The organism is Pseudomonas sp. ok272, from assembly GCF_900109995.1.
GTDB lineage: Bacteria > Pseudomonadota > Gammaproteobacteria > Pseudomonadales > Pseudomonadaceae > Aquipseudomonas.
The window spans coordinates 562,819-618,936 of the sequence record NZ_FOCB01000001.1; the positions used below are offsets into that span (position 1 = coordinate 562,819).

Genomic DNA, 56,118 nt, shown 5'->3' on the forward strand with positions numbered 1-56,118 from the left:
GAAGGCGAATTCATCGACGTCCCGGCACAAGGCTTTTTCCCCAAAGGCGAGCCCGACGAGTTGTACCGCTGGCCCGAGCGCGAAGCGCGGTTCACTTACCGTGAAGGTCCCCACATCACCGCGTTGTCCGGCGAACTCACGGGCCACGCCGGTAAGTGGGCGATGAACGGCCGCAGAGGCCTTGAATACGTCGATCTGCAACAAGGCCAGCGCCTGTCGTACAAGAACGAGCAGCCGGTGAAGTGGACCCTGATTGCGCGGGCAGATGGCGGTTCATGCATCGAACCGCACAAGGAGTCCTGACATCGCAGTACTGCCCCCCTCGAACGCTACCCGCTGGAAATGCCTTGACGCCATCCGCGTCCACAACGTCTGAGAACTCACCCATGCCTGTACGAATCGACAAAATCCCCCCGCCCAAAGGTGCACCGCCCCTTCCAAGTGTTGGCACTTGGTTTGGCTTGTTGGTGCTGTTTCTTCTGCTGGGTTTGGGCTTGATGATGCTGTTCCAACCAGATGTCGAGGCGCAAGACCCGCACCGGTTCTGGTGGACGGCGCTTGGCGTGCCCGCGCTGATCTGGGTTGTGTCGGGACTATTGCGCATGAGCCTTTACTCAGCCTATTGGGGTGTGCTGGGTGAGTGGAATGAGATTCGCGAGCAGTATCTGGCCCAGCACATACGTCAAGGACGTCGCTCGCAACAGGTGCTGGCGGTCAGCTTGCATACCGCGTTGCGAGCGGTGAATGCGCATAGCAGCGAGGACCAGTGTGAGGCGTTGCTCGGCGGGACCAAGGCCTTGACGAGCCAGGCCGATTGGCTGGCCAGTGAGGAGGGCGCGCGTCACAGCCGCTTGGCGATTGAGCCGCACGACACGCCTGAGGTGTTGCTGCGACGAGTCCTGGGGCAAGTGCTGGGTGATATCGCACAAATGCTGGCGCGGCTACCGACGGACAAGCCCCTTGCCTTGCTGGTGGAGAGCCATAGCCGTATCCCTCAGGAGGACGTGGACCAACTTTGGCAGGACGTCTGGTCTGCGTCGGGCATTCGCCAGAGCGTTACGCGCATCGAAGGCCAGGGGCTGGCCGTGGTGGATGAATGGTTGGATCAGCGCATCAACGATCAGGCGTTGTTGCTCGTGGTGGCTTTCCAACTGGCTCCCGTCGAAACACCGGGCACCGGGGAAGCGGTTGTGGGCCTGCTGTTCGGCAACCGATTGACGCAAGACACACTCGCACCGTTGGCCTATCTGCATCGTCCTGAGCCCGCCCGTGCGCCAAGTATTGAGGGGGTCGGGTATGCCATCCAACAAGCGCTGTATTGGGGGACGAGCGAGGCGTCGACAATCGGTCGTCTCTGGCTGACCGGGATGGACGCGCAGCGGACGGCGGCGATCAGCAGGGTGGTGAGCGAGGCCGTGATGCCTGTGAAAGTGACGCAAGGCTGGCATGACCTTGACGCTATGCTGGGCCATCCGGGGTGCGCGGCACCGTGGGTGGCGGTAGCCGCCGCCGTGGAATCAACTCGCAACGATATGACGCCCCAGATGATTGTCAGTGGCGATCAGGACGTGGAGGCGTGGCTATGGAGCGCGGTGATCGTACCGGCATCGTCCAACCCCGTGTAAAAAACCGCCAATGTTTAGCCAATCCACAACCAATGTTCTTCAAGTCTGGATTTAACGACTTATCGCCCCGTGTGACGCTGCCGGTCCTCTGTGTTCTGCGGTTGACGTTATGGACGGTTGCTCAGTCGACACCCACCCCCGAGGTTGCCTTGGCGCTGTTGCGTCACGACGCCAGCCTCGCCGTCGATTCTTGCCCGCCACGACCCTGAACTTGTCTGCACTTCCTTCTGAACTGGCCTTCTGGGCGCTGTGGCACTGTCGTCATGCGCGCCCACCGGACGTGTGTGTTTTGCGTTGAATCTATTCATCGGTCCCGGCCTTGTGCGGGGACCTGACTGGCGACGCCTGCGCGTCGGCCTGATGTGGACCTACGAGAACAACCATGACCACCCCCTTTGCCAGCCTGCAAGAAGCCCAGACCTTTCTGGAACACAACCCGGACATCGAGATGTTCGAGCTGTTCATCCTCGACAACAACGGTGTGCCACGGGGCAAGTTGCTGCACCGTGACGAACTGTTGGCGGTGTACCAAAGCGGTCGGCCACTGCCCAGCACCATTCTGGGCCTGACCATCAATGGCGACGACGTGGAAAACTCCGGGCTGGTCTGGGAGGTGGGCGATATCGATTGCCGGGCCTACCCGATCAGCGGCAGTTTGCAGCGCATGCCGTGGCGGTTGATTCCGACGGCGGCGGTACAAGTCAGCATGCACCCGCAAGAGGGCATGCCCGCCACCGTGGCCGATCCTCGGCACCTGCTGAGCCAGGTGATCGACGGGCTCAAGGCCGATGGTTACTACCCGGTGATGGCGGCTGAGCTGGAGTTCTATCTGCTCGACCAGCAACGCGACAGCAATGGTCGTCCGCAGCCGGCGCGGGATGTCGACGGTGGTCGACCGCGTTCGACCCAGGTCTACGGCTTGCGTGAACTGGAACAAATCGAGCCGTTCCTGGCCGACCTCTACGCCGCCTGCAAGCTGCAAGGGATTCCCGCGCGCACGGCGATTTCCGAGTACGCCCCGGGGCAGGTGGAAATCACCCTGGAGCATCGCGAAGATGCCCTGCAGGCGATGGACGAAGCCGTGCGCTACAAGCGCCTGGTCAAAGGCGTGGCCCACAAGCATGGGATGAGTGCGTGCTTCATGGCCAAGCCGTTCGATGACCTGGCGGGCACCGGCATGCACATGCACGTCAGCATCGCCGACAAGGACGGCAACAACCTGTTCGCCAGCGAAGCGCCGGACGGCACGCCACTGCTCAAGCACGCGGTAGGCGGCATGCTCAGTACCTTGCTCGACTCGTTGCTGATGTTCTGCCCCAACGCCAACTCCTATCGCCGCTTCCAGGCCAACAGTTATGCCCCGCTGGCGGCCACGTGGGGAGTGGACAACCGTACCGTGAGCCTGCGCGTACCCGGCGGGCCGGCGTTCTCGCGGCACATCGAACACCGCATCTGCGGGGCGGATGCCAACCCTTATCTGGCGGCAGCGGCGATCCTGGCCGGTATTCATCGCGGGATTCGCGAGCAGCGTGATCCCGGTGCCCCGGTCGAAGGCAATGGTTATGCCCAGGCCACGGAACTGCTGCCCACCGACTGGCTGACCACCCTGCGTGCGCTGGAAGATTCGGCCTGGGCACGGGATGCGTTTGGCACGGAGTTTCTCGGGGTTTACCTGGCAGTCAAGCGTGCCGAGTATCGGCAGTTCATGGGCGAAGTCGGCGAGCAGGACTGGCGCTGGTACTTGCATCAGGCCTGAGAGGGGCCACCCGGTTAATGCGTGACTGATTGACGGAAGCCAACTGTTTGTTGGCTTTCTTTTCACGAAAAATTGATGGCGCGCTACTTAAAGTTTGTCAGGTCATGGGGGCAACTGTTTTTGCTTCTCTGTGAGCGCATTAACTTTGAGGAATCAGCGCAATCGCCATGTATGAAACTCATGACCACGCCTGCGCCTGTGCAGAGCCACAGCCACCCGGGTTGCTGCGACGCTTGTCGCGCTGGCGCGCCAAGCAGTTGCTGCGCAACGCGCTGTCCGAAGCCGGCGAGCCTGGGCTGGTGCTTGACCTGGGCTGCGGCGTGGGACGATTCTGGCCGGTCTTGGGGGAGCACGGTAACCGGGTGATTCTGGCTGCCGATCATTCCCAGGACGTACTCAACCATGCCCGCACGCACCACCCGGCAAGCTTGCTGGCGCGCATCCGCACCTTCCAGAGTTCGGCGTTCAACATTGGCCTGTCGGAAAACGCGGTGGATTGCATCGTCTGTTCCACACTGTTCGCTCGCCTGGACAGCGCCGAGGCGCGCATGGCCCTGCTGCGGGAATGCCAGCGGGTGAGTCGTGACACCGTGATCCTGTGCGTGGGAATCAAGGCGTGCTTGAGGCTCGGCCCCGATTTGCCGGGTCCTCTGCTCAGCAAAAGCACGGCCGAAACTGAATTCAAGGCCGCCGGCTTCGAGATCCTCATGCGCCAGGATCTGTGCCCCGGCTTTTCCTCTTCGCGCACCTACGTCCTGCGCAAAACCAGCCAGGACTGATCAGGGCCACGGCGCTGGTGCGGTTGTCGGTGATTTCCTTCAGCTCTTGGTCAGTGAACGCGCGGAAATCGCCGGGAGCGATATATACTGCGCGCCATTCTTCAAGGGAGAGCCGTGTGGCCATCGATATTCACTGGATTCGCGACGACGATAGCCTCGGTCAGTTTTGCGCCCAATGGCAGCAGTTGCCATTTGTCGCGCTCGATACTGAATTCATGCGGGTCGACACCTTCTATCCGATTGCCGGGCTGATACAGATCGGTGATGGCGAGCGTGCCTACCTGATTGATCCTTTGACCATCACCCATTGGCAGCCCCTGGCCGACCTGCTGGAAAACCCGGCGGTGGTCAAGGTGGTGCACGCGTGCAGCGAAGACCTCGAAGTCTTGCTGCGCCTGACCGGCAGCTTGCCGGTGCCGTTGTTCGACACTCAGTTGGCGGCGGCCTACCTGAACCTGGGTTTCTCCATGGGCTACTCGCGCCTGGTGTCCGAGGTGCTGGGTATCGACCTGCCGAAGGGCGAAACCCGCTCCGACTGGCTGCAACGCCCGCTGTCGGACACCCAGATCAGCTACGCCGCCGAAGATGCCCTGCACCTGGCCGAAGTGTTCGTGCGCCTGCGGCCCAAGCTCTCGGATGAGAAGTACGCCTGGGTCCTGGAAGATGGCGCCGAGTTGGTGGCCAACCTGCGCCGCGAAGTCGATCCCTACGAGGTCTATCGCGACGCCAAGCTGGCCTGGAAACTGTCCCGTGCCCAACTCGCCGTGCTGCGTGAACTGTGCGCCTGGCGTGAGCGTGAAGCCCGCGCCCGCGATCTGCCGCGCAACCGCATCGTGCGCGAGCATTCGTTGTGGCCGTTGGCCCGCACCCAGCCGGATAACCTCGCGGCGCTGGGCAAAATCGAAGACATGCACCCGCGCACCGTGCGCCAGGACGGCACGTTCCTGCTGGACCTGATCAAACAGGCCGCCAGCCTCCCGCCTGAGCAATGGCCGCCCGCCGTGCCGGAGCCGTTGCCGATCGAAGCCGCTGCGCTGGTCAAGCGCTTGCGCGCCCTCGGCCAGGCCGAGGCCGAGCGCCTGAACGTCGCCCCCGAACTGATGCTGCGCAAGAAAACCCTCGAAGCGCTGCTCAAGAGCGGCTATCCCGAGGGCCCTTATCAATTGCCTGACTCGCTGCGTGGCTGGCGCCGCGAGTTGATGGGCCAGGCCTTGCTCGACAGCCTGGCCACCGCCGGAGAACAGCCTTGAAACGTATTTGCTCCATCTACCGAAGCCTGAAGAAAAACGAGATGTACCTCTATGTGCTCAAGAGTGATGCACTGGAGCGCGTCCCGGAAAACCTGATGCTGGCCTTTGGCAAGCCCCATCACGCCTTCGACCTGGTCCTGACCCCCGAGCGCAAGCTTTCGCGCGAAGACATCGCGGTGGTCCTGGAGAACCTCGACAAGCAGGGCTACCACCTGCAAATGCCGCCGGCCGAAGACGAGTACATCGAACATTTGCCCGAAGAACTGCTGCGGCGCAATGATCCGATCTGAGTCCAGAAGCGTTTCAAACAATTGAACTGATTATTCTGGCGAGGACCGCACGACGCAGGAGCACGGCTCCTGTGGCGGTCTTGTGCACTGTTTTTTAAAGGTTTGAACCATGCGCGTTCTAATTGCCGAACACGACCACGCGATCTACGCCCAACTGCTGCGCCAAGCGGTTCCCGAGCTGCAGGTGCTGACCAGTGGCGACTCTGCCGAACTGGCCAGCCTGGCCGCCGACTGTCCGGTCTGGCTGGGCCAGCCGGACTTGCTGGCAACCCTGTTGCGCCAAGGGCACAGGCCACTGTGGCTGCAATCGACCTGGGCCGGTATTACACCGCTGCTGGCCGAAGGCTTGTCGCGTGACTACCGACTGACCCGCGCCGTGGGGATCTTCGGCCAGGTCATGGCCGAGTACGTGCTGACCTACATGCTGGGCCATGAACGTGAAGTCTTGACGCGCCTGGTCAGCCAGGTCGAGCGCAAGTGGGACAACCGCCTGGGCCAGAGCCTGGCCGGGCGCAAAGTGCTGATCGTCGGCACCGGGGACATTGGCCAGAGCGTGGCGCAGTTCCTGTTGCCCTTTGGTGTCGAGCTCTACGGGATCGCCAGCGCGCCCCGCGAGCAGGCACCGTTCATCGAAGTGGCGGGACTTGAAGACCTGGGTCGCCTGGTGGGTGAGGTCGACTACGTGGTCAACCTGCTGCCGAACACCCCCAATACCCATGACCTGTACGACGCGGCGCTGTTCAAACAGTTCAAGCCAACCGGCCTGTTCATCAACGCCGGGCGCGGTGTGGCGGTGGTCGATGCGGACCTGGTGGAGGCCTTGAAAGAGGGGCATCTGGCGGGCGCGGTGATTGACGTCTGCCGTCAGGAACCCTTGCCGCAGCGCCATCCGTTCTGGACGGCCTGGGGCTTGCTGCTGACCGGCCACAGCTCGGCACCGACCTCACCGTCGCTGATGGCGCAACTGTTTGTCGACAACCTGCGGGCCTATCAAGCCGGTGAAGCGTTGCGTGGGGAAGTGGATTTCGCACGGGGTTACTGACCCCACTCAACCCCCTGTGGGAGCGAGCCTGCTCGCGAAAGCGCCAGTGACGGATACATCGCCATTCGCGAGCAGGCTCGCTCCCACATGAGTGTTGGATGTTGCTGTGGCTTACAGGCTGAAATCCCCCTCGGCCACCAGCTCGCTCAGCGGTACGCGCGGGCTGGGTACTTCGCGGGCTTGCAGGTAGTCGGCGAGGGTGGTCTTGTCGCCGAGCTTGCCGATGGCCACGGCGGCGTGCAGCGCGTAACCCTCTGGAATGTTCAGCGTCTGGCGTGTCAGCTCCTGGTCGAAGCCGGCCATGCCGTGGGTGTGCCAGCCGCTCAGCGTGGCTTGCAGTGCCAGATGGCCCCAGGCCGAGCCGGTGTCGAAGGTGTGCCACAGGGCCGGGGTTTCTTCCGTCGCACCGGGGGCGGTGAAGGTGGTTTTCGAGATCACGATCACCAGTGCCGAAGCGTGCTGTGCCCAACTGCGGTTGAACTCGTTCAGCAAGCCCAGGTAACGCGCCCAGTTCGGGGTGTCGCGGCGCGCGTAGAGAAAGCGCCAGGGTTGCGAGTTGTAGGCCGAAGGGGCCCAGCGCGCCGCTTCAAAGAAGCTGAGCAGGGTTTGCTCCGGGATGGCTTCGCCGGTAAAGGCCCGTGGCGACCAGCGCTGGGTGAACTGTGGATCGATGGCGTATTCGGCAACGCGAGGATTGGCGCTCATGGACGAGGCTCCTGACTAGGTGGGTGAATCAACGAATGGGGTAAACCTGCGCGCGCAGATGAGCTGGGCAATAAGGTTTGCGGGCCCGTGGCGATGTCCGTCAAAGCGGCGCGGTTGAGCGCTGATAGCACGCGGACGCGGGCAGTTGCGGGGGCCACGCTACTGTGCGGCGCGACAACTGACAAGGGCCCCAGGTGTAACAAACGACACCGCCAGTCGCCCGCGCTTGGCCCGTGGGGCTTGGGGCACTAGACTGGCGGCCTTTTCACTACCTGATGCAGATGCTTGAGCCATGGCCGCCAAAGTCGAACCGTTCTGGATACGCAAAACCCTCGAACAACTGGACCCACAGGAATGGGAGTCGTTGTGCGATGGGTGTGGCCTGTGTTGCCTGCAAAAGCTCGAAGACGAAGAAGACAACAGCGTCTATTACACACGCATCGCCTGCAAGCTGCTGGACCTCAAGACCTGCCAGTGCACCGATTACCCCAATCGCCGCGACTTTGTGCCCGACTGTATCCAGCTCACGCCGGGCAAGGCCGATCAGTTCAAGTGGCTGCCGCCGACCTGTGGTTACCGCCTGGTCAGCGAGGGCAAGGACTTGCCGCTCTGGCATCACCTGGTCTGCGGTGACCGAGAGGCGGTGCACCACGAGCGGATTTCCCAGTCCGGGCGCATGCTCGCCGAGGGCAGCGTGGCCGAAGATGATTGGGAAGATCATCTGATTTTTCGCGCAGGCTAACGCCTTTGGCGTGACCAATGAATCACGAAGGAGTGTGTATGACGCTAGGGTTGCGGTTGGCGCTGGCCTTGTCGCTATCAATGTTGGCGGCCCCGGCGTGGGCGGCCAACAAGGTCAACCTGGACTATCACGTGCGCTTTTTGCCGCAGAGCGATCAGGCCGAAGTGCGTTTGACCCTGGCCCGGGGATCGGCGGTGCGCAGCCTCGACCTCGACCTGGGGGACGGCAGTCACTACAGCGATTTCAAGGCCGATGGCCAGTGGCAGCTCTCACCCGGCAAGGCTGCCCGCGGCGTGTGGCGACCCAGTGCCGACAAGGCCAGCCTCACCTACCGTGTGCGCGTCAGTCAGGCGCGCAAGAACGGCAGCTTTGAAACGCGCATGACACCGAACTGGGCGTTGCTGCGCGGCGATGACCTGGTGCCGGCGGCGCGCCTGGATCAACAGGATGGCGTCGAGCTGGTCGCGCGCCTGGAGTTCGAGTTGCCCGGCACCTGGAAGAGTGTCGAGACGGCCTGGCCGCGTATCGGCAAGAACCGTTTTCGCATCGATAACGTCTCGCGCCTGTTCGATCGGCCGACCGGGTGGATGCTGGCCGGCAACCTGGGCAGTCGTCGCACGCGCCTGGGAGACACCTGGGTGACCGTGGCGTCGCCACAAGGGCAGGGTATGCACCGCATGGATGTGCTGACGATGCTGACGTTCGTCTGGCCGCACGTGCAGGCGCTGTACCCACGCCAGCCCGGCAAACTGTTGATTGTCGGCGCGGCGGACCCGATGTGGCGCGCCAGTGTGGCCGGGCGCGAATCGATCTACCTGCACAGCCGGGTGCCGTTGGTCAATGAGAGCGGCAGCAGCCCGATGTTGCGGGAGCTGGCTAAGGTGTTTGCGCGCATCAGTGGGCGTGAACGCAGCGATTGGATTGGCGAAGGCTTTGCCGAGTACTACGCCATTGAGCTGCTGCGCCGTGCCGGTGGCATGAGCGATGAGCGCTACCAGACGCTGGAGACCCGCCTGGCCACGGTCAGCCACGGCGTCAGCACGTTGCGGGGAGAGCAAGCCAACCCGGCACAGGTGGCCAAGGCGGTGCTGTTGCTGCAGGAGCTGGACCGCGAGATCCGTTTGAAGACCCGCAACAAGCGTTCCCTGGACGATGTGCTGCGCGCGGCGATGCACCAGGAACGGGTGAGCACCCAGGCCTTCGTGGCGCTCGCCGAAGGCGTCATGGGCGAGCCTTCCAAGGTGCTCGATAGTGCGTTGCTTCGGTAGCACCGCTTTCGCCGGCAAGCCGGTCTCGCTCCCACAGGAATCTGGGTTGAGCCCGTAGGAGCGAGGCTTGCCCGCGAACCGGCCGCCCATCCAACATTGATGTCGCCAGGCTGACTGCTTTCGCGGGCAAGCCTCGCTCCTACAAGGAATCCGGGCCTGACACGGGATGTGTGTTCGCCGTGGACCAGGGTGGGAGCGGGCCTGCCCGCGAAGAGGCCGGCACATGCGCCATCAGCATTGGCTGCCCCATCGCCATCGCCATCGCCATCGCCATCGCCGGCAAGCCGGTCTCGCTCCCACAGAGATCTGGGTTGAGTCCGTAGGAGCGAGGCTTGCCCGCGAACCGGCCGCCCATTCAACATCGATGTCGCCAGACTTACCGCTTTCGCGGGCAAGCCCACAAGGAATTGAGCTGCGCCCCAGATGTTGGACATTTAAGGTTGTAAGGATAGGCAGCCATCAACCCCAGCGAAAATCCAGGCTCAGCCTTCGGCCTTGGGCGATTGATCCGCCTTGAGGTCGTTCGACTGCGCGCCCGCCCGTGCGATCCTTAGACGCACGCTGTCCATGTCCTGGCGGCTTTTCTCCAGGAAGCTCTTCGCCGAACTGTGGCCGGTAATGCCCCGGGCCAGGGCAACGCCGCCGAGCGCGACCTGCACCAGGCCGAACACACCGCCGCGACGCAGGCCCTTGCCGACCATCATCACGCCACCGGCCAGCGAGCCGATGCGCTCCCAGCCCTGTACGTTTTGCGCAGGTGCGTCCTGGAGGGGGGCTGTGGATTTGCGTTCGCTCATGATCTGTTTCCTCTACGGGCAATGGATACAGAGCTGACTGCGCAGGGGCTCGACGCGTTCCGTCGGGCTCGGCGCGGATCAGCGGAATTTTGGCCCGGAGCGGGTGTTCAGCCCCTTGGCCATGCGGTCGTAAAGCACCACGTTGACCGTGGCGGCGAGGTTCATGCAGCCGGTGGTCGGAATGTACACCACGTCTTCGCACCAGTCGCGAATGTCCTGGTCCAGCGAACCGTCCTCGGGGCCGAAGATGTACAGCGCCCGATCCGGGTGAGTGTATTCGGGGAGCGAGCGAGCGCCCTCGACCAGCTCGACGGCCACCGGGACGCAGCCCAGGGGTAGGATTTTCTTCAGGTCGTCGATGCCGATCAGCGGGATGTCGTAGTGCACGCGCTTGGTGTCGGTGACGAAGTCGGCGGCGCGTTCATAGCGCTTGCCGGTGTAGAACACCGACGCCACGCCATAGCAGCCTGCGGCGCGCATCACCGAACCGACGTTCTCGGGTGACTTGGGGTTATACAAACCAATGCAGCTGTACCGTTTGTCTGCCACGAGCGGGGTGCCTTCGGGAAAAAGGAGGCGATTATACGGGGATTGGCGGGGCAGGGGCAGTTTGGGATGGGCGTTGGCGGTCGGTTGAGTGATTTGCCTTCATCGCCCTGAGGTTCAATCGATGATCCGGCGTTCCCTGGCGGAGTCGGCAGCCGACTCCCACGGGGAACGGTGGGCTCAGTCGTCTTTTTTCATCAACCCGGCCAATGCGGCAAACGGATTGTGGGTCGCCTTGGCAATGGTCGGCGTGCTCAGGGAGCCTTCGCTGAAGTATTGCTGGTCGGTGTAGCGCGAGTGTTCGTTGTCGTGGCAGTACAGGCACAACAGCTCCCAGTTGGAGCCATCTTGCGGGTTGTTGTCGTGGTTGTGGTCGCGGTGGTGCACGGTCAGTTCGCTCAGGCGCTTGCCGGAGAACTCGCGGGTGCAGCGCCCGCAGACGTGGGGGTACATTTTCAGGGCTTTGTCGCGGTAGCCCATCTCCCGGTCACGCTGGGCATCGGCGAGGATGCGGTCCAGCTTGGCGGTGTTGGAGGGCGGGTTGGTCGAGCTCATCATGGCTCCTGTCTTTTAGTGGATCACGGATAGCGCTGATTCTAGCTGCTCGCGCGCTAATTAGCCCCTGGCTTTTTCGCCTGTCGGACCACGTGCAGGCCCCGGCATTTTGTAAAGGGATGTTTGGATCGCCCCCGCAAACACGCCGCCAAATCCATGCCGATGCGCCTGTCATCCAATTGGCGACAGGTTGCAACTTCCCTGACATTTTTCCTCGCCAAGCTGCCGTCCCTTAAATCAAGCAGGCCTGACCAGACGGTTGGAGCCTGATCAAGGGGAGGTGGAAATGTTGATGTTTGCGACACGTCTCACACTGGCTGCCGCGGTGCTGGCCGGCGCGTCCCAGGTGTTTGCCGGCACGGTCACCAGCGACGGAGCCGACCTGCTGGTCAAGACCAAGGGCGGCCTGGCGGTGGCCACGACCGATGACCAGTTCAGTTTCCAGCTCGGTGGTCGCTTGCAGGCCGACTTCGACACGTTCGACGGGTTGTACACCCATGACGGCCATCGCGCGGATGCCAGCTATTTTCGCCGCAGCCGCCTGGAAGTTTCCGGCAGGGCCGACGGCGTTTGGGCGTATGACTTCGCGCTCGAACTGAACAAGTCCGATACCCCGATCAAGGAAGCTTCCGTCAGTTACCTGGGGCTGGATCCGGTGACCCTCAAGGTCGGGCGTTTCGACCCGGACTTCGGCCTGGAAGGCGCCACCAGCTCCAAGTGGACCACTGGCATCGAGGGCAGTGCGATCAGTGACCTGGCGCCGTGGGTCAACGACCGCGACGAAGGCCTGGGGGCTCAGGTGGCGGGGACCCATGGCATGTTCTATGGCTCGGCGAGCGTGTTGCGCCCGGCGAGCAACAAGGACGCCGACGGCCAGGGCGCCAACAACTACAACCTGCGCCTGGTGTTGGCGCCGATGGCGCGTGCGGGACAGGTCCTGCATTTCGGCCTGAACTATGCCTACAACGACGCCGACAGTTTCGACGGGCGTATTCGCACCCGGTTGGGGGTTCGAGGGGTTTCAGAGGCGGGCGACAACGGCAACCGCCCGGACCTGGCGCCCAAGACCAAGGGCGCCTTTGACGCGGATGCGGCGGCCAGCCTGGAGTTTGCCTACGCCGCCGGACCGTTCTCGCTGCAGAGTGAATACCTGCGCCGGCAGTTGGGGGCCAGGCCCCAGGCCCAGCACCAGGATCGCGACGCCACGGGGTACTACGGCCAGTTGGCCTATACCCTGACGGGAGAGGCGCGGGGCTATAAGCTCGACGGCGGTAAATTCGAGCGGATCAAGCCGCAGGATAAACAGCTCGGTGCCTGGGAGGTGTTCTACCGTTACGACCACCTCAACGCCCAGGAAAAAGGCCTGCTGGACAACACCGCCCAGGTGCATACCCTCGGGGTCAACTGGTATGCCAACGACGCGGTGAGGATCTCTGCCAACTACGTCACGGCCAAGGCCGAACACTTCAGCAATACGGTCGGCGACCAGGCTGGCGAGGCCTTGGCGCTGCGGGCACAGTACGTGTTTTGACGGATTCCCCACGGGGGTTAAGGATTGGATTTCATGCGTGTGTTATTAGCCTTGCTGTTGTGTGCGGTCACCGTCCAGGTCCAGGCGTTCTCCACGCCCCAGCCGGGGCAGGTGATCGATGTGGCGTTGGAGCAACTCCACCCGACCCAGGCGGTCATCGGTTTTGATCAGGTCTATTACAAGCTGGGCGTGTTTGCCGAGTCCCCCAGGAAGGTGTTCGACGAATACTGTGAAACCAACGGCCAGGGCGGCGCCGACAAGGTGCCCAAGGATGCCAGCCTGCATCAATTCGCCAGCTTCACGTGCCAGGATCCGGTGGGCACCCACCCGGCGGACATGAAGACCGTGGTCGTCGGCCCCGCTGGCCAGTTGTACCTCACCGACGGGCACCACAGTTTCAGCACTTTGTGGGAACAGCCGAGCGCCGGGCCGACGTTGAAGATGTGGGTGCGGGTGACCGACGACTTCAGTGATAGCCCGGACATGGCCACGTTCTGGACGCGCATGGAACACGCTCGCAAGGTCTGGCTCAAGGACAGCCACGGCCAAGCCATCACGCCGGCGCAGCTTCCGGCGCACCTGGGCTTCAAAAGCCTCACTGACGATACTTTTCGCAGCCTGGTGTACTTCACCCGCAAGGCGTCCTACGGCAAGCCCAACTCGGGCGCCGTCGTGCCGGAGTTCCTGGAGTTCTATTGGGGGAACTGGCTGCGGTCGCAGATCGACCTGGGCCGTTTCGACCTGAACAAACAGGACGGGTATCAGGCTGCCATCAAGGCGGTTGCCCAGCGCATGGTCAGCCTGGCACCGGATGCGCAGGTGGGGGAAAGCGGCTTCAGCGCCTCGCAACTGGGCGGTTTCACCACGCTCAATCGCAAGGAGCTGAACAAGACACTCAAGAACAAAGTGCCGTATGTGATCGAGTACCGGAACGTGTCCCAGCAGCTCCCGCGCCGCGGCTAAAGGGTTTAGCCCTTGAGTTTTTCGGCAATCCAGATGGTGTGCCGGGTGCCCTTGTTGCCATGGGCGAACACTTGCACTTCTTCGGCCTTGAAGCCGGCCTTCTTCAGCTTGTCGGAAAACTGCCGGTCGGCGCTGGCCGACCACACGGCCAGCACACCTTTGGGGCGCAGGGCCTTGGCGCAGGCGCTCAGGCCCCCGGCCGAATACAGCCAGCTGTTGGCCTTCTGGGTCAGGCCTTCGGGGCCGTTGTCGACGTCGAGCATGATCGCATCAAAGCCTTGCGGTTCGGCCTGCAACACCTTGGCCACGTCTTCCAGGCGGATCACGGTGCGTGGGTCGAGCATCGGGCGCCCTGACTTTTCCCCCAGTGGCCCGCGATTCCACTCCACCACGCCTGGCACCAGTTCCGCGACCACCACTTCGGCGGTCTTGCCCAGATGCTTGAGCGCCGAGGCCAGGGTAAACCCCATGCCGAGGCCGCCGATCAGCACCCGCGAATTGGGCCGGCCGGCCACCTTGCGGCAAGGGATCTCGGCCAGGGCGTCTTCGGAGCCGTGCATGCGGGTGTTCATCAGTTGCCCGCCGTCACCGCCCTGGATCTTGATGACGAAGTCTTCGCCGTACTCGAACAGGCACAGGGCTCCGCCGTTTTCGGGGATGGGGGTGGTGTCGAGCAGAACGAAACGTTTCATGGGGCTCTCGTCGAGAAAGGAAAACGGCTATTGAGAAGGGCAATCTTGCGCGGTTGAGAGTAGCCTTGAGGCGACAAGCAAGGGCAACGGAGCCATTGATGAAGCGCACCATTCTAACGGCCATTGTGTTGGCCGTGCTCTCGATAAGTGCAGTGCACGCGCAAGAGTTGCAAACCATACCCGTGACACCGTCGGCGGCACCCGGCTCACCCGGTACCGCGACGCCCACGCCCTATCCACAGATCACCCCGACCAACGTGCCCAAGGCGGGCGGCAATGCCCCGGCCTTGACGCCGATCGCCGTGCCTGGCCCACCCAGGGACCAGCCGCTGCCAGGGCTTGAGCCCATCACGCCGAAGGCCAAGGCTTCCGGCGGTTAGACCTGCTGCGCGAGCAATTGGCCGTCGGCCATGCGCAGGCGCTTGGACAGCGACACGGCCATGGCGCGGATGATCTTGGCGGCAATCTTCGGGGCGTCGTTGAGCATTCTCTCCAGCGAGTCCTTGCCCAGGTACAGCAACTGGCAATGACTGGCCGCCACGCAACTGGCCGAGCGACGCTCGCCATCGAGCACCGCCATTTCACCGAGCGCCCGGCCGCTGCGCAGGGTGGCGATGGTCACCGGTTGACCGTCGCCGTTGCTCTTCTGTACCGCCACCTGGCCCGTATGAATGATGCACATAAAGGTCCCGGCATCGCCTTCGTGGAAGATGGCTTCACCCTCGGCGATGGTGCTGATGCTGAAGTAACCGGCGGCGGCAGCGAAGTCGGCCAGTTGCAATTGATCGAACAGGCCGCAGTCCATCAGCCAGTCGCGTATTTCGGTGTTCAATGAGGTGGGTTCGGGCATGTCGTCACGATCTTTTCTTATGTCTGTCGAGGGCTTGGGGTCAGCGAGAAACTCTGTGGGAGCGGGCTTGCCCGCGAAGGCAGTGTGTCAGGCGACATCAATATCGACTGATACTCCCTCTTCGCGGGCAAGCCCGCTCCCACATTTAAAACCCAAATGCTCTGCCAAGTTCCTCAGGCTATTCCCAATACCTTGAAGACAAATGCATATTCGAGTGCTACGTCACGTAATCCCTGGTAACGCCCACTCATCCCACCATGCCCGGCGCCCAGTTCGGTCTTGAGCAGCAGCAGGTTGTCATCGGTCTTGGTGGCCCGCAGCCTGGCCACCCATTTGGCGGCTTCCCAGTACTGCACGCGGCTGTCGTTGTAGCCGGCGATCACCAGGGTCGCCGGGTAGGCTTGGGCGCGGACATTTTCGTACGGCGCGTAGGCTTTTAGCCGCTGGTAAACCTGCGGCTCCTCGGGGTTGCCCCATTCGTCGTACTCGGTGACGGTCAGTGGCAGGTCGGGGTCGAGCATGGTGTTGAGCACATCGACGAACGGCACCTCGGCAATCGCCGCCGCGAACAGCTCGGGACGCTGGTTGAGCACCGCACCGATCAGCAATCCCCCGGCGCTGCCGCCGCTGATCGCCAGTTGCTGCGCGGTGGTGAAACCGTTGGCGATCAGGTGTTCGGCGCAGGCAATGAAGTCGCTGAAGGTGTTTTGCTTATGCTCCTGCTTGCCGGCGCGATACCAGGCTTCCCCCAGTTCACCACCGCCGCGCACGTGGGCAATGGCAAACGCCACGCCGCGATCGAGCAGGCTCAGGCGGGCATGGGAGAACCAGGGGTCGAGGCTTTCGCCGTAGGCACCGTAGCCGTAGAGATACAGCGGCGTAGGCTGGCCCAATCGGTCGCGCTTGAGCACCAGGCTGATGGGCACTTGGGTGCCATCGGGCGCGGTGGCCCACAGGCGCTGGCTGACGTAGTCGTCGGCGTCGAACGGCCCGAGCACCGGGGTCTGCTTGAGGACTTTCTGCTCGCCGCTGGCCAGGTCCAATTGGCGTATCTGGGCCGGGCGGTTCAAGGCTTCGTAGCGCAGGCGGATCTTGTCGCTGGCAAACTCCAGGCTGTTCTGCACATGCAGGCTGTAGGCCGCATCCGGTAATTGCACGCGATAAGCCGGCAGGCCTTGTGGGTGCACCTCGATGATCGGCAAGCCGCCTTCGCGCAGGCTCAGGGTCATGGCCGAGGCATTGAGGCTCATGCCGTCGAGCATCACCGTGTCGCTGTGGGGGATCAGGCTCTGCCAGTCGTCCTGCGTCGGCACCACGCCCGTGTCGGCGGCCTGGTACAGGGCGAAGTTGATGCCTTCGCGGTTACTGCGGATCAGCCAGGTCCACTGATCATCCAGCTTGCCGTGGTCGACGTCGTACTCGTGGTCTTCAACCCGTGGCGCCAGGCAGGTGAAGGCCTGCTGTGGCTGGTCGGCGTCGAGCACCCAGACTTCACTGGTGGTCTTGCTGCCCACGGACAACAGCAACTGCCGTTCGGAGCTGGCGCGGTAGCAGTGCATGAAGAACCGCCCGTCCGGTTCATGGAAGACTTCTTCGGCGGCGGTGCCATCGAGGCGATAGCGATACAGTTTGTGCGGGCGATGGGTGTCGTCCAGCTCGCCGAAGAACAGCGTCAGGCTGTCGTTGGCCCAGGTCATGCTGCCGTCGCAATCCTCGAACGCCAGTTCACTGACCTTGCCGGTGGACAGCTCCTTGATGAACAGGGTGTAAATCTCGTCGCCGCTGGTGTCCAGGCTGTAGGCCAGGCGCCGGTGGTCGGGGCTGATGCTGAACGCGCCGAGGGAGAAGAAGCCGCCGTTGGCCAGCACATTGGGGTCCAGCAGCAGTTCTTCGCGGCTTTCATCCACCTGCTGGCTGTCGTCCGCCGGGCGTGGGCAGCGGTAATGCCGGGCGTATTCATCACCCGCTGTGGTGCGGGTGTAATACAGGTACGGGCCCCAGGGCGAGGGCAGCGACAGGTCGGTTTCGAGTATCCGTCCCTTGATTTCATTGAACAGGGTTTCGCGCAGCCCGGCCTGGTCGGCCAGTTGTGCCTCCTGATAGGCGTTTTCGGCCTGCAAGTAATCCAGGACCGGCGCCGTGTCTCGCTCCTGCAACCAGGCGTACGGATCATCGCCTTCGGCCTTGCGGGCAATCGGGGCGCTGCAAACGTGGGCAGATAGGGGCATGGGGGTTCTCGAACGATAGGCAATAGGGGCTTCATGGACAGCGGGGCAGCTTGATCCGTGAAAAGCCGTTATCATAAGCGCCTCTTTGCCTGCCTTGCCATGGACACCATGACCGAGAACGACTATCTGATCGCTTGGGGCCTTTACGCCTTTGCCGCTTTAGGCTGCCTGTTGGTGTGGATGCGCATGACTCGCTGGATGTGGCGCTACTTGCGCGAGCCGCTGCGCCTGATCATGGCGGTGCTGCTGTTCAGCCCGACCATCATCGACCCGGTGAAGGAAAAATTCGCCCCGGCCATCGCCATCACCGCCCTGGACTTGCTGTTCAAGGTAGGTAACAACGCCTGGCGGGCGATTTCCGACCTGTTCATGTACGGCATGATCGCCTTGGGTTTCTACCTGGTGCTGGTGTTGATCCGTTTCCCCATCGAGCGTGCGTCCGCGGCGCGCAAGGCCCAGGCCGAGGCGAAGAAGGCCGCTGCCCGAGCGGCTGAGCCTGACGATGACCAGCCCTTTGGCGGTGCCGGCGATGACCGTTATGGTCGCCCTCCGGTGCCCAGCAACCCCCAGCGTTCGCGAGTCGAACCACGTCTTTGACGGCCCTGCATTGAAGCGAGAGTCCCGGCATGTGTGAGTTATTGGGCATGAGCGCCAATGTACCGACCGATATCGTGTTCAGCTTCACCGGGCTGATGCAGCGGGGCGGCCGGACGGGCCCGCATCGTGATGGCTGGGGCATCGGCTTCTATGAAGGCCGTGGCCTGCGCTTGTTCCAGGACCCGGCCGCCAGTTGCGACTCGCAAGTCGCGCAGTTGGTGCAGCGTTATCCGATCAAGAGCGAAGTGGTGATCGGGCACATCCGCCAGGCCAACGTCGGCAAGGTCTGCCTGTCCAACACCCACCCGTTCGTGCGCGAGTTGTGGGGGCGCAACTGGTGTTTCGCGCACAACGGCCAGCTCGCCGACTTCCAACCCAGCGCCACGTTCTACCGCCCGGTGGGCGATACCGACAGCGAAGCGGCCTTCTGTGACCTGCTCAACCGCGTGCGCGAGGCCTTCCCGGAGCCGGTGGACGTCGAGCAGTGGCTGCCGGACCTGGTCGCGGCCTGCGCCGAGTACCGCAGCAAAGGCGTGTTCAATTGCCTGCTCAGCGATGGCGATTGGCTGTTCTGCTATTGCTCGACCAAACTGGCGCAGATCACCCGGCGTGCACCGTTCGGTCCGGCCCGTTTGAAGGATGTGGACGTGATCGTCGACTTCCAGGCCGAAACCACACCCAATGACGTGGTGACGGTGATTGCCACCGAACCCCTGACCGAAAACGAAACCTGGACCCGTTACGAACCGGGCCAATGGAGCCTGTGGCGACGCGGAGAATGCGTCAGCCAGGGCAAGACCGCATAAGGAACGCCCGATATGTTGCTCAGTTATTTGCGGCTGGTGTTGTTTGCAATCGGCCTGTTGGTGGGTGTGCAGGTGCCGGGGTTCGTCAACGACTACGGCAAGCGCGTAGAAGCCCATTTGATCGAGGCGCAGACCGGCCTGCGGGGCTTCCAGGGCACCGCCGAGCAATTTTTCAAGGGTGACCTGCGAGCGCTGGTGGCCCATTACCGCGCCAGCGATGACCCAGTGTTTCGCAGCGATGCCGACAGCCTGGATACCTTGCTCACCCGTCAGTTGGCGCTGGATAAACAGTTCCAGGCCATGCAGGGGCCGTGGTACATCCGCGTCCTGCAGGTGGCGTTGGCCGCCGATCCGGACATCCGCCAGGAAACCTGGAACGGCTACAGCTACCAGATCCTGCTGACCCCCGAGGCCATGGGCTGGGGCCTGGGCGGGGCGCTGCTGCTGTCGTTCGGCCTGGAATGCCTGTTCCGCCTGATCGACTGGGTCGTGTTGGGTGGCAAGCGCCTGCGCCAGAGCCGGCCGATCGAGGATCGGGACGTGCGCGGGTTGTAACCCCAGCCTCCACAGGAGTACGCACTGTGAGCCGTCTGCTATTGAACTGCGACATCGGCGAGAGCTTCGGTAGTTGGACCCTGGGCCTGGACGCCGAGGTGATGCCGCTCATTGATTGCGCCAACATCGCCTGCGGATTCCATGCGGGCGACCCGGGCATCATGCGCCAGACCGTCAGCCTGGCCGTGAGCCACGGCGTGCAGATCGGCGCCCATCCGGCCTATCAGGACCTGCAAGGGTTCGGCCGCCGCGCCATGGCCTACTCGGCACAAGAACTCCAAGACCTGTTGCATTACCAGATCGGTGCGCTGGACGGCATTTGCCGGGCCCAGGGCACTCGGGTGAGCTACGTCAAACCCCACGGTGCGATGTACAACGACATGATGGCCAACCCGGGGCAACTGCGCGCGGTACTTGCGGCGGTCGCGGCCTATGACCGGCACTTGCCGCTGATGCTCATGGCCACCCGTGACAACAGTGAGGCGCAACGCCTGGGCGACGAGTACGGCGTGACGCTGTGGTTCGAAGCCTTCGCCGACCGTGCCTACGACAGTGCCGGGCGCCTGGTGTCACGCCAGTTGCCGGGTGCCGTGCATCACGACGTTGAGACCGTTATCGCCCAGGCGCTGACCATCGCCCGTGGCGGCGAGCTGTTGGCCAGCGATGGCAGCGCCTTGCGCTTGCAGGCCAGCACGTTGTGCGTGCACGGCGACAACGCCAGTTCGGTGGCGGCGGTGCAACGGATCCGCCAAGCCCTGGATCAACAGAGCGCGTCATGAGGCCACGGGTCGAGGTGGTGGCTATCGATTGCCTGATGGTGCGTCTGTTCGATGAGATTGCTGAAAGCAACATGCCGTGGATGCTCGCCGCCGGTGCCCGCTTGCGCGAAGGGTTCGCCGGGTCCTTGATCGACCTGGTGCCGTCCTACACCACGGTGATGGTGCATTACGATCTGCTGGCACTGAGCCCATCCCAGGCGCGGGAGATTATCGCCCGGGCCATGACCGGCCTGTCGCCCGGTGTCCAGGCCAGTGGTCGGTGCCATGCCCTGCCGGTCTGGTATGACCTGAGCGTCGGGCCGGAGCTGCGCCTGTTGTCGCAACGCAGTGGATTGCCGGTGCCGGAAGTGATTCGTCGACACAGCGAGCGTGAATATCAAGTGTTCGCCCTCGGATTTGCCCCAGGCTTTGCCTTCATGGGCCTGGTGGAGGAGGCGCTTGCTGCGCCGCGCTTGAGCACCCCGCGCAAGCAGGTTGCGGCGGGCAGTGTCGGGATCGCCGAGCGCCAGACGGCAGCCTATCCGTCGGTGTCGCCGGGCGGCTGGAACCTCATCGGCCGCACGCCGGCCAAACTGTTCGACCGCGAGCGTGAGGGCTACAGCCTGATGCAGCCGGGCGATACCGTGCGGTTTGTGCCAGTCAGTCATGCCGAGTTCGTCAGCCTGGGCGGTGACGACACACCGTTGGCGCTGCCGACATGAGTCGCTTGCGTGTCGAGGCCAGCACCCCGTTGTGCCTGTTGCAGGATGCCGGGCGATTCGGCGTGCGGCACCTGGGCGTGACCCAGGGCGGGGCCGCGGATTGGTTGTCGATGGCGTGGGCCAACTGGCTGCTGGGTAATGCGTTGGATGCGCCGGTGATCGAGGTCACGCTCGGCGGGCTGGAGTTGCACGCCCTGGAGGATAGTTGCCTGGCGTTGGCTGGCGCGGATCTTGGGGCGCTGATCGATGGCCAGCCGCAGGCCCCGTGGCGCAGCTTTACCCTGCGCAAGGGCCAGCGCTTGCAGTACACCCGGCCCGTGCTCGGTGCTCGCGCCTACCTGGCCGCGCCGGGCGGCTTCAATGCGCCGCGAATCCTGGGCAGCTGTGCCACGGTGGCGCGCGAAGCACTGGGCGGCTTGGACGGCTTTGGCCGCGCGCTGGTTCGAGGTGATGAGCTGAGCGATTCGGGACCGACGCTGGCGCTGCGCGAAGTGCCCCGCGAGCACCGCCCGGACTTCAACTCACACGCGCCGCTGGACCTGGTCCTCGGCGCGCAACACGGCGAGTTCAGCGGGCAAAGCCTGTTCGACGTGTTCAATTGCCCCTGGACCCTCGACAGCCGCGCCGACCGCATGGGGATCCGCTTGCTCGGGGCGGCCTTGCACTATCAGGGCCGGCCAATGATCTCCGAAGGCATTCCGCTGGGCGCGGTGCAGGTGCCGCCGGATGGGCAGCCGATCGTATTGCTCAATGATCGCCAGACCATCGGCGGCTACCCACGGTTGGGGGCGTTGACGCCGTTGGCGTTGGCGCGGCTGGCGCAGTGTTTGCCGGGGCAGGTGGTGCGGTTGGCGCCGGTGCTGCAGGAGACGGCGCACCGGGAACAGGTCGAGAGTTTGCGGCGGTTGATCAACCGTTAAAAGCTTCGCGAGCAGGCTCGCTCCCACAAGGGTCCAAAGTGCTTACATTGCTGTGTGCACCCAGGAACCTGTGGGAGCGAGCCTGCTCGCGATAGGAGTAACACCTATTTGGACAAAAACCGCATCCCTTCTTCCAACCCGCGCAACGTCAGCGGAAACATCTGGTCCTCGATCAGATCGCGCACGATGTTGGTCGAGCTGGTGTAGCCCCAGGTGTCCTTCGGGTACGGGTTGATCCAGATGAGCTTCTTGTACTTCTCCATGAACCGCTGCATCCACACGTAGCCGGCTTCTTCGTTCCAGTGTTCGACGCTGCCGCCGGGCTGGGTGATTTCGTAGGGCGCCATGGCGGCGTCCCCGATGAAGATCACTTTGTAGTCGGCGCCGTACTTGTGCAGCAGGTCCATGGTGGCGGTGCGTTCCGAGCTTCGGCGCATGTTGTTCTTCCACACCGATTCATAAATGAAGTTGTGGAAGTAGAAGTACTCCAAGTGCTTGAACTCGGTCTTGCAAGCCGAGAACAGCTCTTCGCAGGTCTTCACGTGGGCGTCCATCGAGCCGCCGATATCGAACAGCAGCAACAGCTTCACCGTGTTACGTCGTTCGGGGCGCATCTGGATGTTCAGCAGCCCGGCATCGCGTGCGGTGTGGTCGATGGTGCCGTCGATGTCCAGCTCTTCGGCCGCGCCCTGGCGGGCGAACTTGCGCAGGCGACGCAGGGCGACCTTGATGTTGCGTGTGCCCAACTCCACCGAGTCGTCGAGGTTCTTGTACTCGCGCTGGTCCCAGACCTTGACCGCCTTGCCCTGGCGCTTGCCGGCGTCACCGACACGGATGCCTTCGGGGTTGAAACCACCGGAACCAAAAGGGCTGGTACCGCCGGTGCCGATCCATTTGTTGCCACCGGCATGGCGTTCCTTCTGTTCTTCCAGGCGCTTCTTGAACGCCTCGATCAGCTTGTCGAGGCCGCCCAGGGATTGGATCTGCGCGCGCTCCTCGTCGCTCAGCGAGCGCTCGAACTCCTTGCGCAGCCAGTCTTCGGGGATCAACGCCTGAAGGTGATCGTCGAGCTTTTCCAGGCCATTGAAATAGGCCCCGAAGGCGCGGTCGAACTTGTCGAAGTGCCGTTCGTCCTTCACCAGGATCGCGCGCGCCAGGTAATAGAATTCGTCCATGTCGGCGAAGGTCACACGCTGTTTCAGCGCGTTGATCAGGTCCAGCAGCTCACGCACCGAGACCGGCACCTTGGCGGCGCGCATTTCATTGAACAGGTTGAGCAGCATGGCGCAAGCCCCTATCGAGTACCGCGACGGCTCATGAACGCCAGGCGCTCGAGCAGTTGCACGTCCTGTTCGTTCTTGACCAGGGCCCCGGCCAGTGGCGGGATGGCCTTGGTTGGATCACGTTCGCGCAGTACGGCCTCGCCGATGTTGTCGGCCATCAGCAGCTTGAGCCAGTCCACCAGCTCGGAGGTCGAGGGCTTTTTCTTCAGGCCCGGGACCTTGCGCACGTCGAAGAACACGTCCAGCGCTTCGCTGACCAGGTCTTTCTTGATGTCGGGGTAGTGCACGTCGACGATTTTTTGCAGGGTGGTGCGGTCCGGGAATGCGATGTAGTGGAAGAAGCAGCGGCGCAGGAAGGCGTCCGGCAGCTCTTTTTCATTGTTGGAGGTAATGATGATGATCGGGCGCTGCTTGGCCTTGATGGTCTCGTCGATCTCGTAGACGTAGAACTCCATCTTGTCGAGTTCTTGCAGCAGGTCGTTAGGGAACTCGATGTCGGCCTTGTCGATTTCATCGATCAGCAGGATGACGCGCTCATCCGACTCGAAGGCCTCCCACAGCTTGCCCTTTTTCAGGTAGTTGCGGATGTCGTGGACCTTCTCGTTGCCCAGTTGCGAGTCGCGCAGGCGGCTGACCGCATCGTACTCATACAACCCCTGGTGAGCCTTGGTGGTGGACTTGATGTGCCAGGTGATCAGCTTGACGCCAAAGGATTCGGCCAGTTGCTCGGCGAGCATGGTTTTGCCGGTGCCGGGCTCGCCCTTGACCAGCAAGGGACGCTCCAGGGTGATGGCGGCGTTCACTGCCAGCTTCAGGTCATCAGTGGCGACGTAGGCGCGGGTGCCTTCGAACTTCATCGGTCATTCCTCAAGCGTTAGCCGACCGGCGCGGGGCAGGGCGGGCGAAGTAAATAGCATGCCTGACTATAACGCGCCGCCCGGTCGACTGTGAACGCAGACGGCTTATTCAGTCTCTGAATGGGGCGTCACATGTTGACTCAGTCTCGGCAAGAGGCCAGTATTTATCTATAGCCAAATTGGCTATAGGTTGGGCTTCATGTCTACTAAACATCGATTTCGTGACAAATACCGCATTCAACTGCGGGAAAGGGACCATCTGCCGCCGCCCGTGCACCTGGTGGGAGGCGGGCTGGATGTGATGATCAGCCTGCAAACCATCGAAGTCATGGTGGGCTATGCGCCGGCGCTGATTGTGCAGGAGGCACAGGAATGGATAAGGGCACACCGTGAAGAACTATTGGAGGAGTGGAAGCGATGGCATCCATGAAACGGCCCCGCTTGTCGGCCGTGCAGGTTTTGCCGGACAAGCAACTGATCCTGACCTTTGTTGACGGTCAGCAACTGCCCCTGGACATGAGCGCCGATGTACAGCGTTTCCCCGGCCTGCATCCTTTGCAGGACGCGCGCGTGTTTGCGGGGGCGCAAGTGGGGGACGCTGGCTGGACGCTGGAGTGGCCCGAGCCAGATATCCAGATCGGCGCCGATACGCTGTACCTGGATGCACTGGCGCAAAATGCCACGGACGAAAACACGCGGATTTTCATTGGCTGGCGCGCCCGCTCCGGCTTGTCGCTGAACATGGCGGCGGAAGCCCTGGGCGTCAGCCGGCGCAGCATCAGCCGCTACAGCAGTGGTCGTGAAGCGGTACCGCGCGCCCTGGCACTGGCGTGCCTGGGATGGGACGCACTGCAATCGGCCGGCTCGTTGCGGGTGGCCGAGACGCCAGCCCAGTACGAGGTCAGCCGCAAGCCGTAGCCGGTCGGCATAGGCGTGCGTTTATGCAGCACGACTGGACGCCCAAGGGGACGAGGCATACCCTTGGGGGCTCATCCAATGCTGCATAAGGACCCAGCCATGAGCCGAATTTTCGCTGACAACGCGCACTCCATCGGCAATACGCCGCTGGTTCAGATCAACCGTATTGCCCCGCGCGGCGTGACCATCCTGGCCAAGATCGAAGGGCGCAACCCCGGTTACTCGGTCAAGTGCCGGATTGGCGCGAACATGATCTGGGACGCTGAAAGCAGCGGCAAGCTCAAGCCGGGCATGACCATCGTCGAGCCCACCTCGGGTAACACCGGCATTGGCCTGGCCTTCGTTGCCGCCGCGCGGGGCTACACGCTGCTGCTGACCATGCCGGCGTCCATGAGCATCGAGCGACGCAAGGTGTTGAAGGCCCTGGGTGCCGAGTTGGTGCTGACTGAGCCGGCCAAAGGCATGAAAGGCGCGATCGACAAGGCGGCCGAGATCCTGGCCAGCGACCCGGCCAAGTACTTCATGCCGCAGCAGTTCGATAACCCGGCCAACCCGGCTATCCACGAGAAGACCACCGGTCCGGAAATCTGGAACGACACTGACGGCGCCGTCGATGTGCTGGTGGCGGGCGTCGGCACCGGTGGCACCCTTACTGGGGTGTCGCGCTATATCAAGAACACCCAGGGCAAGCCGATTCTCTCGGTGGCAGTCGAGCCCATCGTGTCGCCGGTCATCACCCAGGCCCTGGCCGGTGAGGACATCAAGCCGAGCCCGCATAAGATCCAGGGCATCGGCGCCGGCTTCGTGCCCAAGAACCTCGATCTGTCGATGGTCGACCGGGTTGAGTTGGTCAGTGATGAGGAGTCCAAGACCATGGCCCTGCGCCTGATGCAGGAAGAAGGCATCCTGTGCGGGATTTCCTCTGGTGCGGCGATGGCGGCGGCTGTGCGCCTGGCCGAGACCCCCGAGATGCAGGGCAAGACGATCGTGGTGATCCTGCCGGACTCCGGTGAGCGTTACCTGTCGAGCATGTTGTTCAGTGATTTGTTCACCGAGCAGGAGAACCAGCAGTAATGTGCTGAGACGCAAGCCAGGTTGATTGCAGTCATCGGCCTGGGTTGATTTTTATCAGCGGGTGTTCAGCTACCTTATGTTAGTAAGTGCTTTGTTGCGCAATCCTCAATACACCTTGTTCAGGTATGCGGGTTTTTCGGACGGTCGCTAGTGTTTATCATGGCGACCTGCCTCGTTGGGTACATAGCGATGCGCAGTGACGTTTATTCTCAAGGAGTTGTGCATGACCTTTTCCTTCGTCGTGAAGGCCTCGCTGCTGTTGATGTTTATTGGCAGCACCCTCTATGTGCATTTACGCGGCAAGGCGCGTTTGCCGATCTTGCGCCAGTTCGTCAACCATTCGGCCTTGTTCGCACCGTATAACGCCTTGATGTATTTGTTTTCCGCCGTGCCGTCCAAGCCGTACCTGGACCGCAGCAAGTTCCCGGAACTGGACGTACTGAAGGACAACTGGGAAGTGATTCGCGACGAAGCGATGCACTTGTTCGACGAGGGCTATATTCGTGCAGCCGAAAAGAACAACGATGCCGGCTTTGGTTCGTTCTTCAAGAAAGGCTGGAAGCGTTTCTACCTCAAGTGGTACGACAAGCCGCTGCCATCGGCTGATCTGCTGTGCCCCAAGACCGTGGCACTGCTCAGCGCTATTCCCAATGTCAAAGGCGCGATGTTTGCCCTGCTACCGGGCGGCAGCCACCTCAACCCGCACCGCGACCCATTCGCCGGCTCCCTGCGTTATCACCTGGGCCTGTCGACGCCGAACTCCGACGACTGCCGCATCTTTGTCGACGGCCAGGTCTATGCCTGGCGCGACGGCGAGGACGTGATGTTCGATGAAACCTATGTGCACTGGGTCAAGAACGAAACCGACAAGACCCGGGTGATCCTGTTCTGCGACATCGAGCGCCCGCTGAGCAACCGCCTGATGATCGGCCTCAATCGTTGGGTCAGTGCACTGCTGGGCCGCGCCACTGCACCGCAGAACCTGGATGACGAACGCGTAGGGGGGATCAACAAAGTCTATGCCTGGAGCAAGAACTCCAGCGACACGTTCAACAAGGACTTCAAGCAATGGAAGCGCGCTAATCCCAAGCTGTATCGCATCCTGCGTCCGGTGTTGGCGGTGGTGGTGCTGACGTTGTTGGGGTATTGGCTGTTGGGTTGATTGTCAGCATTAAAAAAACCGCTCCTGGTGAGCGGTTTTTTTATCGTGACAAAGTGAATGAGGCACCGGCGAGAACGCCGTCGGGTTCTTCAACGGCAGTGCCCGTCGCAATGACTTGCAAGATGCGTCGCTGACTGGCTGTCGGCTCTACCGCAACATGCCGATTCGCTGTTGAGGACGAACCCTTTCGTGTGGGGGACTTTTTCGTTTCTTTGCGCATGCGCCCTCCGCTATTGGTTACTAATTGAACAGGTTTCACGGTACTAGGCTCTCCAGTGTTTTGACAAGCCGGCCTTGGGAGTCGAAATCAAAGCCGAGCTGTTGATAAATGAACACCGCGCCCGCCAGCGGCTGTTGAACTTCAATCAGTGTGCTACCGATGAGTTGGGCGTATTGCTCAATAACCAATATGGCCAATGGCGCAATACGGTTTTTCAGGGGATGGATGACGCTCCTGTTCCCCTCCAGCCGTACGATACGGATTCGCTGTCGGCTATTGTTTGGATTTGCAAAGCACAGTCCACACAGTTGGTCATCGAACCAGATGGCGATATCCAGGGCCAATGGCTGCCGTGTTTTTGTCAATGGGCTCGAAGCGCACGTTTGACAGGTCGAGAACGGTTGGCCCGGCTAACTCCAATTCCCGCTGCAAGTGGTTGACGTGAATGGCGGTGAGTTTTCTCGCTTTTGATTTGTACAACGGATACCGAAGATGAGTCCGTTCCCTTGGCATGTGTGCGCGTGAGTTCCCTGTCCCAAGTCATGAATAAAGAGCCTGCTCTCAAGGCTAGGCACGATTCTTCCATTCGTCGCTGCTGGCGTTTTGCTCAAGTGATTGCAATCTGTGTCGAGCGCTGGTTATAGTCGGCGCTCGTCAGGTGTGTCACCGGACGTTTCCTCTCTTCAAAAAAGATCAGCCCAATGCCTGTATCCCACATCAACGCGGTAGTCGATTCAGCGGTCAACGCTGGCGTTGTGCCGTGCGGGAACACGCAGCCTGAGCAGATCAGTCATTACCCCCCTCCTGTCAGTCACACGCCAGTGTGCGCGGTGGTCTCACCGCCAGGTGTTGTCCAGGGCTGACCAGCAGGTGTGTGCTGCTCCCTGTATTCGCCTGAACACACAACATTGAACTTCAGCTCCGGCTGAGTTGGCTTATTGCCTGATGACAGGTGGTTTTCATGTTACGTATTTCCAAACAATCCGCGCTTGCGGCGGCGTCCACGAGTCTGTTTGTTTTGCTCTGGAGCAGCGGGGCGATTTTCTCTAAGTTGGGGTTGGCACATGCCTCGCCCTTTGCCTTTCTGTTTGTCCGCTTCGCCATTGCCCTGTGCGGGTTGGTGCTGTTGGTGCCGTTGCTCAAGCTCAAGCTGCCCCGTGACGGCACATCGATGCGCTATGCCGCTGCCACGGGCCTGGTGTTGTTGGGTGCCTATCAGATCTTTTACCTGCTGGCGCTGGACCTCAAGGTCACGCCCGGCGTCATGGCCACCATCATGGGGGTGCAACCGATCCTCACCGTGGTGCTGATGGAGCGCCAGCGTTCCTGGAGCCGGCTGTTCGGCCTGGCACTGGGGTTGGTGGGATTGATCATGGTGGTTTACCAGGGCATTGGCCTGGCCGGGATGTCGCTGGCGGGGATGCTCTTCGGTTTGTTGGCGCTGGTGAGCATGACCGTCGGTTCGATCATGCAAAAGCGTATCACCGACAATCCGCTGGGCACGCTGCCGGTGCAGTACCTGGCCGGGCTGTTGCTGTGCGGGGTGTTCGTGCCGTTCCAGCCGTTTCATTTCGAGCACAGCGCCGGGTTTTATGGGCCGGTGTTGTGGATGGGGCTGGTGGTGTCGGTGCTCGCGACCTTGTTGCTGTATCGGCTGATTGCCCGGGGCAACCTGGTGAACGTCACCAGCCTGTTTTACCTGGTGCCAGCGGTGACGGCGGTGATGGACTACCTGATCTTCGGCAACCGGTTGGCGCTGTTGAGCCTGCTGGGCATGCTGTTGATCATCGTCGGGTTGGCGTTTGTGTTCCGTAAGACGGGGTGAACCTGAAGAGGCCCGGGGCGACGTCAACATCACCGAGTGCACCGTAGGGGGCGTCAGGTCGGCCTCTTCGCGGGCACGCCCGCTCCCACAGGTCCCACCAGACCCTTGTGGGAGCGAGACCGGCTTGCCGGCGATGGCATTCACCCTCGCACCCCGGACAATGGCGCTTTTACCCTGCGCCCGGACCAAGGCAACGGTTGCACCGCGTCACAATTGACCTCTAAGCTCAGGCCTCCAACGATCATGAGGTCTTCACATGCCGCAGCCATGGCCCGCCGCCGAAATCGCCCGAATGATCCTTGACGGTTTCGACGATTACCGCGAGCACTTCCGCCAGATCACCGACGGTGCTCGGGCGCGTTTCGAACAGGCGCAGTGGCAGGAAGCGCAGGTGGCGTCGGCGGCGCGGATCAACCTCTATGAAGACAAGGTCAGCGAAGTGGTCGGGCGCCTGCACGCCGCCTTCGACGCCGAGCTCCTGCTGGATGTCAGTTGCTGGCCGCTGGTCAAGAGCGCCTACATCAGCCTGATCGACCTGCGGTTCGACGATGAATTGTCCGAGACCTGGTACAACTCGACTTTCTGCGGCCTGTTCAGCCACGACCTGATCAGCGACGGCTGCATGTTCATCCACACCACCCGGCCCAGCCTGCGCCGGGCGCGTGCCGCACAAACGCGCACCTATAAACCCCATGGTCAGTTGTCGTCGATGTTGGCGAGCATTTTCGCCGACTACCGCTTCAGCGAAGATTACGCCGACCTCGCTGGCGACCTGCACCGGCTCGAAGGGCAATTGCGCGACAACCTGCCCGACTGGGTGTGCAAGGACCCGGACCTGGCGGTGGAGCTGTTTTCCTCGGTGCTGTACCGCAACAAAGGGGCCTACCTGGTGGGCCGCATCTACACCACCGATGAACAATGGCCGCTGGTCATCCCGCTGCTGCACCGCGAAGGCCGGGGCATCCAGATCGACGCGCTGATTACCGACGAAGCCGATGTGTCGATCATCTTCTCCTTCACCCGCTCGTATTTCATGGTGGATGTGCCGGTGCCCGCCGAGTTCATCGGCTTTCTCAAGCGCATCCTGCCGGGCAAGCACATCGCCGAGCTGTACACCTCGATTGGCTTCTACAAGCACGGCAAGTCGGAGTTCTACCGGGCGCTGATCAACCACCTGGCCAACACCGACGACCAGTTCATCATGGCCCCCGGCGTGCGTGGCATGGTCATGAGCGTGTTTACCCTGCCGGGCTTCAACACCGTGTTCAAGATCATCAAGGACCGCTTCTCGCCGTCGAAGAACGTCGACCGTGCGACGGTGATCGAGAAGTACCGGCTGGTCAAAAGCGTCGACCGGGTCGGGCGCATGGCCGACACCCAGGAGTTCGCCGACTTCCGCTTTCCCCTGAGCAAGTTCGAGCCGGCGTGCCTTGAGGAACTGCTGGAGGTGGCCGCGGCCACGGTGCAGGTCGAAGGCGACACGGTGCTGATCCGCCACTGCTGGACCGAGCGGCGCATGACCCCGCTCAACCTGTACCTGGAAAACGCCAACCCGGCGCAAGTGCGCGAGGCCCTGGAAGACTACGGCCTGGCGATCAAACAACTGGCGGCGGCGAACATCTTCCCCGGCGACATGCTGCTCAAGAACTTCGGCGTCACCCGTCACGGCCGGGTGGTGTTCTATGATTACGATGAGATCTGCTACCTGACCGAAGCCAACTTCCGCCACATCCCGCAGCCGCGTACCCCGGAAGACGAAATGGCCTCCGAGCCCTGGTACTCCATCGGCACCCACGACGTATTCCCCGAGGAGTTTCCGCCGTTCCTGTTTGCCGACGCCGGGCAGCGCAAGCTGTTCGACCAGTTGCACGGCGAGCTGTACAACGCCGACTACTGGAAAAGCCTGCAGGAGGCGATTCGGGCGGGCAAGGTGATCGATGTGTTCCCGTATCGGCGCAAGGGGCTGGAAGACGAGTAGGGCATTTCGCGAGCAGGCTCGCTCCCACAGGTGACTCCATCGTGCATACCGTTTGTGTTCGGCGTGGACCCCCTGTGGGAGCGAGCCTGCTCGCGATGGGCCGCGCAGCGGTCGTAAAATCTGCGACAATCACCCCCCTCGCGCCACCAGACGACCCTTGCGTACCCGATGACCGACCAAACGCCCTCCATCGACAAATTGCTGAACAACCTCGATCACGCCATGCTCGCCGACCGTCACCGGCTGCGTCGGCAGTTGCTCGAGCTGCGCAAGAAACCCGACGAGGCCAAGCTGGCTGCCTGGGTGGCGCGGATGCAGGCGTCCTGCGACCAGGTTGCGGCGCGGCGTGCCAGCTTGCCGGTGATTCGCTACGACGACAGCCTGCCGATTGCCGCCAAACGCGATGAAATCAAGGCAGCGTTGCTCAAGCACCAGGTGCTGATCATTGCCGGCGAGACCGGCTCGGGCAAGACCACCCAGCTACCCAAGATCTGCCTGGAAATCGGTCGCGGCCAGCATGGGCTGATCGGCCACACCCAGCCCCGGCGTATCGCGGCGCGCAGCGTCGCCAGCCGGGTCGCCGAGGAGCTGGCCACGCCGCTCGGCGTACTGGTCGGCTATCAGGTGCGTTTCGAGGATCAGAGCGATTCCAACACCCTGATCAAGCTGATGACCGACGGTATCCTGCTGGCCGAGACCCAGAACGACCGTTACCTGGAACGCTACGACACGATCATCGTCGACGAAGCCCACGAACGCAGCCTGAACATCGACTTCCTGCTCGGCTACCTCAAGACCCTGCTGCCCCGTCGCCCGGACCTGAAAGTCATCATCACTTCGGCGACCATCGACCTGGAGCGTTTCTCCAAGCATTTCGACGATGCGCCGATTGTCGAGGTCAGCGGGCGGACGTTCCCGGTAGAAACCTGGTATCGCCCGTTGACGCTGGAGCAGGACGAGGAGGGCAATCGGGTCGAGGACGACTTGACGGTGGATCAGGCGATCCTCGCTACCCTCGACGAGATCGCCGCCTTCGAGCGCAGCGAGCGCAAGAGCCCGGGCGATGTGCTGGTGTTCCTGCCCGGCGAGCGCGAGATCCGCGATGCTGCCGAACTGCTGCGCAGGGCCCAGCTCAAGCACACCGAGATCCTGCCGTTATACGCGCGCTTGTCGCCGGCCGAGCAGCAGCGGATTTTTCAGTCGCACCCAGGTCGGCGCGTGGTGCTGGCGACCAACGTCGCCGAGACCTCGTTGACCGTGCCCGGCATTCGCTACGTGATCGACAGTGGCACCGCGCGCATCAGTCGCTACAGCTACCGCGCCAAGGTCCAGCGCCTGCCCATCGAAGCCATCTCCCAGGCCAGCGCCAACCAGCGTAAAGGTCGTTGCGGACGGGTCGAGCCGGGCATCTGTATTCGCTTGTACAGCGAAGAAGACTTTGTCGGCCGCCCGGAGTTCACCGACCCGGAGATCCTGCGCACCAACCTCGCCGCCGTGATCCTGCAGATGCTCCATCTGCGCCTGGGCGAGATCACCGACTTCCCGTTTATCGAGCCGCCCGATGGCAAGGCCATCAGCGACGGCTTTAACCTGCTGCAAGAGCTGTCGGCGGTGGACCGCAACAGCCAACTGACGCCGTTGGGTCGCCAGCTCGCGCGCTTGCCGGTCGACCCGCGCATGGGACGTATGCTGCTGGAAGGGGCCAAGCTCGGCAGCTTGCAAGAGGTACTGATTGTCGCGAGCGCCATGTCGATCCAGGACCCACGCGAGCGTCCACCGGAGCGCCAGCAGGCCGCCGACCAGGCCCACGCCCAGTGGAAGGACGTCGACTCGGACTTCGCCGGGCTGGTCAATCTGTGGCGTGGTTTCGAGGAGCAGCGCCAGGCGCTCACGGCCGGTCCGCTGCGCAGTTGGTGTCGCAAGCACTTCCTCAACTACCTGCGCCTGCGCGAGTGGCGCGATTCCCATCGCCAGTTGAGCCTGATCTGCCGCGACATGCAGCTGTCCCTCAATAAAGAGCCCGCGGACTACCCCAAGTTGCACAAGGCAGTGCTCTGTGGCCTGCTCAGCCAGATCGGCCAGAAGACCGACGACGGCGATTACCTGGGCGCCCGCCAGCGACGCTTCTGGATTCATCCTTCATCCGGGCTGGGCAAGAAGCGCCCGCAGTGGCTGATGACCGCCGAACTGGTGGAGACCACCAAGCTCTATGCGCGGATGGTGGCCAAGATCGACTCCGACTGGATCGAACCCCTGGCCGGGCACCTGATCAAGAAGAACCACTTCGAACCCCATTGGGAGAAGAAGCGCGGGCAGGTGGTGGCCTTTGAGCAGATCACCCTGTTCGGCCTGATCGTGGTCGGGCGGCGGCCGGTGCACTACGGGCCTATCGACCCGGTAGTGTCCCGCGAGCTGTTCATCCGCGAAGGCTTGGTGCGCGGTGAAATCCAGTCCCGGGCCAAGTGCCTGGCGGCCAACACCCAGTTGCTGGAGCAGCTCGACGAGCTGGAGGCCAAGGCCCGGCGCCGTGACATCCTGGCGGATGAAGAAACCCTGTACGCCTTCTACGATGCGCGCCTGCCGGCGGAGATTCATCAGACGGCAACCTTCGACAGTTGGTACAAGGTCAACAGCCAGAAAGACCCGCAGTTGCTGATCATGCGCGAGGAAGACGTGCTGGCCCGCGAGGCCAACGAAGTCACCGCCGCCCATTACCCGGATACCTTGCAACTGGGCGACCTGACGTTGCCGCTCAGCTACCACTTCGAACCCAACCATCCCCGCGACGGCGTGACCTTGCGGGTGCCGGCGCCGTTGCTGCCGATGCTACCGCCCGAGCGCCTGGAGTGGTTGGTGCCGGGGATGATCGAGGCCAAGTGCATTGCCCTGGTGCGCAACCTGCCCAAGGCCTTGCGCAAGAACTTCGTGCCGGTGCCGGACTTCGTCAAGGCGGCCTTGCAACGCATCACCTTCGCTGAAGGTTCGTTGCCCCAGGCCTTGGGGCGCGAACTGTTGCGCATGACCGGCGCGCGGGTCAGCGACGAGGCCTGGGCCGAGTCGGCGCAGCAGGTCGATAGCCATCTGCGGATGAACCTGGAAATCGTCGACGGCGAGGGTAAGTTCCTCGGCGAAGGCCGTGACCTGGCCGAGCTGACGGCCCGTTTCGCCGCGGCCAGCCAGGCGGCCTTGGCCGTCCCGCAAACCGCCAAGAGCCAGCAGCCGGTGGAGGCGAAAGTCTTTGCCGCCGTGGCCCAGACCTCCCAACAGAAGATCGCCGGGTTGTCGATGACGGTGTACCCGGCACTGGTGGAAGAGGGCGGCACGGTCAAGGAAGGGCGCTTCTCGACCCCGGCCGAGGCCGAGTTCCAGCACCGTCGGGCGCTGCAGCGGTTGCTGATGCAGCAACTGGCGGAGCCGGCGAAGTTCCTGCGCGGCAAGCTGCCGGGGCTCACTGAGCTGGGCCTGATGTACCGCGAGCTGGGGCGTATCGACGCGCTGGTCGAAGACATCCTGCTGGCGAGCCTGGACAGCTGCATCCTCGACGGCGAGGCTAATCTGCCGCGTGATGGGGCCGGGTTGGCGGCGCTGGCCGAACGCAAGCGCGGCGGCTGGACCGAGCACGCCGAGCGCCTGGCCAGGCTGACCCTGGAGGTCCTCAAGCTGTGGCATGGCTTGCAGAAGCGCTTCAAGGGCAAGATCGACCTGGCACAGGCGGTGGCCTTGAACGATATCAAGCAGCAGCTCAGCCACTTGGTGTATCCGGGGTTTGTCCGGGAGACGCCGATGGTCTGGCTCAAGGAGCTGCCGCGTTATCTCAAGGCGGTTGAGCAGCGCTTCGAGAAGCTGGGGTCGCAGGTGCAGAAGGACCGGGTCTGGAGTGGGGAGTTGAACGGACTCTGGGCGCAGTACCAGGCGCGCGCTGGCAAGCATGCCCAGGAGGGCAAGCGTGATCCGCAGCTTGAGTTGTATCGTTGGTGGTTGGAGGAGTATCGGGTGTCGTTGTTTGCCCAGCAGTTGGGGACCAAGGTGCCGATTTCCGATAAGCGCTTGAGCAAGCAGTGGAGTCAGGTGGAGCCTTAGGGGCAGCACCCAATCTCTCGCGGATGTACCCCGCCAAAAACCGTGGGAGCGGGCTTGCTCGCGAAGGCGGCCTGACAGCCGACCTGTTTTTTGTGGGTGTACATATCCATTGCTGCGGGTGTGGCTGCTGGCGGTTTCGCCCTGACGGTCGACTCACTTTGGCAAACGCCGGGGTGCCGGCCCAGCCCAAAGTGAGCAAAGGTCTCGCCCCAAGCGTCCGGCCCTTCGCCTAGGCTCAGGGTTCCTTCGCTGCGGTATCCCTCTGGGGGCATCGCCCTCCGGTTTGCTTCGCTGCACCTCCCTGCAATGTGTTCGACTGCGTCGAACGGCGCTGTGCGCCAGTCCCCAGAGGGATACCTTCGCTCAGCCTGCCGAAGGGGCGGGTGGATCAAGAGCTTCAGGCGAGCTACCGCTCGGCCTGTTGAGTGCTCAAGGGCACAGTGGGGGGGCGTGGTTGTGGTGCCGATAATCTCGTAGCAGGGGCCAAACCCCGGCATTTATGGCAAACTTCGCGCCTATAAATGCCGGTCCCGCGGTTTTGAGCCCTTGAGGGGTTGGGCGGGGCGGAACAACGCGACGTCTGGTCGACGCCCACGAACGGGACGCGACTCTTTATGTGTTGGTACGACGGTACCAACGCTTTGTGCCTAAAACAGATTAGAGAAACGAGCATGCATAACGTCGTCATCAGCGGCACCGGCCTGTACACCCCGGCCAACAGCATCTCCAACGAAGAGCTGGTGCAGTCTTTCAATACGTATGTCGCCCAGTTCAACGCCGATAACGCCGAGGCCATCGAGCGTGGCGATGTGCAGGCCCTGACCGAGTCCAGCGCTGCGTTTATCGAGAAGGCTTCCGGGATCAAGAGCCGCTTTGTCATGGACAAGGAAGGCATTCTCGACCCGACGCGCATGGCGCCACGCTTGCCTGAGCGTTCCAATGACGAGTGGTCGGTGCTGTGCCAGATGGCCATCGGCGCGGCCGAGCAGGCCCTGCAACGCGCCGGCAAGACCGCCGCCGATATCGACGGGGTGATTGTCGCCTGTTCCAACCTGCAACGCGCCTACCCGGCTATCGCCATCGAAGTCCAGGAAGCGCTGGGCATTGAAGGCTTCGGGTTCGACATGAACGTGGCCTGTTCGTCGGCCACTTTCGGGATCCAGACGGCGGCCAACAGTGTGAAGCTGGGCCAGGCCCGGGCGATTCTGATGGTCAATCCGGAGGTCTGCACCGGTCACCTGAACTTCCGTGACCGCGACAGCCACTTCATCTTCGGTGACGCTGCCACAGCCGTGATCATCGAACGTGCCGACCTCGCGACGTCGGCCTACCAGTTCGATGTGGTCAGCACCAAGCTGTTGACCAAGTTCTCCAACAACATCCGCAACAACTTCGGCTTCCTCAACCGCGCGGCGGAGGAGGGCATTGGCGCCCCAGATAAGTTGTTCGTCCAGGAAGGCCGCAAGGTGTTCCGTGATGTCTGCCCGATGGTCGCGGAGTTGATTGGCACGCACCTGGCGGAAAACGCCCTGGACGTCAGTGATGTGAAGCGCTTCTGGCTGCACCAGGCCAACCTCAGCATGAACCACTTGATCGTCAAGAAGTTGCTCGGTCGTGAGGCCACTGAAGTCGAGGCCCCGGTGATTCTCGACACCTACGCCAACACCAGTTCGGCAGGCTCGGTGATTGCCTTTCACAAGCATCAGGACGATTTGCCCGCCGGTTCCCTGGCCGTGCTCAGTTCGTTCGGCGCCGGTTACTCGATCGGTAGCGTGATTCTGCGCAAGCGCTAATGAGCGAAGACCGGCAGTTACTCGACCGCCTGCTGGCGGGCGAGCAGCAGGCGTTCAAGGAATTGGTCGCCGCCTACCAGGGCGCGATGCGTGCGGTGGCGTATGCCATCGTCGGCTCGCGCAATGCCGATGAAGTGGTGCAGGATGCCTGGCTGTCGGTCGTGCGCAACCTGGCCGGGTTCCAGGGGCGTTCGAGCCTCAAGACCTGGTTGCTGACCATCACCGCCAATGCGGCCAAGAGCCGGTACAAGCACAACCGCCGCGAAGTGCTGCTGGACGACCTGCCGTCGCCCCATGGCACGGTCGATGATGATCGATTCTCTGCCGGCGATGAGCATTGGCGAGTGGCACCGTTTGCCTGGCATCAGGACACGCCGGAGGCGCTGCTCACTGAAGACGAACTGCGCCAGTGCCTGGAGAAAACTCTGCTCAGCCTGCCCGAACTGCAAAGCAGCGTCCTGCTGCTGCGTGACCGACAGGGCCTGGAGCTGGAAGAAATTTGTAATCTTCTGGAGATCTCCCTCTCCAATGTTCGCGTGCTGCTGCACAGGGCACGGTTGAAGGTCTTCGCGACCGTTGAGCATTTCGAGGAGTCAGGCCAATGCTGACGTGTAAGGAACAAGTGGCGCGCTCCAGCGATTACCTCGATGGCCAGTTGAGTTTTCGCGAACGCTTGATGGTGCGCCATCACTTGATGTTTTGCCCCAACTGCCGGCGTTTCATCCGGCAGATGCGCCTGATGCAGGCCACCTTGCGCGCAATGCCCGAGGAGCCGGTCGTGGGTGTCGATGAACTGGCTGAGCGCCTGGCCAGCGAGCAGCGCAAGCACCGCGACTAGTTCACGCCCTCGCGTACTATCCCGTCATCGTACTGATCTGAGGCCGCCCGCCCGGGGGGCTGTCGGCGTGTTTTATATATTTCCTTTCGAAGTAAAAAAGTTCCGCTGTCATAAAATCTTTATCTAAAAGAAACCCCTCTGAAATAACCCGTCGCCAAGATTCCCTCCCAACACAAGCGGGCCTGAACCGCGTGTTTCCAACGCTTTTAGACCACCAATTAGGGGAACTCTTCGATGATCCGTAAGCACTTCGCCGGTTTTGCCGCCAGCGCACTGGCCCTGGCAGTAACCGCCCAGGCTTTCGCTGGCACCGTGACCACTGACGGCGCCGATATCGTAGTCAAAACCAAAGGCGGCCTTGAGGTCGCAACCACGGATTCGGCGTTCAGCTTCAAGCTGGGCGGTCGTCTGCAGGCCGACTACGGCACGTTCGACGATTACTACACCAAGGATGGCAAGACTGGTGACGGCGCCTACTTCCGCCGGGCCTACCTGGAGCTGGGCGGCACTGCGTACAAGGACTGGAAGTACCAGATCAGCTACGACTTCTCCCATAACTCCGGTACGGCTGACGACGGTTACTTCGATGAAGCGTCGATTTCCTACGTCGGTTTCAAACCGGTCGGTCTCAAGGTGGGCCGTTTCGACGCAGACTTCGGCCTGGAAAAAGCCACCAGCTCCAAGTGGGTGACGGCGATCGAGCGAAACGCGGCCTACGAGGTGGCGGATTGGGCCAACTCCCACGAAAACGGCATGGGTATCCAGGCCAGTTCCGTCGTAGGGGACATGGCTTACCTGTCGTCCAGCGTTGCGGCCAAGGACATGAACGACAGCCACGGCAACAGCGTGAAGCAGTTCAACGCCCGTGCGGTGTTCGCGCCGCTGCATGAAACCGGCAACGTGTTGCACTTTGGTCTGGACTTCGCGACCCGTGACCTGGGCGACGTTTCCTTCGACTCGCGGATCCGTCCGCGCCTGGGTGTTCGTGGCGTGTCCACCAACGGCGGCAACGATGCGGGCACCAACGGCAACCGCGCGACCTTCGGCGGCGGCGTGGGCCTGAGTTCCTCCAACCTGACGGCGGTTGGCGCCTATGACACCGACACGGTGTGGGGCGGTGAATTCGCCTACGCCACCGGTCCGTTCTCGGCCCAGGGTGAATACCTGACCCGCAAGATGAAGGCCGACAGCAGTTCGTACAAAGACGTGAAGGCCAGCGGTTACTACGGTCAACTGGCCTACACCCTGACTGGCGAATCGCGGGTCTACAAACTCGACGGCGCCAAGTTCGACACCATCAAGCCGGAGAACAAGCAGTACGGTGCCTGGGAAGTGTTCTACCGCTACGACCACATCAGCGTCGATGACGAGAACGTGGTCTCCAAGACCGCTACCCGTGATGTGGGCGACGCCAAGGCCAACGTCAACACCATCGGTTTGAACTGGTACGCCAACGAGGCCGTCAAGCTCTCGGCTAACTACGTCAATACCAAGACCGACAACATCACCAACAACGTGGGCGATGACAGCGGCAGCGCCTTCGTCGGCCGTGTGCAGTACGTGTTCTAACGTGTATCCAACGTAGCAAGAGCTCTTCCTTCATCCGTTAAAGCTCTCCTTTTGTTTCACCCCGCCCCGGCGGGGTTTTTTTATTTCGGCGGTTGCATGAGATGGGGGATACTCGCGAGTCTTGGGGGCTACGCCGTTGGAGTTAAGAATGCCGCTACATGTTTTGCACAGTGTGTCTGACATTGCTCCCGAGCAATGGGATGCGCTGGTGCCCCTGAACCAGCCGTTCCTGCGTCATGCATTCCTCAGCAGCCTGGAAGACAGCGCCAGCCTGGGGCCGCATTCCGGCTGGCGGCCCGAGCACTTGCTGCACCGCGAAGGCGAGCGCCTGGTGGCGGCACTGCCCAGTTATCGTAAATGGCACTCCTACGGTGAGTACGTGTTCGACCATGCCTGGGCCGAAGCCTGTGATCGAGCCGGGATTGACTACTATCCCAAGTTGCTCAGCGCAGTGCCGTTCAGCCCGGTGAGTGGTCCGCGCCTGCTGGCAGCCACCGTACAAGAGGGTTTTGAGCTGCTGGCCAGCCTGCCGGGTTACCTGGAGATCGAAGGGCTGTCCAGCGCCCACATCAACTTCACCGACCCCTTTACCGATGCCGCCCTGGCCGAACAGCCGGGTTGGTTGCAGCGCGTGGGCTGCCAATATCACTGGCAGAACCGAGGGTATCGGGACTTCCAGGACTTTCTCGACGCCTTGAGTTCACGCAAGCGCAAACAGATGCGCAAGGAGCGCGAGCAAGTGGCGGGGCAGGGTATTGAGTTCCAATGGCTGGAGGGGCATCAACTGGACGAGGGCCAGTGGGATTTTGTCTATGCCTGCTACGCCAACACCTACGCGGTCCGTCGGCAGTCGCCCTACCTGACGCGGGAGTTCTTCAGTCTTCTGGCCGAGCGCATGCCCGAGGCGATCCGGGTGGTACTGGCCACGCAGGGTTCACGGCCGGTGGCCATGGCCTTCAGCCTGGTGGGCGGCGACAGTTTCTACGGGCGCTATTGGGGCTGCCTGGCGGAGTTCGACCGCCTGCACTTCGAGACCTGCTTCTACCAGGGCATGGACTACGCCATCGCCCAGGGTTTGCAGCGCTTTGATGCCGGCGCCCAGGGTGAGCACAAGCTGATTCGAGGCTTCGAACCGGTGATCACCCATTCCTGGCACTACCTGCGCCATCCGGGGTTGAAGGCCGCCGTGGCGGACTTCCTGGCGCGCGAGCGCATCGGGGTGTTGGGCTATGCAGAGGAAGCGCGATCAGCCCTGCCTTATCGACAGGGCTGAACCTTGCGTGCGGTCAGTCGTCTTCCTTGGCCAGCCAGCGATACAGCACGCCGCCCACCACCGCGCCGAGAATCGGTGCCAGCCAGAACAACCACAGTTGCTGGATCGCCCAGCCGCCGACAATCAACGCCGGGCCGGTGCTGCGCGCCGGGTTGACGGAGGTGTTGGTGACGGGGATCGAGATCAGGTGGATCAGCGTCAGGGCCAGGCCGATGGCAATCGGGGCAAAGCCGACGGGCACCCGTTTGTCAGTGGCGCCGAGGATGATCAGGATGAACATCATCGTCATCACCAGCTCCGTCACAAAGCCCGCCGCCATCGAGTAGCCGCCGGGCGAGTGATCGCCATAGCCGTTGGAGGCCAGGCCGCCCGCCAGTTCAAAGCCGGGCTTGCCACTGGCGATGAAGTACAGCAGCGCGGCGGCAATGATCCCGCCGAGCACCTGGGCAATGATGTACGCCGGCAGCTCCTTGGCCGGGAAGCGTCCACCGACCACCAGCCCGACCGACACGGCGGGGTTGAGGTGGCAACCGGAGATGTGGCCGATGGCAAAGGCCATGGTCAGTACCGTCAAGCCGAATGCCAGGGCGACCCCGAGCAAGCCGATCCCTACGTTGGGAAATGCCGCTGCCAGCACTGCACTGCCGCAACCACCCAACACCAGCCAGAACGTACCTACCAACTCTGTAGCCGAACGTTTGAACAGAGACATGAGAGAGCCCTATCGAGTTAACGCCGCCGTGTGCCTCCAGCAGATGGACTGCAGAACCATCACCAGATCCTGAGCTGAGTGAAGCAGGATTTTTCCCGAATTCCACTCAGACATAAAAACGCCAGAGGCCCTGTGCATGGGGCTCTGGCGGCTATCGCGGATCAACCTGTGTGAGCAACCTGTGTGGGAGCGAGCCTGCTCGCGAAGGCGGCGCCACATCCGGCACTGATGTGACTGACAGACCGCTTTCGCAAGCAGGCTCGCTCCCACAGGGGCAAGGCTCAATCGATCCCGACAAATCCCCCGGTCTGGTGCTGCCACAGACGCGCGTACAAGCCGCCATGGGCCAGCAACTCGGCGTGGGTGCCGCTTTCGGCGATGCGGCCATTTTCCAGGACCACCAGGCGGTCCATCCGTGCGATGGTGGAAAGCCGGTGGGCGATGGCGATCACGGTCTTGCCCTGCATCAGGGTTTCCAGGCTTTCCTGGATCGCCGCTTCCACTTCGGAGTCGAGGGCTGAGGTGGCCTCGTCCATGATCAGGATGGGCGCGTCCTTGAGCAGCACCCGGGCGATGGCGATCCGTTGGCGCTGACCGCCGGACAGCTTGACCCCGCGCTCGCCGACATGGGCGTCGAAGCCGGTGCGGCCCTCGGCGTCCGACAGCAGCGGGATGAACTCGTCCGCACGGGCCTTGCGTACCGCCGACCAGAGTTCTTCGTCGGTGGCGTCAGGCTTGCCGTACAGCAGGTTGTCACGGATCGAACGGTGCAGCAGCGAGGTGTCCTGGGTGATCATGCCGATCCGTTCACGCAGGCTTTCCTGGGCAACGTGGGCGATGTTCTGGCCGTCGATCAGGATCTGCCCGCCTTGCAGGTCGTAGAGGCGCAACAGCAGGTTGACCAGGGTCGACTTGCCGGCGCCCGAAGGGCCGATCAAGCCGATTTTTTCACCGGGCTTGATGATCAGGTTGAGATCGTCGATGACCCCGCTGTGCTTGCCATAGTGGAACGCTACGTGCTCGAAGCGCACTTCGCCGCGCTCCACGTTCAGGCGTTGCGCGCCTTCGCGGTCGGTGACGCTGATCGGTTGGGCGATGGTCTGCAGGCCGTCCTGGACCATGCCGATGTTTTCGAAGATGCCGTTGACCACCCACATGATCCAGCCCGACATGTTGACGATGCGGATCGCCAGGCCGGTGGCCAGGGCAATCGCGCCCACCGAGATCAGCGACTGGCTCCACAGCCATAGGGCCAGGCCGGTGGTGCCGACGATCAGCAGGCCGTTCATGCTGGTGATGGCCACGTCCATGCTGGTGACCACGCGTCCGGCGAGTTGGGCTTTTTCGGTCTGTTCGGCAATGGCTTCGCGGGCGTATTGCTGTTCGGAGCGGGTGTGGGCGAACAGCTTGAGGGTGGTGATGTTGGTGTAGCCATCGACGATGCGGCCCATGAGGCGGGAGCGCGCATCGGAGGACGCCACGGAGCGTTCCTTGACCCGGGGCACGAAGTAGAACAGCACGCCAATGTAGGCGCCGATCCACATCAGCAGGGGGATCATCAAGCGCCAGTCGGCTTCGGCGAACAGCACCAGCGCACTGATGGCATAGATCAGCACGTGCCACAGTGCGTCCACTGCTTGCACGGCAGAGTCGCGCAGGGCGTTGCTGGTTTGCATGATCCGCTGCGCGATTCGCCCGGCGAAGTCGTTCTGGAAGAAGTTCAGACTCTGCTTGAGCACATAGCTGTGGTTCTGCCACAGGATCAGGCTGGTCATGCCCGGGCTCAGGGTCTGGTGCACCAGCAGGTCGTGCAGGCCGACGAAGATGGGCCGCAGAACCAGCGCCACCACGGCCATCCAGGCCAGTTCGAGGCCGTGTTCCTGGAATATGTTGGCGTTGGGCGCGCCCTGGGCCAGGTCGATGATGCGGCTCAGGTAACGGAACAGCGCCACTTCGATCAGCGAGGCGACCAGCCCGACAAACAGCAGGGCGGCGAAGCTCGGCCAGACTTGGCGCAGGTAGTAGAGATAGAAGGGCAGGACCCGGTTCGGCGGGGCGTCTGCGGGGGCGTCGCGGAAATAATCGATGAGTTTTTCGAAGCGGCGATAGAGCATCAGTTGAACGCCCGGGGACGGGCTCTCCTTTTAGTCGATGCGGGCGGCGCGACGATCAGTCGCTGCCGCCCAATACGCCCTGGACAGGTCAGTCGATGCGCTTGGCCGACTTGATGAACACAGGGTCGGTGGGTACGTCCGACATGCCGTTTTTTCGGGTGGTCGGGGAGTTGACGATGATGTCCACCACGTCCATGCCCTTGACCACTTTGGCGAACACCGCGTAACCCGCGTCGCGACCCGGGTCCAGGAAGTCGTTGTCCTTGACGTTGATGAAGAACTGGCTGGTGGCCGAGTCTGGATCGGAGGTACGGGCCATCGACAACGTGCCACGCACGTTATGCAGGCCGTTCTTGGCTTCGTTCTTGATCGGTGCCTCGGTGGGCTTTTGCGCCATTTGCGCGGTGAAGCCGCCGCCCTGGACCATGAAGCCCGGGATCACGCGGTGGAAGATGGTGTTGTTGTAGAAACCGCTGTCGACGTACTTGAGGAAGTTCGCGGTACTGATCGGTGCCTTGACCGGGTCCAGTTCGATTTCAATGGTGCCGTTGGTGGTGACCAGTTGCACGTGTGGCGCCTTGGCGGACTCGGTGGCGGCCATCAGGTTGGCGGCGAACAGGACTGCGCCTGTGACAAGGGCAATTTTTTTCAGCATGGGTCAGTGATCCTGGGTTGTGGTGTCAACGGCGGTTAGAAATTCAAGCAGGGTTTGGTTGAAGCGGTGTGGCTGGTCCAGGGGCGTAGCATGGCGTGAGTCATCGATCACCACCAGCCGCGCATCGGGCAACAGCTTGACGTAGGCTTCTTTCAGCGCCACCGGGGTGTAGTCGCGGTCAGCGCTGATGACCAGGGTTGGACAGGTGACCTTGCTCAGTCGTTCCTGAACCCCCCAGCCAACAATGGCATTGAAGCTGGCGAGATAAGCACGTTTGTCGTTTTTTGCCCAGCGTTCGGCAATTTTTTGTCGCAGGTCGGCTTGTTCCGGCTTGGGGAACAATTTGCTGCCCAGGGCCTTGCCGATCGTGGCGAGGCTGAGCACGCGCATCAGGCTCCAGCGCTTGAACCACTGCCAATAGTCGTCGGCGCTGTGCAGCTTGACCTGCGGCGCGCTGTTGACGATGGTCAGGCTCTTGAGCAGGGCCGAATGGTCCACCGCCAGTTGAAACCCGATCATGCCGCCCATGGACAATCCCACCAGGTGGCTCGGGCCCAGATTCAGGTGTTCGATCAGCGCCACGGTATCAGCGCTGAACGCGGCGATGCTGTAGCGCTCCCGTGGCTTGTCCGAACGGCCATGGCCGCGCACGTCGGGAACGATGACCCGATAGTGGCGCGACAGCTCGGGAATCTGCTTCTCCCAGTCCAGGGTGCTCGACCCCAGCCCATGCACCAACAGCAGCGGGGTGCCGTGGCCGTATTCCTCGTAGTGCAATGTGCAACCGTCGTGTTCGAAATAGGCCATGGGGCGACTCCTTGTCAGGCTTGTTGGGGGGCGGCGAACGGTGCATCCAGCGGCGCTGTATCGAAGGTGCGCAGCAGCTCGATGAGAATCTGCGTGGCCGGGCCCAGGGGTTTGTCCTTGTTCGAGTAGAGAAAGAAACTGGGGTTGCGGCTGCCGCCCTGATCCAACGGTAGCAGCTTGAGCACGCCTTCCTTGAGTTCGCGTTCGATCATGTGCCGTGGCAGCCAGGCGAAACCCAGGCCGCTGCTGACGAACGTGGCCGCGGTGGCCAGGCTGCCGACGGTCCAGCGTTGCTCGGCGCCGAGCCAGCCGACGTCGCGCGGTTGCTGGCGCCCGGAGTCGCGGATCACCACTTGCAGTTGGCTTTCCAGGTCCTGGAAGTTCAACTCGCGGTTGAACCGGTGCAACGGATGTTCGGGATGGGCCACGGCGACGAACTCGACCGCGCTCAATTCGGCGCCCAGGTAACCGGGAATACTGAAGCCGCTGATGGCCAGGTCCGCCACGCCTTCGAGCAGGACTTCCTCGACACCGGACAGCACTTCCTCGCGCAGTCGCACCCGGCAACCGCGGCTTTGCGGCATGAAGGCAGTCAGGGCGCGAACCAGGCGGGCGCTGGGGTAGGCGGCATCGACCACCAGCCGCACTTCCGCCTCCCAGCCCTGTTCCATATGGTGCGCCAGGTCTTCCAACTGGCTGGCTTGCTTGACCAGTTGCCGCGAGCGTCGCAGCAGCACGCCGCCAGCGTCGGTCAGCACCGCCTTGCGTCCGTCTATGCGCAGCAGCGGTACGCCGAGTTGGTCCTGCATACGCGCCACGGTATAGCTGACGGACGACTGCGAGCGGTGCAGCACCTCCGCAGCCTGGGCAAATCCACCGTGATCGACCACGGCTTGCAGCGTGCGCCATTGATCAAGGGTCACGCGGGGCGCTTTCATGATGAGCTCCTCTTGTCCTAAGCTGGCAGCTTCCCATGGAGGCTGCCGAATGAAAAAAATCTGTTGTGTGTTGCTGGCGATGGTGCCGTTGAGTGCGTTTGCCTATCCCATCGCGGTCGAAAAAAGCCTCAATGGCCTGAAGATCGATTACATCACCTACGACACCGACAGTGACATGGGCTCCATCCAAGTGGCGAACTACGGCGATGTCGATGCGTCATGCAAGGTGGTGTTCTCCAACGGCCCGGAAGCACCCCGCACCCGCCGGATCGAGGTCCCTGCCGGCAAACACAAAAACGCCAGCGCCAAATTCAGCCGCGCCATCATCCGGCTGAAGATCGATCTGAGTTGCACTGAAAAATGACCGCGGGTGGAGCAGGCGCGCTGGGTATGCTCCGCTTATAAACGAATTTATTGATGGGTTATAGCAGTTATTTGCGCTTTTTCATCGATACGACTCTGTTTAACCTTCACTCCATCGACTTACAGCATTCACCGATGGAGGCTACATCCCATGTCCCGCGTTCTGATCATCGAAAGCAGCGCCCGCCAGCAAGACTCGGTATCGCGTCAACTGACCCAGACCTTCATCGAGCAGTGGAAAGTAGCCCACCCGGCTGACTCGATCACCGTTCGCGACCTCGCGACCGATCCGGTGCCGCACATGGACGTCAACCTGTTGGGCGGCTGGATGAAGCCTGCCGAGCAGCGCACTGAGATCGAGCAAGCCTCGCTGGAACGCTCCAACCACCTGACCGACGAATTGCTGGCCGCCGATGTGTTGGTGATGGCAGCGCCGATGTACAACTTTACGATCCCCAGCACCCTCAAGGCCTGGCTCGACCATGTACTGCGTGCCGGCGTGACCTTCAAGTACACCGACACTGGCCCGCAAGGCCTGCTCACCGGCAAGCGTGCCTACGTGCTGACCGCGCGCGGCGGGATCCATGCCGGCAGCACGACGGATCACCAGGAACCGTACCTGCGCCAGGTCATGGCCTTCATTGGTATCCACGACGTCACGTTCATTCACGCCGAAGGCATGAACCTGGGTGGTGACTTCCAGGAGAAGGGCTTGAACCAGGCCAACGCTCAACTGGCCCAGGTCGCCTGATACGTTAATCGCCAGATAATCGCCGGATGGTCTAGTGACCTGGCGCAACCCCTTCAAGGCTCTACGCGCATCGAACCTCCCTTTGCACTTGTTGCTCCTGAGTGCTGCCGCCCGATTGAACGCTTTAGCGAGATCGGGCTTTTTTTTGCCTGGGATTTGTTGGTCTCGCTCCCACACAAACTTTGTGTCGTTTGACTGTTCGCGGTCAGGGGCAAAAACCGCTATCGTCGCCGCCATTCGAAACGAGGCGAACATGGGCTATCTACTTTTTGTCACGCTGATCCAGGCGTTTTCCTTCAGTCTGATTGGCGAATACCTGGCCGGTCACGTCGACAGCTACTTCGCCGTACTGGTGCGTGTGGTGCTGGCGGGGTTGGTATTTATTCCGTTGACCCGCTGGCGCTCGGTGGAGCCTGGGTTCATGCGTGGGATGTTGTTGATCGGCGCCTTGCAGTTCGGCGTGACCTACGTTTGCCTGTACCTGAGCTTTCGGGTGCTGACGGTGCCGGAAGTGCTGTTGTTCACCATCCTCACGCCGTTGCACGTGACCTTGATCGAGGACGCGCTGAACCGGCGCTTCAATCCCTGGGCGCTGGTGGCCGCGTTGGTCGCGGTGCTGGGGGCCGCGGTGATTCGTTACGACCGCATCAGCCCGGACTTCCTGATGGGCTTCCTGCTGCTGCAGCTGGCCAACTTCACCTATGCCGCAGGCCAGGTGATGTACAAGCACCTGGTCGCTCGCTACCCCAGCGACCTGCCGCATTACCGGCGTTTCGGCTACTTCTACCTGGGTGCCCTGTTGGTGGTGTTGCCGGCGTTCCTGCTGTTCGGCAAGTCGAACTTCCTGCCTGAAGCGCCGTTGCAATGGGGCGTGTTGGTGTTCCTGGGGCTGGTGTCCACGGCGCTGGGCCTGTACTGGTGGAACAAAGGCGCCTGCCTGGTCAATGGCGGGACCCTGGCGGTGATGAACAACCTGCACGTGCCCGTTGGCTTGCTGCTCAACCTGCTGATCTGGAACCAGGATGAAGCGCTGGGCAGGCTGATGTTTGGCGGGTTGGTGATCGTGGCGGCGGTGTGGATCAGTCGGTTGGGGGTGCGCCGAACTGAAGTTGTACGCTAATTCTGTGGGAGCGAGCCCGCTCGCGAAGACGGCATGACAGGCAATGGTTGACTGGCAAATCGCCTTCGCGGGCAAGCCTCGCTCCTACATGAGGAGGCGGGTTACAGCGCCTGGTTTTCCAGCTGAGGAATATGACCGGCCCCCAGCACCGCCGGCAGCACGCCTGCGCGCAAGTCATTGCCGCTCGGTTGCTGGTACAGGCTGAGGCCAAACTCCGGCAGCACCGCCAGCAAGTAGTCGAAGATATCGCCCTGGATACGCTCGTAGTCGCCCCACGCGGTGGTGCGGGTGAAGCAGTAGACCTCCAGTGGCACGCCTTGGGCGGTGGTTTGCATCTGGCGGACCATGCAGGTCATGTTCGGCTGGATCTCCGGGTGGCTCTTCAAGTACGCCAGCGCATAGGCGCGAAACGTACCGATGTTGGTCATCCTGCGACGATTGGCCGACAGCGCCGCCACGTTGCCCTGGGCTTCGTTCCAGGCCTTGAGTTCGGCCTGCTTGCGGCTCATGTAGTCGGTGAGCAGGTGGATTTGGGTGAGCCTGTGCTCTTGCTCATCGGTGATGAAGCGCACACCGCCGGCGTCGATGAACAGACTGCGCTTGATCCGCCGGCCCCCCGCGGCCTGCATGCCACGCCAGTTTTTGAAGGACTCGGACATCAGGCGCCAGGTCGGGATCGAGACGATGGTCTTGTCAAAGTTCTGCACCTTGACGGTGTGCAGGGTGATGTCCACCACATCGCCATCGGCCCCCACTTGGGGCATTTCGATCCAGTCGCCGACCCGCAGCATGTCGTTGCTGGTCAGTTGCACGCTGGCGACGAATGACAGCAGGGTATCCTTGTACACCAACAGGATCACCGCCGACATCGCGCCCAGGCCGGACAGCAACAACAGCGGCGAGCGGTCGATCAGGGTGGCGACAATGATGATCGAGCCGAACACGTACAAGACCATCTTGGCCATTTGCACGTAGCCCTTGATCGAGCGGGTTCGGGCGTGTTCGGTGCGGGCGTAGATATCCAGCAGGGCATTGAGCAGGGCGCTGATGGCCAGCATCACAAACAAAATGGTGAACGCCAGGGCGACGTTGCCCAGAAAGTGCTGGGTCGTCTTGTTCATCTCCGGGATCAGGTTCAACCCGAACTGGACCACCAGCGAAGGCACCATCTCGGCCAGGCGTTGGAACACCTTGTTTTTGATCAGGTCATTGAGCCAATGCATCGCCGGCTGGCGGCCGAGCAATTTGACCGCGTGCATAATCAGGTAGCGCGCCACTCGTCCGACGATCAACGCGACGGTCAGTAACAGCAACAAAGCCAGGGCTGAGTAAACGCGTGGATGCTGTTCCAGGCCGTTCCAGAGTAGTTGGGCATTGAGCCAGAGCTGTTGGAGATCCATAGGCTAAAACGATTCTTCTGTAGGACAAGTCCCTTCGATTAAAGCATTTAAGACACGCAAGGTTACGATCTGGGACAAAGCCGCTAACAAAATAGCCACTGTTTACCCTCGTTTGCATAAAGAAACTCGGCCTGAGCGCTCGAAACCGTTACCCTATGCAGCTGATTTTTGTATTTCTTCGAGGTAGCACCCGTGTTTTCCCAATTCGCCCTGCACGAACGCCTGCTCAAAGCCGTGGCCGAGCTTAAATTTGTCGAGCCAACGCCGGTGCAGGCAGCGGCTATCCCGCTCGCGCTCCAAGGGCGTGACCTGCGGGTGACGGCACAAACCGGTAGCGGCAAGACCGCGGCCTTTGTCCTGCCGATCCTTCATCGCTTGATCGGCCCGGCCAAAGTCCGCGTCAGCATCAAGACCCTGATCCTGCTGCCGACCCGCGAGCTGGCCCAGCAGACCATCAAGGAAGTCGAACGCTTCGCCCAGTTCACGTTCATCAAGTCCGGCCTGATCACCGGCGGTGAGGACTTCAAGGTCCAGGCCGCGATGCTGCGCAAGGTGCCGGACATCCTGATCGGTACGCCGGGGCGGATGATCGAGCAACTGAACGCCGGCAACCTGGACTTGAAAGAAGTCGAAGTGCTGGTGCTCGACGAAGCCGACCGCATGCTCGACATGGGCTTTGCCGAAGACGTACAGCGCCTGGTCGAGGAATGCACCAACCGCCAGCAGACCATGTTGTTCTCCGCCACCACCGGCGGTTCCGGCCTGCGCGACATGGTGGCCAAGGTCCTGAACAACCCTGAGCACTTGCAGCTCAACAACGTCAGCGACCTGAACGCTACCACCCGCCAGCAAATCATCACCGCGGATCACAACCAGCACAAAGAGCAAATCCTCAACTGGTTGCTGGCCAACGAGACCTACCAGAAGGCCATCGTCTTCACCAACACCCGTGCCATGGCCGACCGTATCTACGGCCGCCTGGTGGCTCAGGAGTACAAGGCGTTTGTCTTGCACGGTGAAAAGGACCAGAAGGACCGCAAGCTGGCCATCGACCGCCTGAAGCAGGGCGGGGTGAAGATCCTCGTCGCCACCGACGTGGCCGCACGCGGCCTGGACGTGGATGGCCTGGACCTGGTGATCAACTTCGACATGCCGCGCAGTGGCGACGAGTACGTGCACCGTATTGGTCGCACCGGTCGTGCCGGTAACGATGGCCTGGCGATCTCGCTGATCTGCCACGGCGACTGGAACCTGATGTCGAGCATCGAGCGCTACCTCAAGCAGAGCTTCGAGCGCCGCACCATCAAGGAAGTCAAAGGCACCTACGGCGGACCGAAAAAGGTCAAGGCTTCGGGCAAGGCCGTTGGCGTGAAGAAGAAAAAGACCGACGCCAAGGGCGACAAGAAGAAAACCGGCGCCAAGGCACCGACCAAGCGCAAGATCGCCAACCGCCCGAAGACCGACGCCCTGTCGCTGGTCAGCAAGGACGGCATGGCCCCGCTCAAGCGCCGCAAGCCAGAAGCGCCGGCGGCGGAATAACGCGCCGTAGTACGCCCATAAAAAAACCGGACGGATGTCCGGTTTTTTTATGGGCGGTGGAATGTAATCGGCTGCCCACGCGCAATGGCCTCGGCCGTTCAGCCGATCAGCAGGGTGCGGGTTTGATCTAAGGTCATGCGGGGGAGGGTTCCAGTCCTAGCGCTTTGAGGCTCAAAGCGCTTAGGGACCAGGGTGTTGCGAGGGGGTATTACTTTTTGCCCAAGGTGATCTGCTTGGACGGGCCGAATGTCTGGCCGCTGACGCCTTTGGCAATTTGCTGGATCTCGCCACCGGACTTGAGGAAAGCAGCGATCTGGTTGTTGATCGATTCGCTGGTTTCAACTGCTGGAGCTGGCTTTGCTTTGCTGTTGGATGCTTTTACACGCATGGCGGCCATTAACCTGTAGAAAATGAACTTGGCCACGCATCGTACAGGAAATACTTGACAATTGCTTGGTAAATATCCCCCTGAAATAACCAAGGGCTTGTCTCAGTTAAACCTGAGTTGTTGTCATGATATTTACCTAAGTCACTGTTTTAAATAACAACCCTGCGGTGAAAAGGGCAATGCGAGGTTCCCGGAGCGCATCGCTGCCCGTCACCACGGCCTGACGAGCGGACTGCTACCGGGTGTAAACCTCAGGAAAATCGCGGCTTGGCGAGGAAATTTCCGACGAGGTCCCAGCGGTCCTCCAACGGCGACGGCAAAACCGGGTAGAATGCCGCCCACGCAATGAGGGTATTGGAAATGGCTTTAGTCGGGCGCTACAACAGTTTGCAAGTGGTTAAACACACTAACTTCGGTTTATATCTGGACGGTGGCGCGGACGGCGAGATTCTTTTGCCCAATCGTTATATCCCCAAGGATATTCCCAGTGAAGATGAAGACTGGCTGAACGTTTTTATCTATCTGGACAGCGATGACAAACTCATCGCAACTACCGAAAAGCCGAAAGTTCAGGTCGGTGAGTTCGCCAGTCTCAAAGTTGTTGAAGTCAACAGCATCGGGGTATTCCTTGACTGGGGCCTGCCCAAGGACCTGCTGTTGCCGTACTCGGAAGAAAAGCGCCAAATGACCGCGGGCGAGTACTGCGTGGTGCATGTCTACCTCGACAAGCACACGCGCCGCATTACCGCGACCGCGCGGCTGGACCGCTACCTGGATAAGACCCCGGCGAACTATCAGCCCGGCCAGGAAGTTGACCTGCTGGTGGCCGAAGCGACCGACATGGGCTTCAAGGCGATCATCAACAACAAGCATTGGGGCTTGATCCACAAGAACGAAATCTTCAAGTTCATGCGTGCCGGCAAGGAAGAGAAGGGCTTCATCAAGGAAGTGCGGGCCGACGGCAAGATCAGCCTGAGCCTGCAACCGGTCGGCGAAGAGGCCGCCACCAGCCTGAACTCGAAGATCCTCGCCAAGCTGCGTGACAACAACGGCACCTTGCCGGTCAGCGACAAGAGTGATCCGGCCCTGATCAGTAGCCTGTTTGGTGTCAGCAAGGGCAACTTCAAGAAGGCCATCGGTGCCTTGTACAAGAACGGCCAGATCGTCATTCATGCTGATCGCATCGAACTAAGCTGAGGGTCGGGTGAGGGATAGTCATGTCATCAACTGATCGCCAGGCTTCGTGATGATTGCCACTCGGCGCAACGCCGATGGTTTTGCCCTGCAGGTGATGCTGGGCTTGTGCCTGGTGTGGGGCATCCAGCAGGTGATGATCAAGTGGGCGGCGCCAGACATCGCCCCGGTGATGCAGGCCGTCGGCCGCTCGGGCATCTCGGCGCTGCTGGTGGGCTTGCTGATCTGCTGGAAGGGCGGCTGGGACCAGGTTGGCCACACCTGGCGTGGCGGCTTGCTGGCGGGCAGCCTGTTTGCCCTTGAGTTCTTGTTCATTTCCGAAGGGCTGCAACTGACGACGGCCGCGCACATGTCAGTGTTTCTCTACACCGCACCGATCTTTACCGCGCTGGGCGTGCATTGGCTGCTGCCGAGCGAGCGCTTGCGGCCGGTGCAATGGCTGGGGATTGTGCTGGCCTTCATCGGCATTGGGTTGGCGTTCGCCGGTGGAGTGTCGTGGGACAACCTGGACCGGCGCATGTTGCTCGGTGACGCCTTCGGCGTGTTGGCCGGCGCGGCCTGGGGCGCGACCACGGTGGTGGTGCGTGCCTCGCGGTTGTCGGAAGCGCCCGTGACCCTGACCCTGTTCTATCAATTGATTGTCGGGTTTGTCGGCTTGTTGCTGATCGCGATCCTCAGCGGCCAGGTGACACACGTACAGCTGACGGCAGTGGCGGTGTCCAGCGTGCTGTTCCAGGGGCTGGTGGTGTCTTTTTTCAGTTACCTGATCTGGTTCTGGCTGCTGCGCCGCTACATGGCGGCGAACCTGGCGGTGTTCTCGTTCATGACGCCACTGTTCGGCGTCACGTTTGGGGTCCTGCTGCTGGGGGAGAAACTTACCGTCAACTTCGTGATCGGTGCGGTGCTGGTGCTGCTGGGCATCACGTTTGTGAGTGCCGAGCAGTGGGTTCGTCGACGTTTGCGCAAAGCGCTTGGGCAACACTGAGGGCGCGCAACGACGCAAGACGCGCGCCCAGCCCGCCACCGCGGTTGATTCAGATCAATCCAGTAACAGATCTTTGCGTACTGAGGCGAGCATTGCGTAGGACTTCGGACTACTATCTGTACGAAGCGTCTACAGAAGTGGGGCGCTCGGCACTACCCTGAAGGGGGGGCATCATGAAAGAGAAACTGCAAAACTGGCTCCACGACCTCGGTGTTGCGCTAGGTTTGATCGAACCACCTCTGCAACCTGTGCCCATTCGTACCGATGACGAGCAACGTCGACGTCAGCCGCGCCGCCGGTAACCATCCCGGCACCTGAGCCTGTGGATACGGCACCTGATCAAAGGTGCCGATGCAGCGGTTGTCCAGGCACGCTGCGCCTTCTCTCCCCGGAACCATTGCGCAATTACCGTCATGCCCGGTACGCAGTGGCCGTGCCCGCGCGTTGATGGCCAGCACTTTCCTTCAGGCGAAAAAAAACGGGTGCAGCAACCGATGCTGCACCCGCCGAAGAAAGGTGTGAGGCGTCTAACCTGAGGTTAGATCGCGCTGGCCAGGGCTTCCTGGCGACGGGTCGCCAGGCTGACCACGATGAAGCTCACCAAACCGACAGCCAGGCTGTAGTAGATCGGGGTGTTGGCGTCCAGGCCGTCGGTGACCATGAACACCAGGGCCGTGACGAAGCCCAGGCCCATGCTGGCGATAGCGCCGGCGGTGGTCGCGCGTTTCCAGAAGATCGCACCGATCAGTGGGACCAGCATGCCGCCCACCAACAGGTTGTACGCCAGGGTCAGGGCGCTGATCACATCGTTCACCACCAGGGCGATTGCCAGTACGACCAGGCCCGTCAGTGCGGTGAACAAGCGGTTCATGCGCAGGCTCGACGGTTTGCCGCCGCGCAGCTTGGGGATCAGGTCTTCAGTCAGGGTGGTTGCGGCAGCGAGCAGGCCGGCGCTGGCGGTGGACATCATGGCGGCCAGGGCGGCAGCGATCACCAGGCCACGGATACCGTCCGGCAGGGACAGTTTGACGATGGCGGCGAAGGCGTTGTTGACGTTGTCCAGGTCCGGGATCAGCACGTGAGCGGCCATGCCGATCAGGGCGCAGGCCAGGCCGTAGAGAATGCAGTACAGGCCGGCGAAGGTCCCTGCGTATTGGGCAACGCGTGCGCTCTTGACGGTGAACACCCGTTGCCAGATGTCCTGGCCGATCAGGATGCCGAAGAAGTAGATCATGAAGTAGGTAACGATGGTGCCCCAGCCGATGGTGGTGAAGTTGAAGGCCGCTTCGGGCAGCTTCAGCACCAACTCATCCCAGCCGCCGACGCGGTACAGGCAGATCGGCAACAGGATGAACATCAGGCCCACGGTCTTGATCACGAACTGCACGATGTCAGTCAGGGTCAGCGACCACATGCCGCCAATCGCCGAGTAGACCACCACCACGCCGCCGCCGAGGATCACCGAGATCCAGAACGGCAGGTCGAACAGCACTTGCAGCACGGTGCCGATGGCCAGGATCGAGGTCACGCCGATCATCAGCGCATAGGCCAGCATGATGATCGCGCTCGCGGAGCGGGCCATCGGGTTGTAGCGTTTTTCCAGGACTTGGGTAACGGTGTAGATCTTCAGCTTCAGCAGCGGCTTGGCCAGGAACAGGTTCAGCGCCACGATCCCGCAGCCGAGGGCCGCGCACAGCCAGAAGCCGGAAATACCATGGACATAACCCAGGCGCACGGTGCCCACGGTGGACGCGCCACCCAGCACGGTGGCGGCCATGGTGCCCATGTACAGCGTCGGGCCCAGGTTGCGACCGGCGACAAGGAAGTCTTCGTTGGTCTTGGCTTTGCGCATGCCGTAGTAGCCAAGTATCAGCATCGCGGCGGCGTAGATGAGTACGACAAATAAATCTAAAGCCATGATGGCGTGTCTCCGATTGTCTTTCTTATGGTGAGCCTGGAATCATTTATGTGTGGGAGCGAGCCTGCTCGCGAAGGCGATCTATCCGTCACATCGGTGTTGAATGTGCCGCCGTCTTCGCGAGCAGGCTCGCTCCCACAGGTCTTTTTTGAATCAGACGACAGGTTGCACTGCCGGGTTTACGAGCGAATCCATGCCCTTGTTGCGTGAGTCGTTGGGGCCGAAGACGTTGCCCGGTTCCGGGAACAGGCTCAGCAGGGTCAGGTACACCAACGACGCCAGGCCCAGGGTGACCGGCAGGCTGATGTCGATACCGCCAGCCATCTCGCCCAGGGGCCCGACAAACTGCCCAGGCAGGTTGACGAAGCACAGGCCCACCAGTGCGCT

General features: G+C 62.0%; 56 protein-coding genes (1 of these 56 only partly in view). 37 read left to right on the top strand and 19 right to left on the bottom strand.

Annotation, left to right across the window (positions count from 1 at the left end):
- The 7 genes from BMW74_RS02675 to BMW74_RS02710 form a co-directional block, all read left to right on the top strand.
- Nucleotides 1-303: hypothetical protein (locus tag BMW74_RS02675; RefSeq protein WP_218189032.1), on the top strand; the 303-nt coding region annotated here is incomplete at its 5' end.
- Nucleotides 304-467: 164 nt separating this feature from the next.
- On the top strand, nt 468-1,625 hold the full coding sequence (locus tag BMW74_RS02680; RefSeq protein WP_256562510.1) for a hypothetical protein: 1,158 nt from the start codon (nt 468-470) through the stop codon (nt 1,623-1,625).
- Between the two features lie 382 nt (nt 1,626-2,007).
- Entirely contained in the window at nt 2,008-3,381 is a 1,374-nt protein-coding gene (locus BMW74_RS02690; protein WP_093413232.1) for a glutamine synthetase family protein, read from the top strand.
- A gap of 167 nt (nt 3,382-3,548) precedes the next feature.
- Entirely contained in the window at nt 3,549-4,160 is a 612-nt protein-coding gene (locus BMW74_RS02695) for a class I SAM-dependent methyltransferase (protein WP_093413235.1), read from the top strand.
- Between the two features lie 116 nt (nt 4,161-4,276).
- Nucleotides 4,277-5,410 (top strand): ribonuclease D, encoded by a 1,134-nt coding sequence (gene rnd, locus BMW74_RS02700; protein ID WP_093413237.1) that lies wholly within the window; start codon nt 4,277-4,279, stop codon nt 5,408-5,410.
- Nucleotides 5,407-5,700, top strand: a complete 294-nt coding sequence (locus BMW74_RS02705; protein WP_093413240.1) for a YcgL domain-containing protein — start codon at nt 5,407-5,409, stop codon at nt 5,698-5,700. Before rnd ends, BMW74_RS02705 begins: the two co-directional genes overlap by 4 nt.
- Nucleotides 5,701-5,809: 109 nt before the next feature.
- Nucleotides 5,810-6,742, top strand: a complete 933-nt coding sequence (locus BMW74_RS02710; RefSeq protein WP_093413243.1) for a D-2-hydroxyacid dehydrogenase — start codon at nt 5,810-5,812, stop codon at nt 6,740-6,742.
- Between the two features lie 111 nt (nt 6,743-6,853).
- Here BMW74_RS02710 and BMW74_RS02715 read toward each other — a convergent pair whose 3' ends face one another.
- Nucleotides 6,854-7,447 (bottom strand): nitroreductase family protein, encoded by a 594-nt coding sequence (locus tag BMW74_RS02715; protein ID WP_093413245.1) that lies wholly within the window; start codon nt 7,445-7,447, stop codon nt 6,854-6,856.
- Between the two features lie 292 nt (nt 7,448-7,739).
- Between BMW74_RS02715 and BMW74_RS02720 the strand changes: the two genes are divergently transcribed.
- Together BMW74_RS02720 and BMW74_RS02725 are read left to right on the top strand one after the other, a co-directional pair.
- The gene (locus BMW74_RS02720) at nt 7,740-8,189 is read left to right on the top strand and encodes a YcgN family cysteine cluster protein (RefSeq protein ID WP_093413247.1); all 450 of its coding nucleotides are present in this window, start codon (nt 7,740-7,742) and stop codon (nt 8,187-8,189) included.
- A gap of 38 nt (nt 8,190-8,227) precedes the next feature.
- The gene (locus BMW74_RS02725; RefSeq protein ID WP_093413250.1) at nt 8,228-9,457 is read left to right on the top strand and encodes a hypothetical protein; all 1,230 of its coding nucleotides are present in this window, start codon (nt 8,228-8,230) and stop codon (nt 9,455-9,457) included.
- A gap of 482 nt (nt 9,458-9,939) precedes the next feature.
- Here the strand turns inward: BMW74_RS02725 and BMW74_RS02730 are convergent, their stop codons facing one another.
- From BMW74_RS02730 to BMW74_RS02740, 3 genes are all read right to left on the bottom strand, one after another.
- Entirely contained in the window at nt 9,940-10,254 is a 315-nt protein-coding gene (locus BMW74_RS02730; protein WP_093413253.1) for a YgaP family membrane protein, read from the bottom strand.
- Between the two features lie 78 nt (nt 10,255-10,332).
- Nucleotides 10,333-10,803: an RNA methyltransferase gene (locus BMW74_RS02735; protein WP_093413256.1), complete on the bottom strand. Its 471-nt coding sequence runs from the start codon at nt 10,801-10,803 to the stop codon at nt 10,333-10,335.
- A 177-nt stretch (nt 10,804-10,980) separates the two neighbouring features.
- Nucleotides 10,981-11,355, bottom strand: coding sequence for a YajD family HNH nuclease (locus tag BMW74_RS02740; RefSeq protein WP_093413259.1), 375 nt, complete (start codon nt 11,353-11,355; stop codon nt 10,981-10,983).
- A gap of 286 nt (nt 11,356-11,641) precedes the next feature.
- On the opposite strand from BMW74_RS02740, the gene BMW74_RS02745 reads away from it, so the two are divergent.
- Both BMW74_RS02745 and BMW74_RS02750 read left to right on the top strand, forming a co-directional pair.
- Nucleotides 11,642-12,886, top strand: a complete 1,245-nt coding sequence (locus BMW74_RS02745; RefSeq protein ID WP_093413262.1) for an OprO/OprP family phosphate-selective porin — start codon at nt 11,642-11,644, stop codon at nt 12,884-12,886.
- Between the two features lie 33 nt (nt 12,887-12,919).
- A complete protein-coding gene (locus BMW74_RS02750; protein ID WP_093413264.1) occupies nt 12,920-13,849 on the top strand; it encodes a ParB/Srx family N-terminal domain-containing protein in 930 nt (309 codons plus the stop codon).
- 5 nt (nt 13,850-13,854) lie between these two features.
- Here the strand turns inward: BMW74_RS02750 and BMW74_RS02755 are convergent, their stop codons facing one another.
- Nucleotides 13,855-14,541 (bottom strand): spermidine synthase, encoded by a 687-nt coding sequence (locus BMW74_RS02755; RefSeq protein ID WP_093413267.1) that lies wholly within the window; start codon nt 14,539-14,541, stop codon nt 13,855-13,857.
- A 98-nt stretch (nt 14,542-14,639) separates the two neighbouring features.
- Here BMW74_RS02755 and BMW74_RS02760 point away from each other — a divergent pair, with 98 nt between their 5' ends.
- Nucleotides 14,640-14,921, top strand: a complete 282-nt coding sequence (locus BMW74_RS02760) for a hypothetical protein (protein ID WP_093413270.1) — start codon at nt 14,640-14,642, stop codon at nt 14,919-14,921.
- On the opposite strand, the gene BMW74_RS02765 is transcribed toward BMW74_RS02760, so the two are convergent.
- On the bottom strand, nt 14,918-15,391 hold the full coding sequence (locus BMW74_RS02765) for a cyclic nucleotide-binding domain-containing protein (RefSeq protein ID WP_093413272.1): 474 nt from the start codon (nt 15,389-15,391) through the stop codon (nt 14,918-14,920). The two genes, BMW74_RS02760 and BMW74_RS02765, sit on opposite strands and share 4 nt — an antisense overlap.
- Before the next feature lie 173 nt (nt 15,392-15,564).
- Complete coding sequence (locus BMW74_RS02770) at nt 15,565-17,619, bottom strand: S9 family peptidase (protein WP_093413275.1); 2,055 nt, start codon at nt 17,617-17,619, stop codon at nt 15,565-15,567.
- A gap of 99 nt (nt 17,620-17,718) precedes the next feature.
- On the opposite strand from BMW74_RS02770, the gene BMW74_RS02775 reads away from it, so the two are divergent.
- From BMW74_RS02775 to BMW74_RS02800, 6 genes are read left to right on the top strand one after another with little or no spacing between them, the layout of a single operon-like run.
- The gene (locus BMW74_RS02775) at nt 17,719-18,216 is read left to right on the top strand and encodes an MFS transporter (RefSeq protein WP_093413435.1); all 498 of its coding nucleotides are present in this window, start codon (nt 17,719-17,721) and stop codon (nt 18,214-18,216) included.
- A 29-nt stretch (nt 18,217-18,245) separates the two neighbouring features.
- Entirely contained in the window at nt 18,246-19,022 is a 777-nt protein-coding gene (locus BMW74_RS02780) for a class II glutamine amidotransferase (protein ID WP_093413278.1), read from the top strand.
- A gap of 12 nt (nt 19,023-19,034) precedes the next feature.
- Entirely contained in the window at nt 19,035-19,577 is a 543-nt protein-coding gene (locus BMW74_RS02785) for a DUF2937 family protein (protein WP_093413280.1), read from the top strand.
- Between the two features lie 26 nt (nt 19,578-19,603).
- The gene (locus BMW74_RS02790) at nt 19,604-20,356 is read left to right on the top strand and encodes a 5-oxoprolinase subunit PxpA (protein WP_093413283.1); all 753 of its coding nucleotides are present in this window, start codon (nt 19,604-19,606) and stop codon (nt 20,354-20,356) included.
- On the top strand, nt 20,353-21,057 hold the full coding sequence (locus BMW74_RS02795) for a 5-oxoprolinase subunit B family protein (protein ID WP_093413286.1): 705 nt from the start codon (nt 20,353-20,355) through the stop codon (nt 21,055-21,057). The genes BMW74_RS02790 and BMW74_RS02795 overlap by 4 nt, the downstream gene beginning before the upstream one ends.
- Nucleotides 21,054-21,977: a 5-oxoprolinase subunit C family protein gene (locus BMW74_RS02800; RefSeq protein ID WP_093413289.1), complete on the top strand. Its 924-nt coding sequence runs from the start codon at nt 21,054-21,056 to the stop codon at nt 21,975-21,977. The genes BMW74_RS02795 and BMW74_RS02800 overlap by 4 nt, the downstream gene beginning before the upstream one ends.
- A 104-nt stretch (nt 21,978-22,081) precedes the next feature.
- On the opposite strand, the gene BMW74_RS02805 is transcribed toward BMW74_RS02800, so the two are convergent.
- Together BMW74_RS02805 and BMW74_RS02810 are read right to left on the bottom strand one after the other, a co-directional pair.
- Complete coding sequence (locus tag BMW74_RS02805; protein WP_093413292.1) at nt 22,082-23,260, bottom strand: vWA domain-containing protein; 1,179 nt, start codon at nt 23,258-23,260, stop codon at nt 22,082-22,084.
- Between the two features lie 11 nt (nt 23,261-23,271).
- On the bottom strand, nt 23,272-24,117 hold the full coding sequence (locus BMW74_RS02810) for an AAA family ATPase (protein ID WP_093413295.1): 846 nt from the start codon (nt 24,115-24,117) through the stop codon (nt 23,272-23,274).
- 199 nt (nt 24,118-24,316) lie between these two features.
- Here BMW74_RS02810 and BMW74_RS02815 point away from each other — a divergent pair, with 199 nt between their 5' ends.
- The 4 genes from BMW74_RS02815 to BMW74_RS02830 all read left to right on the top strand — a co-directional run bounded on the left by BMW74_RS02815 (nt 24,317) and on the right by BMW74_RS02830 (nt 27,271).
- Nucleotides 24,317-24,547 (top strand): DUF4160 domain-containing protein, encoded by a 231-nt coding sequence (locus BMW74_RS02815; RefSeq protein WP_093413439.1) that lies wholly within the window; start codon nt 24,317-24,319, stop codon nt 24,545-24,547.
- Nucleotides 24,535-25,035 (top strand): DUF2442 domain-containing protein, encoded by a 501-nt coding sequence (locus BMW74_RS02820; protein WP_093413298.1) that lies wholly within the window; start codon nt 24,535-24,537, stop codon nt 25,033-25,035. Before BMW74_RS02815 ends, BMW74_RS02820 begins: the two co-directional genes overlap by 13 nt.
- Nucleotides 25,036-25,134: 99 nt before the next feature.
- On the top strand, nt 25,135-26,109 hold the full coding sequence (gene cysK, locus BMW74_RS02825) for a cysteine synthase A (protein ID WP_093413301.1): 975 nt from the start codon (nt 25,135-25,137) through the stop codon (nt 26,107-26,109).
- A 223-nt stretch (nt 26,110-26,332) separates the two neighbouring features.
- Complete coding sequence (locus BMW74_RS02830) at nt 26,333-27,271, top strand: aspartyl/asparaginyl beta-hydroxylase domain-containing protein (RefSeq protein WP_093413304.1); 939 nt, start codon at nt 26,333-26,335, stop codon at nt 27,269-27,271.
- Between the two features lie 255 nt (nt 27,272-27,526).
- Here BMW74_RS02830 and BMW74_RS25645 read toward each other — a convergent pair whose 3' ends face one another.
- Entirely contained in the window at nt 27,527-27,835 is a 309-nt protein-coding gene (locus BMW74_RS25645; protein WP_371911731.1) for a hypothetical protein, read from the bottom strand.
- A gap of 617 nt (nt 27,836-28,452) precedes the next feature.
- Here BMW74_RS25645 and BMW74_RS02845 point away from each other — a divergent pair.
- The 8 genes from BMW74_RS02845 to BMW74_RS02880 all read left to right on the top strand — a co-directional run bounded on the left by BMW74_RS02845 (nt 28,453) and on the right by BMW74_RS02880 (nt 40,847).
- The gene (locus BMW74_RS02845) at nt 28,453-29,316 is read left to right on the top strand and encodes a DMT family transporter (protein ID WP_093413309.1); all 864 of its coding nucleotides are present in this window, start codon (nt 28,453-28,455) and stop codon (nt 29,314-29,316) included.
- A gap of 256 nt (nt 29,317-29,572) precedes the next feature.
- Nucleotides 29,573-31,294 (top strand): bifunctional isocitrate dehydrogenase kinase/phosphatase, encoded by a 1,722-nt coding sequence (aceK, locus tag BMW74_RS02850; protein WP_093413311.1) that lies wholly within the window; start codon nt 29,573-29,575, stop codon nt 31,292-31,294.
- 168 nt (nt 31,295-31,462) lie between these two features.
- Nucleotides 31,463-35,374, top strand: coding sequence for an ATP-dependent RNA helicase HrpA (gene hrpA / locus BMW74_RS02855; RefSeq protein ID WP_093413314.1), 3,912 nt, complete (start codon nt 31,463-31,465; stop codon nt 35,372-35,374).
- Nucleotides 35,375-36,045: 671 nt separating this feature from the next.
- On the top strand, nt 36,046-37,167 hold the full coding sequence (locus tag BMW74_RS02860) for a beta-ketoacyl-ACP synthase III (protein WP_093413316.1): 1,122 nt from the start codon (nt 36,046-36,048) through the stop codon (nt 37,165-37,167).
- On the top strand, nt 37,167-37,775 hold the full coding sequence (locus BMW74_RS02865) for an RNA polymerase sigma factor (protein ID WP_093413318.1): 609 nt from the start codon (nt 37,167-37,169) through the stop codon (nt 37,773-37,775). The genes BMW74_RS02860 and BMW74_RS02865 overlap by 1 nt, the downstream gene beginning before the upstream one ends.
- Complete coding sequence (locus BMW74_RS02870) at nt 37,769-38,005, top strand: anti-sigma factor family protein (RefSeq protein ID WP_093413321.1); 237 nt, start codon at nt 37,769-37,771, stop codon at nt 38,003-38,005. The genes BMW74_RS02865 and BMW74_RS02870 overlap by 7 nt, the downstream gene beginning before the upstream one ends.
- A 234-nt stretch (nt 38,006-38,239) precedes the next feature.
- Nucleotides 38,240-39,574 carry an OprO/OprP family phosphate-selective porin gene (locus BMW74_RS02875; protein ID WP_093413323.1) on the top strand — a complete coding sequence of 445 codons (1,335 nt, stop codon included), beginning with the start codon at nt 38,240-38,242 and terminating at the stop codon, nt 39,572-39,574.
- Between the two features lie 148 nt (nt 39,575-39,722).
- Nucleotides 39,723-40,847, top strand: coding sequence for a GNAT family N-acetyltransferase (locus tag BMW74_RS02880; protein ID WP_093413325.1), 1,125 nt, complete (start codon nt 39,723-39,725; stop codon nt 40,845-40,847).
- 13 nt (nt 40,848-40,860) lie between these two features.
- Here BMW74_RS02880 and aqpZ read toward each other — a convergent pair whose 3' ends face one another.
- From aqpZ to BMW74_RS02905, 5 genes are all read right to left on the bottom strand, one after another.
- Nucleotides 40,861-41,559, bottom strand: coding sequence for an aquaporin Z (gene aqpZ, locus BMW74_RS02885; RefSeq protein WP_093413327.1), 699 nt, complete (start codon nt 41,557-41,559; stop codon nt 40,861-40,863).
- A gap of 281 nt (nt 41,560-41,840) precedes the next feature.
- Nucleotides 41,841-43,673 (bottom strand): ABC transporter ATP-binding protein, encoded by a 1,833-nt coding sequence (locus BMW74_RS02890; RefSeq protein WP_093413331.1) that lies wholly within the window; start codon nt 43,671-43,673, stop codon nt 41,841-41,843.
- A gap of 88 nt (nt 43,674-43,761) precedes the next feature.
- Nucleotides 43,762-44,328 (bottom strand): peptidylprolyl isomerase, encoded by a 567-nt coding sequence (locus BMW74_RS02895; protein WP_093413333.1) that lies wholly within the window; start codon nt 44,326-44,328, stop codon nt 43,762-43,764.
- A gap of 3 nt (nt 44,329-44,331) precedes the next feature.
- The gene (locus BMW74_RS02900) at nt 44,332-45,135 is read right to left on the bottom strand and encodes an alpha/beta fold hydrolase (protein ID WP_093413336.1); all 804 of its coding nucleotides are present in this window, start codon (nt 45,133-45,135) and stop codon (nt 44,332-44,334) included.
- A 14-nt stretch (nt 45,136-45,149) separates the two neighbouring features.
- Nucleotides 45,150-46,073: a PA3225 family LysR-type transcriptional regulator gene (locus tag BMW74_RS02905; protein WP_093413339.1), complete on the bottom strand. Its 924-nt coding sequence runs from the start codon at nt 46,071-46,073 to the stop codon at nt 45,150-45,152.
- A gap of 49 nt (nt 46,074-46,122) precedes the next feature.
- On the opposite strand from BMW74_RS02905, the gene BMW74_RS02910 reads away from it, so the two are divergent.
- The 3 genes from BMW74_RS02910 (at nt 46,123) to BMW74_RS02920 (ending at nt 48,307) form a co-directional block, all read left to right on the top strand.
- Nucleotides 46,123-46,437 (top strand): 3-phosphoglycerate kinase, encoded by a 315-nt coding sequence (locus BMW74_RS02910; RefSeq protein WP_093413342.1) that lies wholly within the window; start codon nt 46,123-46,125, stop codon nt 46,435-46,437.
- A 150-nt stretch (nt 46,438-46,587) separates the two neighbouring features.
- Nucleotides 46,588-47,187, top strand: a complete 600-nt coding sequence (locus tag BMW74_RS02915; protein ID WP_093413344.1) for an FMN-dependent NADH-azoreductase — start codon at nt 46,588-46,590, stop codon at nt 47,185-47,187.
- Between the two features lie 253 nt (nt 47,188-47,440).
- Entirely contained in the window at nt 47,441-48,307 is an 867-nt protein-coding gene (locus tag BMW74_RS02920; RefSeq protein ID WP_093413347.1) for a carboxylate/amino acid/amine transporter, read from the top strand.
- Nucleotides 48,308-48,408: 101 nt separating this feature from the next.
- Here BMW74_RS02920 and BMW74_RS02925 read toward each other — a convergent pair whose 3' ends face one another.
- Nucleotides 48,409-49,707 carry a mechanosensitive ion channel family protein gene (locus BMW74_RS02925; protein ID WP_093413350.1) on the bottom strand — a complete coding sequence of 433 codons (1,299 nt, stop codon included), beginning with the start codon at nt 49,705-49,707 and terminating at the stop codon, nt 48,409-48,411.
- A 192-nt stretch (nt 49,708-49,899) separates the two neighbouring features.
- Here BMW74_RS02925 and BMW74_RS02930 point away from each other — a divergent pair, with 192 nt between their 5' ends.
- A complete protein-coding gene (locus BMW74_RS02930; protein ID WP_093413353.1) occupies nt 49,900-51,246 on the top strand; it encodes a DEAD/DEAH box helicase in 1,347 nt (448 codons plus the stop codon).
- Nucleotides 51,247-51,454: 208 nt separating this feature from the next.
- On the opposite strand, the gene BMW74_RS02935 is transcribed toward BMW74_RS02930, so the two are convergent.
- Nucleotides 51,455-51,643: a hypothetical protein gene (locus BMW74_RS02935; protein ID WP_017337097.1), complete on the bottom strand. Its 189-nt coding sequence runs from the start codon at nt 51,641-51,643 to the stop codon at nt 51,455-51,457.
- A 351-nt stretch (nt 51,644-51,994) separates the two neighbouring features.
- Here BMW74_RS02935 and BMW74_RS02940 point away from each other — a divergent pair, with 351 nt between their 5' ends.
- The 3 genes from BMW74_RS02940 (at nt 51,995) to BMW74_RS25355 (ending at nt 54,115) form a co-directional block, all read left to right on the top strand.
- Nucleotides 51,995-52,831 carry a CvfB family protein gene (locus BMW74_RS02940; RefSeq protein WP_093413356.1) on the top strand — a complete coding sequence of 279 codons (837 nt, stop codon included), beginning with the start codon at nt 51,995-51,997 and terminating at the stop codon, nt 52,829-52,831.
- A gap of 49 nt (nt 52,832-52,880) precedes the next feature.
- On the top strand, nt 52,881-53,813 hold the full coding sequence (locus tag BMW74_RS02945; protein ID WP_093413359.1) for a DMT family transporter: 933 nt from the start codon (nt 52,881-52,883) through the stop codon (nt 53,811-53,813).
- 173 nt (nt 53,814-53,986) lie between these two features.
- Nucleotides 53,987-54,115, top strand: coding sequence for a PA1414 family protein (locus tag BMW74_RS25355; RefSeq protein ID WP_256562504.1), 129 nt, complete (start codon nt 53,987-53,989; stop codon nt 54,113-54,115).
- Between the two features lie 236 nt (nt 54,116-54,351).
- On the opposite strand, the gene BMW74_RS02950 is transcribed toward BMW74_RS25355, so the two are convergent.
- Entirely contained in the window at nt 54,352-55,731 is a 1,380-nt protein-coding gene (locus BMW74_RS02950; RefSeq protein WP_093413362.1) for a sodium:solute symporter family protein, read from the bottom strand.
- A 153-nt stretch (nt 55,732-55,884) separates the two neighbouring features.
- Nucleotides 55,885-56,118: the final stretch of a purine-cytosine permease family protein gene (locus BMW74_RS02955; protein WP_093413365.1), read on the bottom strand. The gene runs 1,284 nt beyond the window's last position; only the last 234 of its 1,518 coding nucleotides appear in the window; its start codon lies off the right edge, out of view — the gene reads right to left on this strand; its stop codon occupies nt 55,885-55,887.

Bases quoted from the DNA above. Each gene is read 5' to 3' on its own strand.
- BMW74_RS02690 (WP_093413232.1), top strand. From the start codon at position 2,008: ATGACCACCCCCTTTGCCAGCCTGCAAGAAGCCCAGACCTTTCTGGAA.
- BMW74_RS02810 (WP_093413295.1), bottom strand. From the start codon at position 24,117: ATGAAGTTCGAAGGCACCCGCGCCTACGTCGCCACTGATGACCTGAAG.
- BMW74_RS02830 (WP_093413304.1), top strand. From the start codon at position 26,333: ATGACCTTTTCCTTCGTCGTGAAGGCCTCGCTGCTGTTGATGTTTATT.
- BMW74_RS02915 (WP_093413344.1), top strand. From the start codon at position 46,588: ATGTCCCGCGTTCTGATCATCGAAAGCAGCGCCCGCCAGCAAGACTCG.
- BMW74_RS02820 (WP_093413298.1), top strand. From the start codon at position 24,535: ATGGCATCCATGAAACGGCCCCGCTTGTCGGCCGTGCAGGTTTTGCCG.
- BMW74_RS02900 (WP_093413336.1), bottom strand. From the start codon at position 45,135: ATGGCCTATTTCGAACACGACGGTTGCACATTGCACTACGAGGAATAC.
- BMW74_RS02860 (WP_093413316.1), top strand. From the start codon at position 36,046: ATGCATAACGTCGTCATCAGCGGCACCGGCCTGTACACCCCGGCCAAC.
- BMW74_RS02715 (WP_093413245.1), bottom strand. From the start codon at position 7,447: ATGAGCGCCAATCCTCGCGTTGCCGAATACGCCATCGATCCACAGTTC.
- BMW74_RS02760 (WP_093413270.1), top strand. From the start codon at position 14,640: ATGAAGCGCACCATTCTAACGGCCATTGTGTTGGCCGTGCTCTCGATA.
- BMW74_RS02725 (WP_093413250.1), top strand. From the start codon at position 8,228: ATGACGCTAGGGTTGCGGTTGGCGCTGGCCTTGTCGCTATCAATGTTG.
- BMW74_RS02815 (WP_093413439.1), top strand. From the start codon at position 24,317: ATGTCTACTAAACATCGATTTCGTGACAAATACCGCATTCAACTGCGG.
- BMW74_RS02920 (WP_093413347.1), top strand. From the start codon at position 47,441: ATGGGCTATCTACTTTTTGTCACGCTGATCCAGGCGTTTTCCTTCAGT.
- BMW74_RS02695 (WP_093413235.1), top strand. From the start codon at position 3,549: ATGTATGAAACTCATGACCACGCCTGCGCCTGTGCAGAGCCACAGCCA.
- BMW74_RS02870 (WP_093413321.1), top strand. From the start codon at position 37,769: ATGCTGACGTGTAAGGAACAAGTGGCGCGCTCCAGCGATTACCTCGAT.
- BMW74_RS02795 (WP_093413286.1), top strand. From the start codon at position 20,353: ATGAGGCCACGGGTCGAGGTGGTGGCTATCGATTGCCTGATGGTGCGT.
- BMW74_RS02800 (WP_093413289.1), top strand. From the start codon at position 21,054: ATGAGTCGCTTGCGTGTCGAGGCCAGCACCCCGTTGTGCCTGTTGCAG.
- BMW74_RS02770 (WP_093413275.1), bottom strand. From the start codon at position 17,619: ATGCCCCTATCTGCCCACGTTTGCAGCGCCCCGATTGCCCGCAAGGCC.
- BMW74_RS02895 (WP_093413333.1), bottom strand. From the start codon at position 44,328: ATGCTGAAAAAAATTGCCCTTGTCACAGGCGCAGTCCTGTTCGCCGCC.
- BMW74_RS02805 (WP_093413292.1), bottom strand. From the start codon at position 23,260: ATGCTGCTCAACCTGTTCAATGAAATGCGCGCCGCCAAGGTGCCGGTC.
- BMW74_RS02745 (WP_093413262.1), top strand. From the start codon at position 11,642: ATGTTGATGTTTGCGACACGTCTCACACTGGCTGCCGCGGTGCTGGCC.
- BMW74_RS02845 (WP_093413309.1), top strand. From the start codon at position 28,453: ATGTTACGTATTTCCAAACAATCCGCGCTTGCGGCGGCGTCCACGAGT.
- BMW74_RS02765 (WP_093413272.1), bottom strand. From the start codon at position 15,391: ATGCCCGAACCCACCTCATTGAACACCGAAATACGCGACTGGCTGATG.
- BMW74_RS02940 (WP_093413356.1), top strand. From the start codon at position 51,995: ATGGCTTTAGTCGGGCGCTACAACAGTTTGCAAGTGGTTAAACACACT.
- BMW74_RS02950 (WP_093413362.1), bottom strand. From the start codon at position 55,731: ATGGCTTTAGATTTATTTGTCGTACTCATCTACGCCGCCGCGATGCTG.
- BMW74_RS02910 (WP_093413342.1), top strand. From the start codon at position 46,123: ATGAAAAAAATCTGTTGTGTGTTGCTGGCGATGGTGCCGTTGAGTGCG.
- hrpA (WP_093413314.1), top strand. From the start codon at position 31,463: ATGACCGACCAAACGCCCTCCATCGACAAATTGCTGAACAACCTCGAT.
- BMW74_RS02720 (WP_093413247.1), top strand. From the start codon at position 7,740: ATGGCCGCCAAAGTCGAACCGTTCTGGATACGCAAAACCCTCGAACAA.
- BMW74_RS02925 (WP_093413350.1), bottom strand. From the start codon at position 49,707: ATGGATCTCCAACAGCTCTGGCTCAATGCCCAACTACTCTGGAACGGC.
- aceK (WP_093413311.1), top strand. From the start codon at position 29,573: ATGCCGCAGCCATGGCCCGCCGCCGAAATCGCCCGAATGATCCTTGAC.
- BMW74_RS02780 (WP_093413278.1), top strand. From the start codon at position 18,246: ATGTGTGAGTTATTGGGCATGAGCGCCAATGTACCGACCGATATCGTG.
- BMW74_RS02710 (WP_093413243.1), top strand. From the start codon at position 5,810: ATGCGCGTTCTAATTGCCGAACACGACCACGCGATCTACGCCCAACTG.
- BMW74_RS02865 (WP_093413318.1), top strand. From the start codon at position 37,167: ATGAGCGAAGACCGGCAGTTACTCGACCGCCTGCTGGCGGGCGAGCAG.
- BMW74_RS02755 (WP_093413267.1), bottom strand. From the start codon at position 14,541: ATGAAACGTTTCGTTCTGCTCGACACCACCCCCATCCCCGAAAACGGC.
- BMW74_RS02905 (WP_093413339.1), bottom strand. From the start codon at position 46,073: ATGAAAGCGCCCCGCGTGACCCTTGATCAATGGCGCACGCTGCAAGCC.
- BMW74_RS02890 (WP_093413331.1), bottom strand. From the start codon at position 43,673: ATGCTCTATCGCCGCTTCGAAAAACTCATCGATTATTTCCGCGACGCC.
- cysK (WP_093413301.1), top strand. From the start codon at position 25,135: ATGAGCCGAATTTTCGCTGACAACGCGCACTCCATCGGCAATACGCCG.
- BMW74_RS02740 (WP_093413259.1), bottom strand. From the start codon at position 11,355: ATGAGCTCGACCAACCCGCCCTCCAACACCGCCAAGCTGGACCGCATC.
- BMW74_RS02945 (WP_093413359.1), top strand. From the start codon at position 52,881: ATGATTGCCACTCGGCGCAACGCCGATGGTTTTGCCCTGCAGGTGATG.
- BMW74_RS02750 (WP_093413264.1), top strand. From the start codon at position 12,920: ATGCGTGTGTTATTAGCCTTGCTGTTGTGTGCGGTCACCGTCCAGGTC.
- BMW74_RS02880 (WP_093413325.1), top strand. From the start codon at position 39,723: ATGCCGCTACATGTTTTGCACAGTGTGTCTGACATTGCTCCCGAGCAA.
- BMW74_RS02935 (WP_017337097.1), bottom strand. From the start codon at position 51,643: ATGGCCGCCATGCGTGTAAAAGCATCCAACAGCAAAGCAAAGCCAGCT.
- BMW74_RS02875 (WP_093413323.1), top strand. From the start codon at position 38,240: ATGATCCGTAAGCACTTCGCCGGTTTTGCCGCCAGCGCACTGGCCCTG.
- BMW74_RS02785 (WP_093413280.1), top strand. From the start codon at position 19,035: ATGTTGCTCAGTTATTTGCGGCTGGTGTTGTTTGCAATCGGCCTGTTG.
- aqpZ (WP_093413327.1), bottom strand. From the start codon at position 41,559: ATGTCTCTGTTCAAACGTTCGGCTACAGAGTTGGTAGGTACGTTCTGG.
- BMW74_RS02775 (WP_093413435.1), top strand. From the start codon at position 17,719: ATGGACACCATGACCGAGAACGACTATCTGATCGCTTGGGGCCTTTAC.
- BMW74_RS02730 (WP_093413253.1), bottom strand. From the start codon at position 10,254: ATGAGCGAACGCAAATCCACAGCCCCCCTCCAGGACGCACCTGCGCAA.
- BMW74_RS25355 (WP_256562504.1), top strand. From the start codon at position 53,987: ATGAAAGAGAAACTGCAAAACTGGCTCCACGACCTCGGTGTTGCGCTA.